Origin of the sequence: Paraburkholderia caffeinitolerans (genome assembly GCF_902859945.1) — a bacterium.
Lineage (GTDB): Bacteria > Pseudomonadota > Gammaproteobacteria > Burkholderiales > Burkholderiaceae > Paraburkholderia > Paraburkholderia caffeinitolerans.
The window spans coordinates 57672-114273 of record NZ_CADIKL010000012.1 but is presented as its reverse complement, the minus strand read 5'-3'; the positions used below and the strand labels follow the sequence as shown (position 1 = coordinate 114273).

The 56602-nt window shown below is 64.3% G+C and carries 49 protein-coding genes and 8 tRNA genes (1 of these 57 running past the window's edge); 36 read left to right on the top strand and 21 right to left on the bottom strand.

Translation table 11 applies throughout. The features are described 5' to 3' along the window. Nucleotides 1-57: 57 nt before the first annotated feature. Both HV773_RS14560 and yoaA read left to right on the top strand, forming a co-directional pair. On the top strand, nt 58-291 hold the full coding sequence (locus tag HV773_RS14560; protein WP_129561836.1) for a DUF465 domain-containing protein: 234 nt from the start codon (nt 58-60) through the stop codon (nt 289-291). A 75-nt stretch (nt 292-366) separates the two neighbouring features. Continuing rightward, a complete protein-coding gene (gene yoaA / locus HV773_RS14555; RefSeq protein WP_129561837.1) occupies nt 367-2640 on the top strand; it encodes a DNA repair helicase YoaA in 2274 nt (757 codons plus the stop codon). Nucleotides 2641-2889: 249 nt separating this feature from the next. Here the strand turns inward: yoaA and HV773_RS14550 are convergent, their stop codons facing one another. Together HV773_RS14550 and HV773_RS14545 are read right to left on the bottom strand one after the other, a co-directional pair. Further along, on the bottom strand, nt 2890-3162 hold the full coding sequence (locus HV773_RS14550; protein WP_129561838.1) for a hypothetical protein: 273 nt from the start codon (nt 3160-3162) through the stop codon (nt 2890-2892). Nucleotides 3163-3393: 231 nt separating this feature from the next. After that, nucleotides 3394-4650 (bottom strand): cupin domain-containing protein, encoded by a 1257-nt coding sequence (locus HV773_RS14545; protein ID WP_129561839.1) that lies wholly within the window; start codon nt 4648-4650, stop codon nt 3394-3396. A gap of 32 nt (nt 4651-4682) precedes the next feature. On the opposite strand from HV773_RS14545, the gene HV773_RS14540 reads away from it, so the two are divergent. Continuing rightward, a complete protein-coding gene (locus HV773_RS14540; protein ID WP_129561840.1) occupies nt 4683-5228 on the top strand; it encodes an FKBP-type peptidyl-prolyl cis-trans isomerase in 546 nt (181 codons plus the stop codon). A gap of 89 nt (nt 5229-5317) precedes the next feature. Here the strand turns inward: HV773_RS14540 and HV773_RS14535 are convergent, their stop codons facing one another. The 4 genes from HV773_RS14535 to HV773_RS14520 form a co-directional block, all read right to left on the bottom strand. Continuing rightward, nucleotides 5318-6670: a hypothetical protein gene (locus HV773_RS14535; RefSeq protein ID WP_175195313.1), complete on the bottom strand. Its 1353-nt coding sequence runs from the start codon at nt 6668-6670 to the stop codon at nt 5318-5320. Beyond that, nucleotides 6636-9338 (bottom strand): DNA mismatch repair protein MutS, encoded by a 2703-nt coding sequence (gene mutS / locus HV773_RS14530; RefSeq protein WP_129561841.1) that lies wholly within the window; start codon nt 9336-9338, stop codon nt 6636-6638. Before mutS ends, HV773_RS14535 begins: the two co-directional genes overlap by 35 nt. Before the next feature lie 34 nt (nt 9339-9372). After that, nucleotides 9373-10722 (bottom strand): lysophospholipid transporter LplT, encoded by a 1350-nt coding sequence (gene lplT, locus HV773_RS14525; RefSeq protein WP_129561842.1) that lies wholly within the window; start codon nt 10720-10722, stop codon nt 9373-9375. 131 nt (nt 10723-10853) lie between these two features. Then, entirely contained in the window at nt 10854-11654 is an 801-nt protein-coding gene (locus HV773_RS14520) for an inositol monophosphatase family protein (RefSeq protein ID WP_129561843.1), read from the bottom strand. Between the two features lie 341 nt (nt 11655-11995). On the opposite strand from HV773_RS14520, the gene HV773_RS14515 reads away from it, so the two are divergent. Next, a complete protein-coding gene (locus HV773_RS14515; RefSeq protein ID WP_129561844.1) occupies nt 11996-12850 on the top strand; it encodes an RNA methyltransferase in 855 nt (284 codons plus the stop codon). A 227-nt stretch (nt 12851-13077) separates the two neighbouring features. Next, on the top strand, nt 13078-13899 hold the full coding sequence (cysE, locus tag HV773_RS14510) for a serine O-acetyltransferase (protein WP_129561845.1): 822 nt from the start codon (nt 13078-13080) through the stop codon (nt 13897-13899). Nucleotides 13900-13947: 48 nt separating this feature from the next. Here the strand turns inward: cysE and HV773_RS14505 are convergent, their stop codons facing one another. The 4 genes from HV773_RS14505 to HV773_RS14490 all read right to left on the bottom strand — a co-directional run bounded on the left by HV773_RS14505 (nt 13948) and on the right by HV773_RS14490 (nt 16746). After that, on the bottom strand, nt 13948-14745 hold the full coding sequence (locus HV773_RS14505) for a UDP-2,3-diacylglucosamine diphosphatase (RefSeq protein ID WP_129561846.1): 798 nt from the start codon (nt 14743-14745) through the stop codon (nt 13948-13950). 24 nt (nt 14746-14769) lie between these two features. After that, a complete protein-coding gene (locus HV773_RS14500; RefSeq protein ID WP_129561847.1) occupies nt 14770-15264 on the bottom strand; it encodes a peptidylprolyl isomerase in 495 nt (164 codons plus the stop codon). 116 nt (nt 15265-15380) lie between these two features. Further along, entirely contained in the window at nt 15381-15962 is a 582-nt protein-coding gene (locus HV773_RS14495; RefSeq protein WP_129561848.1) for a peptidylprolyl isomerase, read from the bottom strand. A gap of 70 nt (nt 15963-16032) precedes the next feature. After that, on the bottom strand, nt 16033-16746 hold the full coding sequence (locus HV773_RS14490; RefSeq protein WP_162497807.1) for a tetratricopeptide repeat protein: 714 nt from the start codon (nt 16744-16746) through the stop codon (nt 16033-16035). Nucleotides 16747-17066: 320 nt separating this feature from the next. Between HV773_RS14490 and cysS the strand changes: the two genes are divergently transcribed. From cysS to HV773_RS14455, 7 genes are all read left to right on the top strand, one after another. Then, nucleotides 17067-18464, top strand: a complete 1398-nt coding sequence (gene cysS, locus HV773_RS14485) for a cysteine--tRNA ligase (protein ID WP_129561850.1) — start codon at nt 17067-17069, stop codon at nt 18462-18464. A 47-nt stretch (nt 18465-18511) separates the two neighbouring features. Further along, nucleotides 18512-19456, top strand: coding sequence for a DNA-3-methyladenine glycosylase family protein (locus HV773_RS14480; RefSeq protein ID WP_129561851.1), 945 nt, complete (start codon nt 18512-18514; stop codon nt 19454-19456). 177 nt (nt 19457-19633) lie between these two features. After that, nucleotides 19634-20605, top strand: coding sequence for an acetyl-CoA carboxylase carboxyltransferase subunit alpha (locus tag HV773_RS14475; protein ID WP_129561852.1), 972 nt, complete (start codon nt 19634-19636; stop codon nt 20603-20605). A gap of 48 nt (nt 20606-20653) precedes the next feature. Then, the gene (gene tilS / locus HV773_RS14470) at nt 20654-22120 is read left to right on the top strand and encodes a tRNA lysidine(34) synthetase TilS (protein WP_129561853.1); all 1467 of its coding nucleotides are present in this window, start codon (nt 20654-20656) and stop codon (nt 22118-22120) included. 388 nt (nt 22121-22508) lie between these two features. Further along, nucleotides 22509-23759: an aspartate kinase gene (locus HV773_RS14465; protein ID WP_129561854.1), complete on the top strand. Its 1251-nt coding sequence runs from the start codon at nt 22509-22511 to the stop codon at nt 23757-23759. Nucleotides 23760-23910: 151 nt separating this feature from the next. Continuing rightward, nucleotides 23911-24004, top strand: a tRNA-Ser gene (locus tag HV773_RS14460). Between the two features lie 424 nt (nt 24005-24428). Further along, the gene (locus HV773_RS14455) at nt 24429-24776 is read left to right on the top strand and encodes a hypothetical protein (protein ID WP_129561855.1); all 348 of its coding nucleotides are present in this window, start codon (nt 24429-24431) and stop codon (nt 24774-24776) included. Nucleotides 24777-24893: 117 nt separating this feature from the next. Here HV773_RS14455 and fabI read toward each other — a convergent pair whose 3' ends face one another. Then, nucleotides 24894-25685, bottom strand: coding sequence for an enoyl-ACP reductase FabI (gene fabI, locus HV773_RS14450; protein ID WP_129561856.1), 792 nt, complete (start codon nt 25683-25685; stop codon nt 24894-24896). Nucleotides 25686-25917: 232 nt separating this feature from the next. On the opposite strand from fabI, the gene HV773_RS14445 reads away from it, so the two are divergent. From HV773_RS14445 to HV773_RS14425, 5 genes are all read left to right on the top strand, one after another. Then, nucleotides 25918-27747, top strand: a complete 1830-nt coding sequence (locus HV773_RS14445) for an extracellular solute-binding protein (protein ID WP_129561857.1) — start codon at nt 25918-25920, stop codon at nt 27745-27747. A gap of 34 nt (nt 27748-27781) precedes the next feature. After that, entirely contained in the window at nt 27782-28819 is a 1038-nt protein-coding gene (locus HV773_RS14440) for a microcin C ABC transporter permease YejB (RefSeq protein ID WP_129561858.1), read from the top strand. Between the two features lies 1 nt (nt 28820). After that, on the top strand, nt 28821-29927 hold the full coding sequence (locus tag HV773_RS14435; RefSeq protein ID WP_377731236.1) for an ABC transporter permease: 1107 nt from the start codon (nt 28821-28823) through the stop codon (nt 29925-29927). Next, nucleotides 29924-31558, top strand: coding sequence for an ABC transporter ATP-binding protein (locus HV773_RS14430; protein ID WP_227875381.1), 1635 nt, complete (start codon nt 29924-29926; stop codon nt 31556-31558). The genes HV773_RS14435 and HV773_RS14430 overlap by 4 nt, the downstream gene beginning before the upstream one ends. A 159-nt stretch (nt 31559-31717) precedes the next feature. Beyond that, nucleotides 31718-32425 (top strand): C40 family peptidase, encoded by a 708-nt coding sequence (locus HV773_RS14425; RefSeq protein ID WP_129561860.1) that lies wholly within the window; start codon nt 31718-31720, stop codon nt 32423-32425. A 90-nt stretch (nt 32426-32515) separates the two neighbouring features. Here HV773_RS14425 and HV773_RS14420 read toward each other — a convergent pair whose 3' ends face one another. Then, on the bottom strand, nt 32516-33541 hold the full coding sequence (locus HV773_RS14420) for a patatin-like phospholipase family protein (protein ID WP_377731232.1): 1026 nt from the start codon (nt 33539-33541) through the stop codon (nt 32516-32518). Nucleotides 33542-33912: 371 nt separating this feature from the next. On the opposite strand from HV773_RS14420, the gene gltX reads away from it, so the two are divergent. The 9 genes from gltX to HV773_RS14375 all read left to right on the top strand — a co-directional run bounded on the left by gltX (nt 33913) and on the right by HV773_RS14375 (nt 37156). Next, a complete protein-coding gene (gene gltX / locus HV773_RS14415) occupies nt 33913-35334 on the top strand; it encodes a glutamate--tRNA ligase (RefSeq protein WP_129561861.1) in 1422 nt (473 codons plus the stop codon). Between the two features lie 237 nt (nt 35335-35571). Beyond that, nucleotides 35572-35647 (top strand) — tRNA-Ala (locus tag HV773_RS14410). 48 nt (nt 35648-35695) lie between these two features. After that, a tRNA-Glu gene (locus HV773_RS14405) sits at nt 35696-35771 on the top strand. An 86-nt stretch (nt 35772-35857) separates the two neighbouring features. Then, nucleotides 35858-35934: transfer RNA gene (locus HV773_RS14400), tRNA-Asp, on the top strand. Between the two features lie 67 nt (nt 35935-36001). Continuing rightward, a tRNA-Glu gene (locus HV773_RS14395) sits at nt 36002-36077 on the top strand. A 92-nt stretch (nt 36078-36169) separates the two neighbouring features. Further along, nucleotides 36170-36246, top strand: a tRNA-Asp gene (locus HV773_RS14390). A 56-nt stretch (nt 36247-36302) separates the two neighbouring features. Continuing rightward, nucleotides 36303-36378: transfer RNA gene (locus HV773_RS14385), tRNA-Glu, on the top strand. An 80-nt stretch (nt 36379-36458) separates the two neighbouring features. Beyond that, nucleotides 36459-36535 (top strand) — tRNA-Asp (locus HV773_RS14380). Nucleotides 36536-36691: 156 nt separating this feature from the next. After that, a complete protein-coding gene (locus HV773_RS14375; protein ID WP_129561862.1) occupies nt 36692-37156 on the top strand; it encodes a GNAT family N-acetyltransferase in 465 nt (154 codons plus the stop codon). Between the two features lie 59 nt (nt 37157-37215). Here HV773_RS14375 and HV773_RS14370 read toward each other — a convergent pair whose 3' ends face one another. Continuing rightward, nucleotides 37216-38115, bottom strand: coding sequence for an AraC family transcriptional regulator (locus HV773_RS14370; RefSeq protein WP_129561863.1), 900 nt, complete (start codon nt 38113-38115; stop codon nt 37216-37218). A 174-nt stretch (nt 38116-38289) separates the two neighbouring features. Here HV773_RS14370 and HV773_RS14365 point away from each other — a divergent pair, with 174 nt between their 5' ends. Then, on the top strand, nt 38290-38691 hold the full coding sequence (locus HV773_RS14365; protein ID WP_129561864.1) for a gamma-glutamylcyclotransferase family protein: 402 nt from the start codon (nt 38290-38292) through the stop codon (nt 38689-38691). Between the two features lie 102 nt (nt 38692-38793). Here HV773_RS14365 and aceB read toward each other — a convergent pair whose 3' ends face one another. Both aceB and HV773_RS14355 read right to left on the bottom strand, forming a co-directional pair. After that, nucleotides 38794-40386 (bottom strand): malate synthase A, encoded by a 1593-nt coding sequence (gene aceB, locus HV773_RS14360; protein WP_129561865.1) that lies wholly within the window; start codon nt 40384-40386, stop codon nt 38794-38796. Between the two features lie 62 nt (nt 40387-40448). Beyond that, nucleotides 40449-41228 carry a haloacid dehalogenase type II gene (locus HV773_RS14355; protein WP_129561866.1) on the bottom strand — a complete coding sequence of 260 codons (780 nt, stop codon included), beginning with the start codon at nt 41226-41228 and terminating at the stop codon, nt 40449-40451. Nucleotides 41229-41396: 168 nt separating this feature from the next. Here HV773_RS14355 and HV773_RS14350 point away from each other — a divergent pair, with 168 nt between their 5' ends. Together HV773_RS14350 and HV773_RS14345 are read left to right on the top strand one after the other, a co-directional pair. Continuing rightward, complete coding sequence (locus HV773_RS14350; RefSeq protein ID WP_129561867.1) at nt 41397-42308, top strand: LysR family transcriptional regulator; 912 nt, start codon at nt 41397-41399, stop codon at nt 42306-42308. 202 nt (nt 42309-42510) lie between these two features. Next, nucleotides 42511-42945, top strand: a complete 435-nt coding sequence (locus tag HV773_RS14345; RefSeq protein ID WP_129561868.1) for a universal stress protein — start codon at nt 42511-42513, stop codon at nt 42943-42945. A gap of 192 nt (nt 42946-43137) precedes the next feature. Here the strand turns inward: HV773_RS14345 and aceA are convergent, their stop codons facing one another. The 3 genes from aceA to HV773_RS14330 form a co-directional block, all read right to left on the bottom strand. Then, nucleotides 43138-44445, bottom strand: coding sequence for an isocitrate lyase (gene aceA / locus HV773_RS14340; RefSeq protein ID WP_129561869.1), 1308 nt, complete (start codon nt 44443-44445; stop codon nt 43138-43140). Between the two features lie 388 nt (nt 44446-44833). Next, nucleotides 44834-46573, bottom strand: coding sequence for a DEAD/DEAH box helicase (locus HV773_RS14335; protein WP_129561870.1), 1740 nt, complete (start codon nt 46571-46573; stop codon nt 44834-44836). Nucleotides 46574-46949: 376 nt separating this feature from the next. After that, nucleotides 46950-47219: an acyl-CoA-binding protein gene (locus HV773_RS14330; RefSeq protein ID WP_129561871.1), complete on the bottom strand. Its 270-nt coding sequence runs from the start codon at nt 47217-47219 to the stop codon at nt 46950-46952. A 160-nt stretch (nt 47220-47379) separates the two neighbouring features. On the opposite strand from HV773_RS14330, the gene tsaB reads away from it, so the two are divergent. From tsaB to HV773_RS14310, 4 genes are read left to right on the top strand one after another with little or no spacing between them, the layout of a single operon-like run. After that, complete coding sequence (gene tsaB / locus HV773_RS14325) at nt 47380-48180, top strand: tRNA (adenosine(37)-N6)-threonylcarbamoyltransferase complex dimerization subunit type 1 TsaB (protein ID WP_174220048.1); 801 nt, start codon at nt 47380-47382, stop codon at nt 48178-48180. Continuing rightward, the gene (gene rimI / locus HV773_RS14320; RefSeq protein ID WP_129561872.1) at nt 48177-48671 is read left to right on the top strand and encodes a ribosomal protein S18-alanine N-acetyltransferase; all 495 of its coding nucleotides are present in this window, start codon (nt 48177-48179) and stop codon (nt 48669-48671) included. Before tsaB ends, rimI begins: the two co-directional genes overlap by 4 nt. Continuing rightward, nucleotides 48658-49647 carry a uracil-DNA glycosylase gene (locus tag HV773_RS14315; RefSeq protein WP_129561873.1) on the top strand — a complete coding sequence of 330 codons (990 nt, stop codon included), beginning with the start codon at nt 48658-48660 and terminating at the stop codon, nt 49645-49647. Before rimI ends, HV773_RS14315 begins: the two co-directional genes overlap by 14 nt. Next, complete coding sequence (locus tag HV773_RS14310) at nt 49644-50762, top strand: DUF1853 family protein (RefSeq protein WP_417629177.1); 1119 nt, start codon at nt 49644-49646, stop codon at nt 50760-50762. Before HV773_RS14315 ends, HV773_RS14310 begins: the two co-directional genes overlap by 4 nt. A gap of 42 nt (nt 50763-50804) precedes the next feature. Here the strand turns inward: HV773_RS14310 and thiD are convergent, their stop codons facing one another. Both thiD and lplT (HV773_RS14300) read right to left on the bottom strand, forming a co-directional pair. Continuing rightward, nucleotides 50805-51611, bottom strand: a complete 807-nt coding sequence (gene thiD / locus HV773_RS14305; protein ID WP_129561874.1) for a bifunctional hydroxymethylpyrimidine kinase/phosphomethylpyrimidine kinase — start codon at nt 51609-51611, stop codon at nt 50805-50807. Between the two features lie 61 nt (nt 51612-51672). Further along, on the bottom strand, nt 51673-52983 hold the full coding sequence (gene lplT / locus HV773_RS14300; protein ID WP_129561875.1) for a lysophospholipid transporter LplT: 1311 nt from the start codon (nt 52981-52983) through the stop codon (nt 51673-51675). A 220-nt stretch (nt 52984-53203) separates the two neighbouring features. On the opposite strand from lplT (HV773_RS14300), the gene alr reads away from it, so the two are divergent. From alr to HV773_RS14285, 3 genes are all read left to right on the top strand, one after another. After that, complete coding sequence (gene alr, locus HV773_RS14295; RefSeq protein WP_129561876.1) at nt 53204-54274, top strand: alanine racemase; 1071 nt, start codon at nt 53204-53206, stop codon at nt 54272-54274. Between the two features lie 20 nt (nt 54275-54294). Continuing rightward, entirely contained in the window at nt 54295-55671 is a 1377-nt protein-coding gene (radA, locus tag HV773_RS14290; RefSeq protein WP_129561877.1) for a DNA repair protein RadA, read from the top strand. A gap of 132 nt (nt 55672-55803) precedes the next feature. Then, the gene (locus HV773_RS14285) at nt 55804-56073 is read left to right on the top strand and encodes a DUF2866 domain-containing protein (protein ID WP_129561878.1); all 270 of its coding nucleotides are present in this window, start codon (nt 55804-55806) and stop codon (nt 56071-56073) included. 118 nt (nt 56074-56191) lie between these two features. Here the strand turns inward: HV773_RS14285 and HV773_RS14280 are convergent, their stop codons facing one another. Further along, nucleotides 56192-56602, bottom strand: the end of a protein-coding gene (locus tag HV773_RS14280) for a CaiB/BaiF CoA transferase family protein (protein ID WP_129563320.1). The gene runs 762 nt beyond the window's last position; 411 of the gene's 1173 nt are visible here — the last part of the coding sequence; the start codon falls outside the window, past its right edge — the gene reads right to left on this strand; the stop codon is at nt 56192-56194.

Below are 56602 nucleotides of genomic sequence, written 5' to 3'. Positions count from 1 at the left end.
AACCTCAGGCGCGCGACCTTTCGCACGGCGTGCGCCGATCATGACGAGGAGGCGAGCATGCGCGAGCATCGTGAAGTCAAGGGCGAGGTCCTTCGTGACCGCATTCTGCAACTGGAATCGGAACACGACGATCTCGATCGTCTGATCGAGAGGATGTGCGGGACGTCGGACTACGACGATCTCGAATTGCAGAAGCTGAAGAGGCGCAAGCTCAAGCTGAAGGACAATATCATCCTGCTGCAACTGCAGCTGGAACCCGATTCAACAAAGACCTCGAACGGGCACGCCTGATTCCGGGTCCTGGCAGGCGCCGGGGCGCGGCTGTAATCGGGCCGCGCTCCGAGGACCGAGCAGGAACCGCTTGCCTTGAATTCAACGACCGTTTCCCGATCCCGTCCCGCGCGCGAGGGTGGCACGCAGGAGGGTGACGCACGCGCCACTCATTCATCGTCGACCGCGCCCGCGTTGAGCGCGCGCCGCGGCGCCGAACTCGAAGAGCTTTTCGCCGCCAATGGGCTGCTCGCACGCGAGATTGACGGCTATCGCCCCCGCGCCGCGCAGATCGAGATGGCGCGCGCCGTGGCCGCAGCCATGGAAGCCGCCGCTCAAGCCTTGCCGGAACCGGCGATGTTCGAGGCGCAGTCGCGTCCCGTGCGACGTCTCGAGCGCGGGGCGCCAGTTCCCACGCAAGACCGTGCCGAAGAAGCCGCGCGCGCAGCTACCGAATCCGGCGACAACACGCTGATCGTCGAGGCGGGGACGGGCACCGGCAAAACCTACGCGTACCTCGTGCCGGCCATGCTGTGGGGCGGCAAGGTGATCGTCTCGACGGGCACCAAGCACTTGCAGGACCAGCTTTTCGCGCGCGACATTCCCACCGTGCGCGATGCGCTGGCGGTGCCCGTGAGCGTGGCCATGCTCAAGGGACGCTCGAATTATCTGTGTCACTACTATCTGCAGCGCACGGCCGACAATGGCCGCTTGCCGTCGCGCCAGGAAACGGCGTATCTGCAGGAGATCATCCGCTTCGCGAAGATCACGCGTTCGGGAGACAAGGCCGAGCTCGCGAGCGTGCCGGAAACGGCTGCCGTCTGGTCGATGGTCACCTCCACGCGCGACAACTGCCTGGGTCAGGAGTGTCCGAACTACAAGGACTGCTTCGTAATGCAGGCGCGCCGCGAGGCGCAGCAGGCCGACATCGTCGTCGTGAACCATCATCTGTTCTTCGCGGACATCATGCTGCGCGACACTGGCATGGCCGAGCTCCTGCCGAGCGCCAACACGATCATCTTCGACGAGGCCCACCAACTGCCTGAAACCGCCACGCTGTTTTTCGGCGAGACCCTGTCGACCGCGCAGTTCCTCGAGCTCGCGCGCGATTGCGTGGCCGAAGGCCTGAGTCATGCGCGCGATGCGGTGGAATGGGTGAAGCTCGGGGCGGCGCTCGAACGCGCGGCGCGCGATGTGCGGCTCGCGTTCAAGGAGGATTCACTGCGCGTGTCGATCACGCAGTTGCCCGAGGATCATCCGCTCTTCGACTCGCTCGATGCGCTGCAGACCGAACTCGGCACACTCGCCGCGGCGCTCGCGGGGCAAGCCGAGCGTGCCGAATCGCTGGGGACGTGCCTGCGTCGCGCGCGTGAGCTTCAGGGCGTGCTGTCCGGGTGGGTCGCGCCAGGCTCCTGTGTTGCGTCGTCGCGCGATGCGCAGGCTGCCGCTGCTCAACCCGACGCTGCAGACGACGTCGCAAGTGAGTCCGGCGCCGACGATGAAAAGGTCCGTTGGGTCGAAGTGTTCTCGCACACGGTCCAGTTGCACGAGACGCCGCTTTCGGTCGCGCCCATTTTTGCGAAGCAGCGCGCGGGTGTGCCGCGCACGTGGATCTTTACGTCGGCGACGCTTTCCGTGCGTGGCGACTTCACGCACTATGCGGCGCAGATGGGCTTGAGTTCGCGGCGCTCGATGACCTTGCCGAGCCCCTTCGATTATCCCCAGCAGGGCTTGCTGTACGTGCCGCGTAATATGCCGCAGCCGTCGTCGCCGCAATTCACCGATGCGGTATTCGACGCTGCGCTACCCGCAATCGAAGCGTCGGGGGGCGGCGTTTTCATGTTGTGCACGACGTTGCGCGCGGTGGACAAGATCGCCGGGAAGCTGCGCGACACGATCGAGGCGCGTGGCTGGGATACGCCACTGCTGGTGCAGGGCGATGCGAGCCGCACCGAATTGCTCGAACGTTTTCGCGCGTATGGCAACGCGATCCTGGTGGGCAGCCAGAGCTTCTGGGAAGGTGTCGACGTGCGGGGCGATGCGCTATCGCTCGTGGTTATCGACAAGCTGCCGTTCGCGCCGCCCGACGATCCCGTGCTGGCTGCGCGTCTCGACGCGCTGACGAAGAAGGGCTTGAGCCCGTTCGCCGTCCATCAATTGCCGCAAGCCGTCATCACGCTCAAGCAGGGCGCCGGGCGTCTGATTCGTGCGGAGACCGATCGCGGCGTGTTGATGATCTGCGACACTCGCCTCGTGGACAAGCCTTACGGCAGGCGTATCTGGCAAAGCTTGCCACCGTTCAAGCGCACGCGCGAGATCGAGGTCGTGCGGGCGTTCTTCACAGGAGAGGAAGAGCAGGGTGCTCAGTGACGATGCCAAGCCCGCGTCATGTAATTTCCACTTGCATATGCGCTACGATGGTTACATGCGTTGCGCATAGGTTTGCATGTCAGCATGACGTTTAGCGATCGAGCAGATACAAACAAAAAAGCCACGAACTTGAGTTCGTGGCTTTTTTGTTTGCCCGCCGCGCATCTGATGAGGCCATCAGACTGCCCGGCGGTTCGCTACGATGCCCGCTGAAGCCGAAGCTTCGGGCGAGCACCTCGCGAATGCAGCTTACTGGCTTGCGCCCGAAGCCGGAGCAGCAGCACCTGCGTCCGAAGCAGCAGCAGCCGGTGCCGAAGCAGCAGCGTCGCTCGCAGCAGCCGTAGCGTCGCTCGCAGCAGCAGCGGCGCCCGAAGCAGCAGCACCCGCGTCCGAAGCAGCAGCAGCCGGTGCCGAAGCAGCAGCAGCGTCGCTAGCCGGCGCAGCAGCTTGGTCGCTGCTCTTGTTGCACGCAGCCAGTGCAACAGCTGCCAGCAGGGATGCTACGAGGAGGGATTTCTTCATGATCACGTCCTTTTATGGTTAAAGGTAAGCAACAGCGCAAAATAATACCGGTAATGTGCCCCAACACCGACCTGAGCCGCTGGTGGAGATGCACTGCAAGAGCGTGAATCTTCCCTACGGCCTGGGCGGAAATTATAGGCACTTTCGTATCGACCGTCGACAAATCCGGGGACAATACGTTGTCTTTCTCATACAAGCACTATATTAGTACGGTATAACAGTCCGAAGCGCTTACGCAAGCACCCCGAGCCGTATCCAGCCCGCACAATACCATTCGTGTAGCAACGATGTCACACACGAATCGTGTGAGAGTGTTACAAAGCGTTTCCCATCCAGAAAGCGGTTGTCGGCCAATACCGGCAGCCATTTTCTCACTTCTTTGAGCAAGTACTGCTCCCCGTTCAGGTAATACGACCGCGCATCGTAAAGCAGGATTGTCCTGCGGTCGAGTCTTATCCCATTTTTCGCGGCGCGCGCAACAAAACGCGCTTCGTCCAGCGGTTTCTCGGGGGCGTCGAACACCACATTCGATTTCGGTTCTGAAAGCCAGGACCCGACAAACGAAGATACGTCCGCATCGTTCCATCGCACTTTAGCAAGCACTGCCGAGACGCGCTCAACAAGTGCCGGGGGCAGTTGTGCCGGATGCAACACCGCGGGCTGGTTGGGGTCGCGGTAGAGCGTGGGGTTGCCTGCGTCATTGCCCGCATTCTGGCCGGCCACTGCGTCCGCGCCGCGCTCGGCCAGCCAGTAGAGAAACTGGCTTGTGAGCTCGGTCGTGGAAGGCGAACGAAAGCCGATCGAGCAGGTCATGCATTCGCCTTCGGCCACCCCGTCGTGCGCGATGTGCGGCGGCAGGTACAGCATGTCGCCCGGCTCCAGCACCCATTCCTCTTCGGGTTCGAAATTCGCGAGGACCTTGAGCGGCAGACCTTCCTGCAGCGTCAGGTCCCGCTGTGCGCCAACGCGCCAGCGACGCTTGCCATGGACCTGCAGGAGAAACACATCGTACGAATCGAAATGCGGGCCGACACCACCGCCGTCGGACGCGTACGAGATCATCAGGTCGTCGAGGCGGGCGTCGGGGGCGAAGCGAAAGCGTTCGAGCAACGCCCGCGCGCGGTCGTCGTGCAGGTCCGCGCCTTGCACGAGCAGCGTCCATTGGCGCGTCTTCGGTGTCGGCAGTTCGTCAGCGGCGAACGGGCCGTGCTCGAGCGCCCAGCGCTTGCGAAAGTGCGTGATGAGCCGGGATTCGACGTCGTCCTGGTCGGCCAGCGCGAAGAGCTCGTCGCGCGAGAGCGGCGCGGCGATGCCGGGTATCGCCTGGCGGATCAATAATGGCTTTTTCTGCCAGTATTTCTTCATGAACTGCGCCGGACTCAGGCCGCCAAGCAGCGGCGTGGGCGTATCGGGCGCGGGACTTGCCAGGGAGGAGGGGGCGCGCCGCTTGCCGGCGTCCTCCGGGTGGTCTGGGGACCGCTTGGGCATCGTATAATGTGGTCTGTAATCTGGAGGATCGAATGAAAATTGCAAAGGACACCGTCGTGTCGGTCGCTTACAAGCTATCGGATGCGCAGGGCAATCTGATCGAGGAAAGCGACGAGCCGATGGTCTATCTGCACGGCGGCTATGATGGCACGTTCCCCAAGATCGAGGAAGTGCTGGACGGCAAGGAGCCGGGCTTCGAGACCCAGATCCAGCTTGAGCCTTCCGACGCTTTCGGGGAGTACGATCCCGACCTCGTCAAGATCGAGCCGCGCAACCGCTTCCCGGAGCCGCTCGAAGTGGGTATGCAGTTCGAAGGCACGCCCGAAGAAGGCGACGATGATCTCGACACGCTCATCTACACCGTCACCGACGTTGCCGAGGATAAAGTCGTGCTCGACGGCAATCACCCGCTAGCGGGCATGGCATTGCGTTTCGCGCTGTCGGTCAAGGAAGTGCGTCAGGCCACCGAGGACGAGATCGAGCACGAGCATGCGCATGGCGCGGACGGCCTTGAAATCGCCGATGAGGATGATGACGAGGACGGTGAAGAAGCGGCTTCCAAACCCACCCTGCATTGATTGGGCAACGCGCCGGTAGTGACTGCCGGCGCGTTTTGCTTCACGTCCCGGTTCGTTTTTCGCTTCGTTCCCCGCTCGTCCCGTACCGTTCATGGCGCCACGCGCTGTGAAGGCCACGAGGGCATCACCGTTCCCGCGCCCGCGCCGCCTGGCGCACGCCCGCTTGGGGCAATTTCTCCCCCCTGATTTGTCCCGCTCGCGCCGTTTGCATCGGGCGCCTGTTGCATCCCGGGGATTTCCGTCACGTCTGGCATCGACGATATTTCGGGCATTTCCGGCAACGCTGGTTCGCTGCTGCCGCCTTGCAATAGCGTCGGCGGTTGAGGCGGCAGCAGCGGCAGGTGCTTGGGCACCTCATGCACGCTCACGCGCAGCGGCGTGCGGCGCGCCATGTCCGCATCGATCTGAAGCCATTGCGTGAGCGGGTCGTGCAGCGAGAACGCAATCCGCGTAACGTTAGCAATCCTGATTCCCTTCTCGTTGCGCAGCGGCTGATCGATGGTGAAGCCACGCGCGAGCTTCGTCGTTTCCGGTTGCACGAGGATCACCGGGCCCCGGAAAGTTTCCGCGAGCTTCGTGAGACTGCGCCGCAACTCGGTGTAGCCATCGCGGGGCGTGCGGCGAAAACGTAGCCATGCAAAGCGCTCCTGATGTTCGTACTGCTCGGGCATCGCGTTGCCCTGCATGAAGATGACGATGGCACGTGCATTGCGGCGGCGCGCGAACTCGGCGGCATGCTCCAGCCAGAAGCCGTTGGCTATCACGCGGTCTTCAAATTCGCCGTTGCGGCCGCCGGCGTTCAGATAATGATTGTTGCCGTCGGGCGCGTTCAGTGCGATGAACACCGTATCGCCGAGCTGCCAGCGTGTATTTTCCCGATACGGACGAAAGCGCGAGACCTCGCTTTCGCGCGTGAGCGTGAGAGGCGATTGGCCGAGCGAATTGGTGTCGGTGAAGAAGTTTTGGCGCAGGAAATCGAGCCGCTCGACCGGATCGTAGCCGCCTGCGCCAGAGCCGCCGCAGGTGCTCCAGTCGCGCTGCCCCGGCACGAACACGAGCGGCACGCGCGACGCGTCGAGCAATGCGCGGCGTCGGTCGTAGAGGCGATCCGTGCAGGTCTCGCGCGGCCCTTTGAGGTTGCCGTCATAGACGGCGAACGAGAGCTGTGGATCGCGGCCGATCGCGTCGATGAGGCGCTGAAGCGTGATTTCGTCGCCGGGCTCGGTGACGACGTTCGCGACGACGGCGAACGAATAACGCGGCGAAGGCGAAGGGTCTTGCGCTAACGCGGCGAGCGGCAGGCCGAACAGCGCCAGGCAGACGAGCGCGGCTGGTAGTCCGCGACGCCCCGAAATAGCAACACCCCGGCCATGCGGAAATGGCCGGGGCGGCGTCGTGAAGCGACGCTCAGCGTTTGCCGTCCGGCGCTGTGGCCAGCTCATGCAGTTCGTACAACAGATCGAGCGCGTCGCGCGGGCGCAACTCATTCGGATCGAGCGCGCGCAGGCGTTCGGCGACGAGCGCGGCGCCGGGGTCGACCGCTGTCGGTGCGTCTTCCACGTACGGTTGCGCGTCGAAATCGTCGTCTTCGGCAGCGGCAGGGGCGGCGAACAGGTCGAGCTGCGGCGTGGGCTGCCCGGCCGAGAGCTGCTCCAGATACACGAGGTGCTTGCGCGCCGCGCGGATCACGGGGTTGGGCACACCGGCAAGCTGCGCGACCTGGAGGCCGTAGCTCTGGTTCGCAGGGCCTTCGCTCACGGCGTGCAGGAACACGATGCCGTGTCCGTGCTCGACCGCCGACAGGTGCACGTTGGCTGCCTGCGCGAATTCCGCGGGCAATTGCGTGAGTTCGAAATAGTGCGTTGCGAACAACGTATGGCAGCCGTTGCTCGTGAGCAGGTGTCGCGCAATGGCCCATGCGAGCGCGAGGCCGTCGAAGGTCGACGTGCCGCGCCCGATCTCGTCCATCAGCACGAGACTTTGCGGCGTGGCGTCGTTGAGAATGGCGGCGGCTTCGGTCATTTCGACCATGAAGGTCGAGCGGCCGCCCGCGAGATCGTCGGCGGCGCCGATGCGGGTGAATATGCGGTCAATCGGGCCGAAGCGCGCGCGTCTGGCTGGCACATAGCTGCCCACGTAAGCGAGCAGCGCGATGAGCGCGGTCTGGCGCATGAACGTCGATTTGCCGCCCATGTTCGGGCCGGTGATGAGCAGCAGCTTGCGCTCGGCGGTCAGTGTGCAGTCGTTGGCGATGAACTGCTCGACCTGCGCTTCGACGACCGGGTGACGCCCCTGTTCGATTTCGATGCCGGGCGCTTCGGAGAATTCCGGCGCATTCCAGTCGAGCGCGCGCGCACGTTCGGCGAAGGCGGCGAGCAGGTCGAGCTCGGCGAGCGCCGCCGCGACGCGCTGGCAATCGGGAATGAAGGGCAGCAGGGACTGGAGCAGTGCGTCGTAGAGCGCCTTCTCGCGGGCGAGTGCGCGCTCCTGTGCGGAGAGCGCCTTGTCCTCGAATGCCTTGAGCTCGGGCGTGATATAGCGCTCGGCGTTCTTGAGCGTCTGGCGGCGGCGATAGTCGTCAGGCACCTTGTCGGTCTGGCCGCGCGTGACTTCGATATAGAAGCCATGCACCTTGTTGTATTCGACCCGCAAATTGCCGATGCCGGTGCGCGTGCGCTCGCGCGCCTCGAGGTCGATCAGGAACTGGCCGCAGTTCTCGGACAGGTTGCGCAGTTCGTCGAGTTCGGCGTCGTAGCCGGGCGCGATTACGCCGCCGTCGCGCACCATGGCGGCCGGCTCGGGCGCGACCGCGCGTTGCAGCAGGTCGGCGCACTCGCCGGGCGGCTCGAGCGCCTCGACGATGTGGGCGAGCGTGGCCGAGGCGCCGCTCGCTGCGGCGACCTGCTCGCGCAGCGCGGGCAGGCCGGTGAAGGTGTCGCGCAGGCTCGACAGATCGCGCGGGCGCGCCGAGAGCAGCGCAAGGCGCCCCGTGATGCGCTCGACGTCGGCGATCTGGCGCAACGCGCCGCGCAATGCGTCGACGCTGGCGGGCGGCGGCGCTTCGAGCAGCGCGCCGATGGCCTGCTGGCGCATCTGTGCGATGCCTGCGTCGCGCGGCGGATGGTGTAGCCAATGCCGCAGCAGGCGGCTGCCCATGGCGGTGCTGCATGTGTCGAGCAGCGAGCACAGCGTGGGCGATTCGGTGCCGCGCAGCGTTTCGGTCAGTTCGAGATTGCGGCGCGTGGCCGGATCGAGCCCGATGTATTCGGATTCGGCTTCGACCTTGAGGCTGCGCACGTGCCGCAACTGCTGGCCTTGCGTGGCCGCCGCATACAGCAGTAGCGCGCCGGCCGCGCCGCAGGCGCTGGTGAGCGCCTGCGCGCCGAAACCGTCGAGGCTTGCGACATCGAGCTGGTCGCACAGGCGCTGCTTGCCCGAGGTGACGTCGAAGTGCCAGGCCGGCACGCGTGTCAATGCACCGGCCGAACTTGCCCCGTTTCCAGCGGGCGGTGCCCAGCCCGAGGATTCCGCCGGCATTTCCGCCACAAGGATTTCCGCGGGGCGAATGCGCTCGAATGCCGCCGCGACTTGGTCCGGCGCGACTTCCGCGAGGCGCAGCGCGCCGCTCGCGAGGTTCAGCCACGCTAGCCCGACGTTGACCGTCGCGCCGCGCCGGTTGTGACCGGGGCAGACCGCCATCAGGTAGACGTCGTTCTTGTCGGAGAGGAGCGCGGCGTCGGTGAGTGTGCCGGGCGTGACCACGCGCACGACCTTGCGCTCGACCGGGCCCTTCGAGGTGGCCGGGTCGCCGATCTGCTCGCAGATCGCCACCGACTCGCCGAGCTTCACGAGCTTCGCGAGATATTGCTCGACGGCGTGATGCGGCACGCCCGCCATCTTGATCGGATTGCCCGCCGAGGCGCCGCGCTGCGTTAGCGTGAGATCGAGCAGGCGCGCGGCTTTCTCGGCGTCTTCGAAGAACAGCTCATAGAAGTCGCCCATCCGGTAGAACACGAGCGTGCCCGGGTGGTCGGCCTTGATGCGCAGGTACTGCTGCATCATGGGGGTGTGTTGCGCGGTGTCGCTGGCGCTGGCGGTGTGTGTAGCCATCCTCGGTGTCTTGCTAAGAGTTCAGGGCGTGAGTTTAACCCGCGTCGCGCTCGTGCGAGCCTGGCCGGATGGCCTGGTGCGCGCTATGCCCGTCGACGAGCGCCTGTATGTCGATCGTGCGCGCGTTTGCCGCACTGCGCCGCATCCCGAGCCCGATCATCGCGGCGACGAACAGGCCGAACACGACGATGATCCACTGCACCGGCATCTTTGCCGTGAGCAATAGTGCGTAGGCGCCGAGCATCAACAGCACGGCGAGATTCTGGTTGAAGTTCTGCACCGCGATCGAATGACCTGCCGAGAGCAGCGTAGCGCCACGGTGCTGGAGCAGCGCGTTCATCGGCACGATGAAAAAGCCCGCGAGCGTGCCGAGCAGCACCATCAGCGGATACGCGAAAAGCAGGTAGAAGGGCATGACGAACGCGCCGACGCGCACGCCTTCGCCCGGCGGGAAAAGCCCCTTGCTGTAGAACGCCATTGCCACCGCCACCAAGCCGCACAGCACGCCCACCGGCAGCACGCGCAACGACGCGCGCAGCGACACCCAGGCGGCCGCGGCCGCCGCGCCCAGCGCGATGCCCAGCCCCGTCACGCCTTGCATCACAGCGGCCTTCGAGAGCGACAGGCCGAGATTCGCATCGGCCCATTTGAGCACGAGCAGTTGCAGTGTGACGGCGGCGCCCCACATCAGCGTCGTGACCCACAGCGCGATTTGCGCGAGCTTGTCGGCCCACAGCACGTTGAAGCAATGCACGAAGTCGGACACGAGGCGGCCCGGCTCCCTGAGCCGGTTCTCGTAGCGCGCGCCGGTGTCGGGAATGCCGAAGTTGATGAGCGCGGCGAGCGCGTAGGTGAGCATTACCGCGAGCATCGCGAGATCGGCGGCGGTGCGGATGAACGGTATCGGGTGATGCGCGACAAAGCGCTCGGCGTAAGTGGAAACGAGCGCGCCGCCCAGCATCGTGCCCGCGATCGTCGAGAGCACGGTGGCCGATTCGAGCCACGCATTCGCCGCGACGAGCTTTTCGGCGGGCAGCAATTCGGTAAGGATTCCGTATTTTGCAGGCGAGTAGGCCGCCGCGCCGAAGCCCACCACGCCATAGGCGATCATTGGGTGTGCGCCCGCGATCATCAGCAGGCAGCCGGCCGCTTTGAGCGCGTTCGAGACGAACATCACGTGGCGCTTTTGCAGCGCGTCGGCGAATGCTCCCACGAAGGGCGCGAGCAGCACGTAGGAGATCGTGAAGAAAATCTGCAGGAGCGGCGTGACCCAGGCCGGCGACGAGATCACCGTGAGCAGTGCGATTGCCGCAATCAGCAGCGCGTTGTCGGCGAGCGACGAAACGAACTGCGCGGCGATGATCGTGTAGAAGCCTTTCCTCATCGCGGGGAAGTTCCGTTGGGGTGTCGTCGTGGATCGTCAGGGCGACAACCTCGCCCGCGAAACCGCGCGCGAAACAAAAAAGCGGCCGAAGCCGCTTGATGCGCCAGAGCAGCGCGGGCAGGCGGCTGCGCTCAGCCTTCCTTCTTCACGCGCGTGTACTTCGAGAGCACGGGCACCATTTGCGCGTAGATCTTCGGATTGCCGGCGACGACTTCGCCCACGTGCAGGAAGTCGGAGTCGCCCGTGTAGTTGCCGACCAGGCCGCCGGCTTCGGTCACGAGCAGGCCGCCCGCGGCCACGTCCCACGGATTGAGGCCCTGTTCGAAGAAGCCGTCCATACGGCCTGCCGCGACGTTCGCGAGATCGAGCGCTGCTGCGCCCGGACGGCGCAGGCCGGCGCAGGCGTTGGTCATTTCGGCGAACAGTTCGCAGTAGCTGTCGAGGCCGTTCTTTTCGCGGAACGGAAAGCCGGTGCCGATCAGGCCGTCGGCGAGACGGTCGCGGCGGCCCACGCGGATGCGGCGGTCATTCAGGAACGCGCCGCGGCCGCGCGAGGCGGTGAAGAGGTCGTTGCGGGTGGGATCGTAGACCACGGCTTGCGTGACGATGCCCTTGTGCGCGAGCGCAATCGAGACGCAGTAGTACTGGAAGCCGTGAATGAAGTTGGTCGTGCCGTCGAGCGGATCGATGATCCACTGGTATTCCGATTCGTTCTCCGAGTGGCCGGATTCTTCGGCGAGGATCGCGTGATCGGGGTAGGCGGTTCTGAGCGTGTCGATGATGGCCGCTTCAGCCGCCTTGTCGACCTCCGTGACGAAATCGTTATGCTGCTTCTTCGCGACCTGGACGAGGTCGAGGTCGAGCGACGCACGGTTGATGATCTGTCCGGCGCGACGCGCGGCCTTGACAGCGATGTTGAGCATGGGATGCATGTGCCTGGATCCTTGTTGTCCGGCGCGTGCCCGAGCATGCGGCGCGCCGGTGGTGCAGAAGATAAAGCGTCTAACGATTGGACAGGGCGCGAGCCGCAAACGGCTTGCGGCTGGGCTTGCAGGTCCTGAACCGCCAACGGAGACGAATTGGATAAGAGCGGTGCGCGGCGGCCTTGCCGGCCGAAAACGCGCGAATCTCGTATTTTACCCGAATATAGGTATTCCTATCGCTGTATCGATAGCCGTGCCTGATGGAGGCCCGTCCGACGGTGCGGATAGGCCGGGCGGCCAAGGCGCGATAACATAGAAATTTCTATATTTGCTGCCCTCAGAGATTCATCTTGGTTCCCCCAGACTCACACGCTCCTTCCGCTCATCCGGCCGCCGCAGCGGCATCCGCATCGCCCGCCGGTGAAACCCACGAGCCGCTGCGAGGCGGTTTCACGTCTACTCGCTTCGTGCTGGTCGAGCCCAGCCACCCGGGCAACGTCGGCGCCGCGGCGCGCGCGCTGAAGACGATGGGTTTTTCGCGGCTCGTGCTGGTCGCGCCGCGCGTACCGCAGGTCCATTGCGACCCGGAAGCCGTCGCGATGGCGAGCGGCGCCGACGACGTGCTTGCCGCCGCTCATATCGTCCCGACGCTGGCCGATGCCCTCGCGGGCGTGCAATGGTCGTTGGCGCTCACGGCGCGCACGCGCGAATATGGTCCGCCGCCGGGTGCGCCACGCCAGGCAGTGCAGGATGCCTGCCGCCAGGTTGCGCATGGCGACATCGCGCTGGTGTTCGGCAATGAGCGCACCGGGCTTTCGAACGACGATGTCGAGCGCTGCAGCGCGCTCGCCCACATTCCGGCGAATCCGGCCTATAGCTCGCTCAATCTGGCGCAGGCGGTGCAGGTGCTGGCCTACGAACTGCGGCTCGCGTACCTCGGCGAGGGCGAGCCCGGCATCGCATTGCCGGGGGCGGTGCCGGGCGGGGCGTCCGCTGGCACGCCGCTCGCCACGAGCGACGACATCGAGCGCATGTACGTGCATCTGGAGAACGCCCTGATCGCGCTCGATTTTCTCGACCCCGCCAACCCGAAAAAGTTGATGTCGCGGCTGCGACGGCTCTTCGCGCGCTCCGGGCTCGAGCGCGAGGAGGTCAACATCGTGCGCGGGATCGCCAAGCACATCCTGATGCGCAAGGGCAAATAAGGCGCGAAATAGCCCCGTGGCGCGCCGCGTCGCGAGGACACACCGCTGCGGCGCCTCCGACCTTGATGCCCGCGGGGGCTTGCCAGCTTGCGCGCGCCTTTCGCCTACAATCGATTTTCGATCACAAGCAAATCAGCCCGGCTGCTAAAGCCGTGCATGAGCCGCGTGCGCCAAGGGCGACGCGCGGCCGTTTCCCCCATGTTCCTCACGTCCAGCGTGTGACTGCCATGTTCAAGAGACTTCGCGAAGACATCGCCACGATCCGCGAGCGCGATCCCGCCGCCCGCAGCGCCTGGGAAGTCCTGACTTGTTATCCGGGTCTGCACGCGCTCGTCCTGCATCGCTTTGCCCATGCCTGCTGGCTCGCGAAGCGCCGCTGGCTTGCACGCTATGTCTCGCAGGTCGCGCGCTTTTTGACCGGTATCGAGATCCATCCGGGCGCCACCATTGGGCGGCGCGTGTTCATCGATCACGGCATGGGCGTGGTGATTGGCGAGACCGCCGAAGTCGGCGACGACTGCACGATCTACCAGGGCGTGACGCTTGGCGGCACGTCGCTCACGCGTGGTGCGAAGCGCCATCCGACGCTTGGCCCCGGAGTGATCGTGGGCGCGGGTGCGAAAGTGCTGGGCGGCTTCACGGTGGGCGCGCAGGCGAAGATCGGCTCGAACGCCGTGGTCGTGAAGCCGGTGCCCGCGGGCGGTACTGCGGTGGGCAATCCGGCGCGCATTATCGCGCCCGCGAAGACCACGCCTGAGCAGGCGAAGCCGGGGGCGGCGCGTGAGGGATTCTGCGCCTACGGCATCACGCCGAATGCGGATGATCCTGTCTCGCTCGCCATTCATGGCTTGATCGATCATGCCGCCACACAGACGCAGCGCGTGGATGCGATTGCCGCCGCGCTCGAGCGGCTGGGCGCGCGGCTCGAAGCGCTGCATGGCGCCGATGCGACGCTCGCGGAACTGCGCAGGCTTTCGGAGGGGTTGGAGGGTGGGGCGATGCCGCGCGAGTCTGAAGAGACTCAAGAGAACGCGGCGACACGGGTTTGAATTGCGCGCTGCATTTTCTCTACGCCACTGGCCCCCAACTTCTACTGCTCAATCGAGCGGCAACATTCTGAACCCTTCAGCGTCGACGCGCAGATAACCGCCGCGCGGCTTGCCGTGATCGAGGTCCCAGTCGGGCAGTACCCAGCGCGTGCCACCGGGTTCCTGATGGCGCGCGGGGCGATGTGTGTGCCCGTGAATGATCGTGTTCGCGCGTGCGCGCCTGAAGAGCGTCGCAACCCCCTTGGCGGTGACATCGTATTTCGGCAGTGTGGGCCGCTCGCGGCCCGCTTCGCTTTTGTGGCGCATGCGTTCTGCGAGTCTGCGGCGCCAGCGGAACGGCCACGCGAGAAAGAGCAGTTGCGCGAGACGGTTGCGCGCGAAACGACGAAAGAACTGATAGCCACGATCGTCGGTGCACAGCGCGTCGCCGTGGGCGAGCGCGATGCGCGTGCCGAATGCGGTGATGGCGATGGGGTCGGGTAGCCAGATGGCGCCCGCGGCTTGCATGAAGCGCTTGCCCAGCAGGAAGTCGCGGTTGCCGTGCATGACGTAGAGCGCGATGCCGCGCTCGGAGAGCGTGTGCATCAGCGCGGTCATGCGCGCGACGAACGGATCGGCGAGCATGTCGTCGCCGATCCAGTATTCGAAGAGGTCGCCGAGAATGAACACCGAGTCGGCCTGATCGGCCGTGACGCTGATGAAATGCTCGAACGCGGCGACCGTGCGCGGAATGGCTACACTCAGGTGCAGGTCGGAGATGAAGAAAAATGGACGCGCCGCATGCGGACGTCTGCCCTCGCCGGGCACGCCCGCAGCGGCGTGTCTTAATGCCTTTTCCTGCAGCATGAGTGAAGCGTGCGCCTCTTGACGTTATTCGACGACGACTGCCTTCTCGATCACGACGTTTTCGACCGGCACGTCCTGATGAAAGCCCTTCGAACCCGTCTTGACCTTCTTGATTTTCTCGACCACGTCGAGGCCGTCGACGACCTTGCCGAACACGGCGTAGCCCCAGCCTTGCGGCGTCGGCGACGAGTGGTTCAGGAAGTCGTTGTCGGCAACGTTGATGAAGAACTGCGCCGATGCCGAGTGCGGATCGTTGGTGCGCGCCATGGCGATCGAGCCGCGCTCGTTCTTCAGGCCGTTGTTCGCTTCGTTCTCGATCGTTGCCTGGGTGGGCTTTTGCTGCATGCTGGCGTCGAAGCCGCCGCCCTGGATCATGAAGCCGTCGATGACGCGGTGGAACACCGTGCCGTCGTAGTGGCCGCTCTTCACGTAGTTGAGGAAGTTGGCGACCGTTTTCGGTGCCTTCTCGGCGTTCAGTTCGAGCTTGATGACGCCGTGGTTCGTGTGCAGTTCGACCATGATGGATCCTTAGTCAGTGGCTTGGGGGGAAAGGGCGGCGCCGTAGCGGTACGAGGCGGGGCGTGTGGCCGCTCGCGTGTACCGTTGCAGCGCTGCGTGACGAATGAATTGTGGAATTACTTGCCGACGACGGTGGCCGACTGGATCACGATTTCCTTTTGCGGCACGTCGGACATCGGGCCGCGCGAGGTGGTGGGCGCCGCTTCGATCTTCTTCACGACGTCCATGCCCTGGGTGACCTTGCCGAACACCGCGTAGCCGTTGCCGTCCGGGTTCGGATAGTCGAGGTTGGCGTTATCCACCGTGTTGATGAAGAACTGCGCCGTGGCTGAGTTCGGGTCGCTCGTGCGCGCCATCGCGAGGGTGCCGGTGACGTTCTTCAGGCCGTTCTTGCTCTCGAGTGGAATAGGCGCGCGCGTGGGCTTCTCGACGAAGCTCGTAGTGTAGCCGCCGCCCTGGATCATGAAGCCGCGGATCACGCGATGGAAGATCGTGCCGTTGTACTGGCCGGACTTCACGTACTGGAGGAAGTTGTCGACGGACTTGGGCGCTTTCTCGGGATAGAGTTCGACGCGAATGTCGCCTTCACTGGTCTTGAAGAGCACCTGCGGATGCGCGGCCTGCTGGCCGGCTTGCGCAAAGGCGGGCGCGTTCGCAATCAGGGCGGCGCTGCCGAGCGCCAACATCAACCATTTCATGAGTGTCCTCGGAAGTACGGGGAAAACGTGTCGCTGCGCGCCGCCGGATAAATGCGAGGCGCGCTGCGGCTTAGCGCGAAGGCGCCACGAAGGGCGGCGTCGCGAGCGACCCAGTGGGGCCGCCGAACTGGTACACCGGATTGTCGAGCATCGGACTCACGGTCGTCGTCTCGGCTTCCGGCGCGGCTACCGCTGCTGCTGCACGCGATTTCTTCTTCTGGGCAGCTGGCGGGTTGACGATTTTTTCGATGTCGGCGAGGCGCTGTTGCGTTGCGCCGCTCGTGTGGCCGAGGCTGCTTGCGTGGCGGTACGACGCGTCGGCCATGCGCAGATACAGATCGCCGAGGTTTTCCCACGCGAGACTGTACGACGGATTGGCCTTCGTGGCCGTCTCGAGCGCGACGCGCGCCTCTTCATAGCGGCCATGCTTCGCGTAGAGCGTCGCGAGGTTGTTATAGGGCTCGGGCAGCTCGGGGTAGGTCTGGGTGAGCTCGGTGAAGGCTTCGATCGCGTCGTCGTCGCGGCCAAGGCGCGCGAGGATGGTCGCGCGCTTGAACTTCGCCTGCACGTCGCGCGGATTCGACTTGATGCGCGCGTCCAGCTCCGTGAGCGCCGCCGCCCAGTTGCGTTGGGCGATTGCCGCGTCGGCGCCGGGCGTGCCGTCGGCGTTGGCGGGCGGCACGGCATGCGCCACGAACGCGCCGCCGAAGACGAACGCGACGCTCGCGAGAGCTGCCGCGGCAATGGTCGCAGCGCGGGGCGCGCAGCCGCTGGAAGATTTCATAGGGGAAGGTCGCGGTGTTATACTCCGAGCCATTCTAACAAAAGGTCTGTGCGTTTTCGTCGCGCGCTTTTGGCCGCGCGACAGCGAGTGCCTGTCGAGCGTCTGCTCCGGTTCGTCGCGGCTCATTGTGGCCGGCCGGTTCGTCGCTTCCGGACAGCTTTCGCGGCACGCCAGGCTTTCTTTCGCTACTCGTGGTCGTCTCCGCCCTGATGACTGATTGAGCGCGACTGTACGCAGCCTCGAGCAACGCGGTGCTTTCGCTCGCGGGCTGTTGTCGGCGCTGTCGCGGACTTCTTTCGACCCACGTATCCATCGTCTCTATGGAATCACTGCGCATCTACAACACGCTCGCGCGTGACAAGCAAAACTTCGTGCCAATCGAGCCCGGCGTCGTACGCATGTACGTCTGCGGGATGACGGTGTACGACTATTGCCATGTGGGGCACGCGCGCGTGATGGTGGTGTTCGACGTCGTGCAGCGCTGGCTGCGCACGCTCGGCTACAAAGTGACCTACGTGCGCAATATCACCGACATCGACGACAAGATCATTCGTCGAGCGGTGGAGAACGGCGAGACGATCAAATCGCTGACCGACCGTTTCATCGATGCGCTGCACGAAGACGCCGATGCGCTCGGCGTCGAGCGTCCCGACCTCGAGCCGCGCGCGACGCAGTACATCCCGCAGATGCTCGACATGATCGGCATGCTGGAAAGCAATGGCTACGCCTACCAGGGCACAGACGGCGACGTGAATTACGCGGTGCGCAAATTCGCGAGCTATGGCGCGCTGTCGGGCAAGTCGATCGAGGACCTGCGCGCGGGCGAACGTGTGGCGGCGAACGACGCCAAGCAGGATCCGCTTGACTTCGTGCTGTGGAAACAGGCAAAAGCGGAAGAACCCGCCGACACGAGCTGGGACTCGAAGTATGGGCGCGGTCGTCCGGGCTGGCACATCGAATGTTCGGCGATGGGCTGCACGCTGCTCGGCAAGCATTTCGACATTCATGGCGGCGGCCAGGATCTGCAGTTTCCGCACCATGAGAACGAGATTGCGCAAAGCGAAGGCGCGACCGGCGAGAAGTTCGTCAATTACTGGATGCACAACGGTTTCGTGCAGATCGACAACGAGAAGATGTCGAAGTCGCTCGGCAACTTCTTCACGATCCGCGAAGTGCTGGCGAAGTACGACGCGGAAGTGGTGCGCTTTTTCATGGCGCGCGCGCATTACCGTTCGCCGCTCAATTACAGCGACGTGCACCTCGACGATGCGCGCAATGCGCTCACGCGTCTGTACACGGCGCTCAAGGATGTGACGCCCGATACGGGCGAGCTCGACTGGAACGAGGCGCACGCGCAGCGTTTCCAGGCGGCAATGAACGACGATTTCAATACGCCTGTTGCCATCTCGGTGCTGTTCGAGCTGGCAACCGAAGTGAACCGCTCGCGCGACGCCCTGCTGGCGCGTCAGTTGCAGCGCCTCGGGCGCGTGCTCGGCGTGCTGGTGCGCGAGCCGCGCGTGTTCCTGCAGCAGGCTGCGGGCGCGCAGGATGCGGGCGCGCTCGATGTGGCCGCGATTGAGGCTAAGATCGCGGCGCGCACCGCCGCGAAGCAGACGAAACAGTATGCGGAGGCGGACCGGATCCGGGCCGAACTGCTCGATGCCGGTGTCGCGCTCGAAGACAAACCGGGCGGGTTGACCGAGTGGCGCCGCGTGTAAGCGGGCTGTCCAGTTTCCACTGATCGATTCGCGAGGCAGGAGGCAGGATGGCAACGGCCACGAAGACGCAGGCAAAGCGCTCTGCGTCGCTCACGGGCGCGGCAGGCGAGGCCAAAAGGCGCGCCGCGCGCACTGACGCCTTGAAGGCGCAGCAAGACGACACCGTTACAGTCGACGGCGCGAAGAAGGCCGGCGCGAAGGCGCAGGCCGAGCATCGCGCACCCAATGGCGCAGTCAAGGCGGGCGCTGCCAGGCCGGCGCGCGCGAAGGGCAATGGCGCGCTCGACGGCGCAGTGCCGATGACGAGCGCTCTACCCGAGGGTTCCGCATCCGGTGAAGGTGCGCAGGCGCTGTCAGTTGCCGCGCGCAGCAACGAGCCGGAGGTCGCGCGTCCCGATTACTGGGACAAGGCTTGCGCGGATCTCGTCAAGCGCGACCGCATCCTCAAGAAGCTCATTCCGAAGTTCGGCCCCGTGCATCTCATGAGCAGCGACGACCCGTTCGTCACGCTCGCGCGCTCGGTGGTCGGCCAGCAGATCTCGACGGCGGCGGCCCAGGCGTTGTGGCAACGCGTCGAGTCCGCATGCCCGAAGCTCGTGCCGCAACAGTTCCTCAAGCTCGGCCACGAAAAGCTGGCGGCGTGCGGTCTTTCGAAGCGCAAGACGGAGTACATCCTCGACCTTGCCCAGCACTTCGTCTCGGGTGCGCTCCACGTGGGCAAGTGGACCAGCATGGACGACGAGGACGTGATCGCCGAACTCACGGCCATTCGCGGCATTGGCCGTTGGACGGCAGAGATGTTCCTGATCTTCAATCTCGCGCGCCCCAACGTACTGCCGCTGGACGACCTCGGGCTCATCCAGGCGATCAGCGTCAACTACTTCAGCGGAGAGCCGGTCACGCGCAGCGAAGCCCGTGAAGTGGCGGCCAACTGGGAGCCGTGGCGAACCGTCGCAACCTGGTATATGTGGCGCAGCCTCGAACCGTCGTAACAAGCGGGGTTGCCATCTGGCGCGCGGCTGTGCCGACCCCCTTTCGGGCCGATGCCGCGATCTCCGGTTATTCAGTTATTTCCTATCGATATCTGAATCCGATAGTTCTGTTCAGATTTCGACGATGGCCGGCGCGGTTAGAATACGCGCTGCCGCATAGTGCAAGGATTCCAACACATGAAAACCACGTTTCTGGATTTCGAGCAGCCGATCGCTGAACTCGAAGCGAAGATCGAAGAACTGCGCTTCGTTCAGGACGATTCGGCCGTCGATATTTCGGAAGAGATCGAGCGGCTGTCGAAGAAAAGCCAGCAGCTCACGAAGGACCTCTACGCGAACCTGAGCCCGTGGCAGGTTTCGCAGATCGCGCGTCATCCGCAGCGTCCGTACACGCTCGACTACGTGCACGAGCTGTTCACCGATTTCCATGAGCTCCATGGCGACCGCTCTTACGCGGACGACCTCTCGATCGTCGGCGGCCTCGCGCGCTTCAATGGCCAAGCCTGCATGGTGCTCGGCCAGCAGAAGGGCCGCGACACGAAGGAGCGCGCCGCGCGCAACTTCGGCATGCCGCGTCCGGAAGGCTATCGCAAGGCCGAGCGCCTGATGCGCCTAGCCGAAAAATTCGGCCTGCCCATCTTCACGTTCGTCGACACGCCGGGTGCTTACCCCGGCATCGGCGCGGAAGAGCGCGGCCAGTCGGAAGCCATTGGCCGCAATCTCTACGTGATGGCGGAACTCAAGACGCCCATCATCACGACGATCATCGGCGAAGGCGGTTCGGGCGGCGCGCTCGCGATCGCCGTGGCCGATACGGTCATGATGCTGCAATTTTCGACGTATTCCGTCATCTCGCCGGAAGGCTGCGCCTCGATTCTGTGGAAGAGCGCCGCCAAGGCGCCCGAGGCTGCCGAGGCGCTGGGTCTCACCGCGCACCGCCTCAAGGCGCTCGGTTTGATCGACAAGATCGTGAACGAGCCGCTCGGCGGCGCGCATCGCGACCCGAAGGGCATGGCCGCGCTGCTGCGCCGCGCGCTCTCCGACTCGCTGCGCCAGTTCCAGGGCATGAGCATCGCCGACCTGAAGGCGCGCCGTTACGAGCGCCTGATGGAGTACGGCAAGTTCAAGGAAACGACGCCGGGCGCGTAAGCGCGTGACGTCGCTGACGCGAGCCGGCGCGAGAGGCGCCGTTATGCCGTGACCGACCATCCCGAATCCGACGCCGGGCGCATCGTTCTCGATGCGCTCGGCGTTGTGCTTTCCAGGCTCCCCGCCGATGCGCGCATCGCCATTGCGTTCAGCGGCGGTCTCGACTCGTCGGTGCTGCTCGACGCGGCGGTGCGCATGGCGGGCGCGGCGCGACTCGTGGCGCTGCACGTACATCATGGACTGAGTTCGAACGCTGATCAGTGGCTCGCGCATTGCGAGGTCACGGCGCAGGCCTATGGCGTGGCGTTCGACGCGCGGCGCGTGACGCTCGCGCGCGAGGATGGAGCAGGCGCGGTGGGCGCGATGGGCGTGGAAGCGGCGGCGCGCGAGGCGCGCTACTGCGCGCTCGATGCAATGTGCGAAGCGCAGGGCGCGCGGTCGCTATGGCTTGCACAGCACGCTGACGATCAGGCCGAAACCGTCTTGCTGCAATTGCTGCGTGGCGCGGGGCTGGCGGGGCTTGCCGCGATGCCGCCCGCGCGCGAGGTAACGGGCGCTGCGTCGCGCGTGCGGCCGTTGCTGAATTTGTTGCGTGCGCAACTAGAACGCTATGCGCGCGCGTATCACCTTCACTGGGTCGAGGACGAATCTAACGCGGACACGCGCTATGCGCGCAACGCATTGCGCCATGACGTGCTGCCTGCGCTTTCCGCACATTTCCCCGGTTTTCGCGATGCGCTCGCGCGCACGGCCGCGCATGCCGCTTCTGGGCAGCGTTTGCTCGATGACCTCGCACAGATTGATCTGCGCGAGGTCGGGCATGATGACTCCGGCACGCTCTCGCATGCCGCGCTCGTCGCACTCGACGACGCGCGCGCGCTCAATTTGCTGCGCTACTGGATGCGCTCGCTCGGCTTGCCGGCAGCGTCGACGGCGCGACTCGCGGACGCGCTGCGCCAGTTGCGCGAGATCGCGCGCGGGGGCGAGGGCCATGCGCTGCGGGTCGATCACGCCGGACGCTCGCTGCGCTGCTATCGGGGCCGCGTGTCCTGGGCGCCGCCGCGTACGGAAGCGATGCCTGCCGCTGCAGAGGACGCAGCCGCGGACACAACAGCGGGCGAGGGCTCCGGGCGCGCGCCCCTCAGCATGAACTGGCGCGGCGAGGAAGTCTGGCGTCTGCCGTCGTGGCGAGGCAGCTACGTCTTCGCACCCGCCGATGCAAGCGAACCCGATGCCGTACCCGAAAGCGTATTGCGTGAAGGCCCGCTTGTGGCGCGTGCGAGAGAGGGCGGCGAGCGCCTGCGCGACGAGGCCGCGAACCTGAGTCGCACACTCAAGAACCTGTTCCAGGCGCGCGGCGTGCCGGCGTGGGAGCGCGATGTGCCGCTGCTGTACGTCGGCGGCACGCTGCTGTTCGTGCCCCGGATCGGCGTGAATCGCTCGGCGTTCGGCGCACAAGACGATGCAGCGCGCTGGCGGCGCATCGAATGGCGCGAGGATTTGCTGATTGCGTAAGCGCGCTGGCGCAAATCCTTGCCACACAAGCCTTTTTCGCCCCCTGCGGCCCAATTTCACCTTGTAATTTTGACCTTGATCGGGTAGGGTAACTTGTTTGTCCAGCCCGCTTTTTCGCGTTCACGGACGCCGTCAAAAGCGGCGCATGCCGTGCCAGGACGCGATGTCTCCTTCAGCGGTATCCGAGGTTGCAAGGACGTCGTAGCGGTATGCGGGCAGGGCGCGCGAGCGCGTATCAGTATCTCCACGATGCCGATGCGGCTGCCTCGCGGCCGCCCGGGCAAATTCCGCGTGTGCTGCACGCGCCAAGCCTTCGCGCGGTCTGAACGGTACCGGGCGAGCCGTCTTCGGTGCGCCAGCGCGGTAACATCTCCAGTTCAGAACGACAATGGCACTCATCGTACACAAATACGGCGGCACCTCGATGGGCTCGGTCGAGCGCATCAAGAACGTTGCCAAGCGCGTTGCCAAATGGCACAAGGCCGGCCACAAGATGGTCGTCGTGCCCTCGGCGATGTCCGGCGAAACCAATCGTCTGCTCGGTCTCGCGAAAGAAATTTCGCCGCAGCCGAGCCCGCGCGAGCTCGACATGATTGCGTCGACCGGCGAACAGGTGAGCGTCGGTCTGCTGTCGATCGCGCTGCAAGACGCCGGCGTGGACGCCATCAGCTACACCGGCTGGCAAGTGCCGGTCAAAACCGACAGCTCTTTCACCAAGGCGCGCATCAACGACATCGACGGCGAGCGCGTGCTGGCCGATCTCGATGCCGGCAAGGTGGTCGTGATCACGGGCTTCCAGGGCATCGATCCGGAAGGCCACATCACCACGCTCGGCCGCGGCGGCTCGGACACCTCGGCGGTTGCGGTCGCAGCTGCGCTGAAGGCCGACGAATGCCTCATCTACACCGACGTGGACGGCGTCTACACGACCGACCCGCGCGTGGTGGACGACGCGCGCCGGCTCGATCGCATCACGTTCGAAGAAATGCTGGAAATGGCCAGCCTCGGCTCGAAGGTGCTGCAGATCCGCTCGGTGGAATTCGCGGGCAAGTATCAGGTGAAGACGCGCGTGCTCTCCAGCCTGACCGACCCGGCGATGTCCCTCGACGAGGAAATGAAGTCGGGCACCCTGATTACCTTTGAAGAAGACGAGACCATGGAAAAAGCAGTCATCTCGGGTATCGCGTTCCAGCGCGACGAGGCCCGCATCATCGTGATGGGCGTGCCCGACAAGCCGGGCATCGCGTATCAGATCCTCGGCCCGGTGGCGGACGCGAACATCGACGTCGACATGATCATCCAGAACCAGAGCGTGGACGGCAAGACCGACTTCACGTTCACGGTGCCCCGTGCCGACTATCAGCGCGCGATGGACGTCCTCACGAACCAGGTGAAGGGTCACGTGAGCGCCGAGCAGGTGCTGGGCGATGCGAAAGTCTCGAAGGTCTCCGTGGTCGGCGTGGGCATGCGCTCGCACGTGGGCGTGGCCAGCAAAATGTTCCGCACGCTTTCGGAAGAGGGCATCAACATCCAGATGATTTCGACGTCCGAAATCAAGATCTCGGTGCTGATCGACGAGAAGTACATGGAGCTGGCTGTGCGCGCGCTGCACAAGGCATTCGAGCTCGAGCAGGCCTGAGCTGGTGTCGTATGACGCGGGTGTGACGGGCAATTGTGTGGACGCACGAAAAAGTTTGAAAAAAGTGCGTCTTAAAAATTGACCAGAACGTTCGAACCCGCTATTATCTTGGCTTCGTTGCGCTGCCTCCCTGGCGCGAACGAAGTTTTCGGGAGACGTGGCCGAGAGGTCGAAGGCACTCCCCTGCTAAGGGAGCATCTGGGCCAAAACCTGGATCGAGGGTTCGAATCCCTCCGTCTCCGCCAGTAATGGCGGCGAAACCCCGCAAGTCTCGGCTTGCGGGGTTTTTGTTTTTTCCGGTGCGAATTGTGTGGGCGTAATCAACCGGGCTATTCATTTCATCGCACCTCGCATTAACGCTACGGCGTTATTGTCCGTTCGAATCTTTATAAGGATGCCGAATTGAATGGCGCAATGGCTTTTGTGTGTCGGCCGTTGATTTTTCCAGGTTTCAGTTGAAGCCGCAAACGAGCCGGGTTACAGCTGAATGGGGTGAATTACGTTTATGCCGCGCGGGCGCGATTGCAAATTGGCCACGGGTGTAACCAGACGTTACGCAGACGAACTCACAGTGGTTTTGTGCATCAGTTATTACAATGTTGAAATACGCGGTCCGGGAGCCTGCGCTATATTGGCCCCAACAAAACATCAACCCCAAAAGGTGAGTTCATGAAGTTCGCTCGTGTTGTTGCAATGCTGGTCGCGGGCTTGGCTATCGGTGCATCGAGTGCGGCTATGGCCGGCGTGAGCGTCGGCGTCAACATCGGTATTCCGGCCCCGGTTTACGTCGCTCCGCAACCGGTCTATGTTCCGCCGCCTCCGCCGCCTGTGGTCTATCAGCCTGCGCCCGTCTATGCCGCGCCGCCGGCCATCGTGGTGGGCTGGTACGGCAACCGCTATTGGGATGGCCGCCGCTACTGGAACCGCGACGACTGGTATCGCCATCATGGCGGCTACGATCATGGCCGTGGCCATTATGACCGCGATCATGGCGGCCCTCCGGGACATTGGCACTAAGTCAGTTCGTACTTGTAGTGATGGACTGAACGAGGTCAAAAGAAAAGCCGCCCGAGGGCGGCTTTTTACTTGCTACGGTTGCCAGCGCAACGAGGCGCAGGCAGGACTGGCGGTACGTTATTCGCTGAGGCCCGCCATGCCACCGACCACGGCGTTAAAGCCCGCGTCGACGTGGACGATTTCCGCCGTCACGCCGCCCGCCAGATCGGAGAGCAGGAACGCAGCCGTGTTGCCAACTTGCTCGATCGTCACGTTACGCTGCAGCGGCGCGTTGTGCTCGACGAAGTCGAGGATCTTGCCGAAGCTCTTGATGCCGCTTGCCGCGAGCGTCTTGATCGGGCCGGCCGAGATGCCGTTCACGCGCACGCCCTTGGCGCCGAGCGATACGGCGAGGTAGCGCACGCTCGCTTCGAGCGAGGCCTTCGCGAGACCCATCGTGTTGTAGTTCGGGATCGCGCGCTCCGCGCCGAGATAGGTCATCGTGAGGAGCGAGGCATTGGCGGCGAGCATCGGCTGCGCGGCCTTGGCGAGCGCGGGGAAGCTGTAGGCCGAGATATCGTGAGCGATGCGGAAATTCTCGCGTGTCATGCCGTCGAGGAAGTCGCCCGCGATGGCTTCGCGCGGTGCGAAGCCGATCGAGTGGACGAGACCATCTAGCGTGCCCCAGTGCTGCTTGAGGTCGGTGAAGAGCGCTTCGATTTGCGCGTCGTCGGCCACATCGCAGGGGAAAATGAGGTTGCTGCCGAATTCCTGCGCGAATTCGGTAATGCGGTCCTTGAAGCGCTCGCCGACGTACGTGAACGCCAGTTCCGCGCCTTCGCGCTTGCATGCTTGCGCAATGCCATACGCGATCGATCGGTTCGACAGCAGGCCGGTCAACAAAATGCGTTTGCCAGCGAGGAAGCCCATGAATTCTCCTGAACAGGTTCAATGCACCGGGCGCCTGTAGAGGCGGCGCCGCGTGGTTTGGGTAGAATTCTCTCACAATTGACACGGCACCCTGGACAAATCCCTTTCTATGACGACAGGAACGCGAGGCAGGAGAACGCGCACGGCGCGTGGAGCAACGGTTCCTGGCTGGAGTCTTGATCGGGGTTCCGCGCCGCTGTGTACCGGTTGGGCTGGCTGGGCAGGGCGGCGCATGCCGGGCTTGGCGCTCGTGCTCGCCTTCGTATTCGCGACCATGCCTTCGGCGCACGCGGTCTACGCGATCGCTCAATACGGCGAGCCGAAGTACCCGCAGGACTTCAAGCACTTCGATTACGTGAACCCGGATGCGCCCAAGGGCGGTACGCTGGTGCTCGCGAATCCCGACCGGCTCACGAGCTTCGACAAGTTCAATCCGTTCACGATGCGCGGCAACTCGGCGCCGGGCCTCGGCATGATTTTCGAGAGCCTGACGACGGGCAGCATGGACGAGGTGGCGTCGGCGTACGGCTTGCTCGCCGACGATATTCGCATCGCGCCCGATCGCCTGTCGGTAACGTTTCATTTGAATCCGCGCGCGCATTTCTCGAACGGCGATCCGGTTACCGCGACCGACGTCAAGTTTTCGCTCGACATGCTCAAGAGCCGTCAGGCCGCGCCATCGATGCAGGCTTATTTCAACGAAATCGTGCGTGCCGTGGTGGTCGACCCGGCAACGATCCGCTTCGAGTTCCACAGCAACAATCGCGAGTTGCCGCTCATCGCAGGCGGCATGCCGGTGTTCTCGCACAAGTGGGGCTTGCGGGCGGACGGTACGCGTATTGCGTTCGACCAGATTGCGTTTGAAGAACCGATCGGCAGCGGCCCATACGTGATCGAGCGTTACTCGAACGGCCGCACGATCACGTACAAGCGCGATCCCAACTACTGGGGCAAGGATTTGCCCGTGCGCGTGGGTACGAACAACTTTGAGCGCATCGTCTACAAGCTCTATTCGGACGACGTCGCGCGCCTCGAGGCCTTCAAGGCGGGCGAGTATGATGCGCTTGTCGAATATGTGGCGCGCAACTGGGTGCGCCGCGACGTGGGCAAGAGGTTCGACAGCGGCGAACTCATCAAGCGCGAGTTCCCGCAGCACAACGGCACCGGCATGCAGGGCTATGTGATCAACCTGCGCAAGCCGATGTTCCAGGACGTGCGCGTGCGTGAAGCGCTCGATCTCGCGCTCGACTTCCAGTGGCTCAACCGCATGCTGTTCTACAGCCAGTACAAGCGCATCGATAGCTGGTTCGTGAACACCGATTTGCAGGCGAAGGGCTTGCCGACACCTGGTGAACTCGAGCTGCTCGAGCCGTGGCGCAAGCAGCTCGATCCGGCTGTATTTGGTCCGCCTCCCGTGCAGCCGTCGACCAAGCCGCCCGGCTCGCTGCGCGCGAACCTGCTCAAGGCGCGCGCATTGCTCGCCGATGCCGGCTGGACTTATCGCGACGGCGCGCTGCGCAACGCGCAAGGTCAGCCGTTTGTGCTCGAGGTGCTCGACGACACGAGCGCCGCGGCGCAATGGGCGCCGATCCTGGCGCAGTACACGCAGGCGCTGGCGCGGCTCGGCATCCAGGTGAGCTATCGCTCGGTGGACTTCGCGCTTTATCAGAAGCGGCTCGATGCCTTCGACTTCGATATCACGACGATCAAGTTCCCCGACGTGCAGGTGCCCGGCGCCGAACAACTCGACCGCTTCGGCAGCAAGGCCGCCGACGAGCCGGGTTCGGGCAATCTGATCGGCCTGAAGTCGCCGGCCGTCGACGCGATCCTCAAGGCGCTGATGCTGGCGCAATCGCGCGAGCAGCTGCTCGACGCCACGCATGCGCTCGACCGGGTGCTGATGCACGGCTACTATGTTGTGCCGCAGTGGTACAGCGCGACGCACCGCGTGGCGTACAAGAATACCTTGGCTTATCCGGCGAAGCTGCCGCTGTACTATGGCGCGGTCGACTGGATCATTTCGACGTGGTGGTTTGGCCGCGAGCCCGCGCCGCAGCACTGAGATGCCCGACCATTTTTGACGGACACAAAGAATCATGTGGAGCTACATCGTCAAACGCCTGTTGCTGATGATCCCGACGCTGCTCGGCGTGCTTACGCTGACTTTCGCGGTGATCCAGTTCGTGCCGGGCGGCCCCGTCGAGCAGGCGGTGCGTGAACTCAAGCGCGGCGCGGAGCAGGGCATGCCGTTCGGCATGCGCGCGCATTCCGGCGTGGACGCGCAGCAGATCGCGCAACTCAAACAGCTTTACGGCTTCGATAAACCTCCGCTCCAGCGCTATTTCCTGATGCTCGGGCGTTTCGCGCGCTTCGATCTCGGGCAGAGCTACTTTCACCATCAGAGCGTGTGGTCGCTCATTATCTCGAAGCTGCCGGTATCGATCAGCATCGGCTTGTGGACCTTCTTTCTCACCTATCTGATATCGGTGCCGTTGGGTATCGCCAAGGCGGTGCGCAACGGCTCGCGCTTCGATCTCGTCACGAGCCTCATCGTGCTGATCGGCTATGCGATACCGGGCTTCGTGCTGGGCGTGTTGCTGCTCGTGCTGTTTGGCGGCGGCACTTTCCTGCAACTCTTTCCGCTGCGCAACCTGACCTCCGACGACTGGGACACGCTCTCGCTCGGCGGCAAGATTCTCGATTACCTGTGGCACATCACACTGCCGGTCACGGCCTCGGTCGTGGGGAGTTTCGCCGTCACGACGATGCTCACGAAGAACGCGTTTCTCGAAGAAATCCGCCGCCAGTACGTGCTGACCGCGCGTGCGAAGGGCCTGTCCGAACGCACCGTGCTATGGAAGCATGTGTTTCGCAACGCGCTGCTGCCGCTTGTGGTCGGGTTTCCGGCTGCGTTCATCGGCGCGTTCTTCACGGGGAGCCTGCTGATCGAAACGCTGTTTTCGCTCGACGGTCTCGGTCTGCTGTCCTATGAGTCGGTGGTGCGGCGCGACTATCCCGTCGTGCTCGGCACGCTCTATCTCTTCACGTTGATCGGACTCCTGACCAAGCTCATCTCCGATCTCTGCTACGTGTGGGTCGACCCCCGCATTCAATTCGAACAACTGGAGCGCTGAGTTGAACCGAACCCGCGCCGGCGCCGAACCCGAACTGCGCACCGAGAGCGTGCGCGCTTTCAAGTCACCCACACCCGCACGCCGGGTGTGGCTGCGCTTCAAGCAGCAGCGCCTCGGCTACTGGAGCCTGATCGTTTTCGTGATCGCGTTCGCGGCGAGTCTCGCAGGCCCGCTCTGGTGCAACGACAAGCCACTCGTGGTGCGCTACGACGGACATCTCTATTTCCCGCTCTTCAAGTCGTATCCGGAGACGACCTTCGGTGGCGATTTCCCGACGCCCGCCGATTATCTCGACCCCTACATTCGCCACCGCTTCGACGCGCCCGGCAACTTCGCAATCTATCCGCCGAATCCGTACTACTACGACACGCTCAATTATTTTTCGAAGGTGCCGAATCCGGCGCCGCCGTCGCGCGATAACTGGCTCGGCACGGACGCGAGCGGGCGCGATCTGTTCGCGCGGCTGCTGTATGGCTTTCGAGTTTCGGTGGAGTTCGCGCTCGTGCTGACCGCCATCGGCACGCTGCTCGGCGTGCTGGCGGGGGCGGTTCAGGGCTACTTCGGCGGGCGCGTCGACATCGTCGGGCAGCGCCTGATCGAGATCTGGAGCGCGATGCCCGAGCTCTATCTGCTCATCATATTCGCTTCGATCTTCGAGCCGGGCTTCATCCTGCTGATCGTGCTGCTCTCGCTATTCGGCTGGATTGGGCTTTCCGACTACGTGCGCGCCGAGTTCCTGCGTAATCGCAACCAGGACTACGTGGTCGCCGCGCGCGCCATGGGCCTCTCGAACTGGCAGATCATCTGGCGCCACGTGCTGCCCAACAGTCTCACGCCCGTCATCACATTTTTGCCGTTTCGCATGAGCGGTTCGATTCTCGCGCTCACGAGCCTCGACTTTCTCGGCCTGGGCGTGCCGCCGCCCACGCCGAGCCTCGGCGAATTGCTCGCGCAGGGCAAAGGCAATCTCGACGCATGGTGGATCTCGATGTCGACGTTCGGCGTGCTCGTCGTGACCTTGCTGCTGCTCACGTTCATGGGCGATGCGCTGCGCAACGCACTCGACACGCGCATCTCCGACGCGATGAAGGCCGGAGGCAACCAGTGAGCGCATTGCCAAACGATGTCGGCGCGAATGCCGAGCCGTTGCTCACGATCGAGCATCTGAGCGTGCGCTTCGGCGAGACGCTCGCCGTGGACGATGTCGCGCTCTCCATCGGGCGCGGTGAGCGCGTGGCGCTCGTCGGCGAATCGGGCTCGGGCAAGACCGTGACCGCGCTCGCGATCCTGCGGCTTTTGAGCGATGCGCGCATCTCGGGCGCAATCCGCCTGGACGGCGAGGATCTGCTGGCGAAGAGCGAGCGCGCCATGCGCGGCCTGCGCGGCAGCGACATCGCGATGATCTTCCAGGAGCCGATGACGGCGCTCAATCCGCTCTATACGATCGGCGAGCAGATTGCGGAAACCATCGTGCTGCACGATGGCGTGGCGAAGAAGGAAGCGTACGAACGCGCGGCGAGACTGCTCGAGCGCACCGGCATTCCCGAACCGCGCCGGCGTCTGTTCAGCTATCCACATCAGCTTTCGGGCGGCCAGCGCCAGCGTGTGATGATCGCGATGGCGCTCGCGTGCCGCCCGCGTCTGTTGCTGGCGGACGAGCCCACCACGGCGCTCGACGTGACGATCCGCGGGCAGATCGTCGAACTCTTGCGCGAGTTGCAGCGCGACGAGGCGAGCAAGCCTGGCGGCGGCATGTCGGTGCTGCTCATCACGCACGACCTCAATCTCGTGCGCCGCTTCGCACAGCGCGTGGCGGTGATGGAGAAGGGCAGGCTGGTGGAGACGGGGAGCGTCGAGCAGATCTTCTCAGCCCCGGAGCATCCCTATACTCAGCGGCTCATCGCAAGCCGACCCGAGCGCAACGTGTTGCCGGTGCTGCCGATCGCCCCGGTGCTGCTCGAAGCGAAAGACGTGAGCGTCGATTTCGCAACGAAGCTGCCAGGCTTCACGGGCTGGTGGCGGCGCGGCCGTTTTCGCGCGGTCGACGACGCAAGCGTCTCGGTGCGGCAGGGCGAGACGCTTGGCATCGTCGGCGAGTCCGGCTCGGGAAAATCGACGCTGGCGATGGCGATGTTGGGTCTGCAACGAACCGCGGGCGGCGCGATCGAGTTTCAGGGGCGCCTGATCGCGAGCTATCAGGGCCGCGACAAGCTCGGGCTGCGCTCGCACCTGCAGGTGGTTTTTCAGGACCCGTTCAGTTCGCTTTCGCCGCGGCAAACCATCGAGCGCATCGTAGGGGAGGGGCTGGCGCTGCACCGGCCCGACCTGTCCGGTGAGGAGCGCCGCAAGCGCATTGTGTCCGTATTGCGGGAAGTGGGCCTTGACCGCACGGTTTTGCAACGTTACCCGCACGAGTTTTCCGGCGGCCAGCGCCAGCGCATCGCGATTGCACGCACGCTCGTGCTGGAGCCGCGCGTGATTGTGCTCGACGAACCCACCAGCGCGCTCGACGTTTCGATCCAGCAACAGGTGTTGAGGTTACTGACCGATTTGCAACGCAAGTACAATCTCGGCTACGTGTTCATCAGCCACGATCTCGAGGTGATTGGCGCGATGGCGCACCGTGTTGCGGTCATGCAGAACGGCGCGATTGTCGAGACCGGAGATGTAACAAGAATCTTTGACGAGCCTGCGCACCCTTACACGCGAAAGTTGCTGAAAGCCGCGTTTGATCGATGAACGATCGCGGAACTTAAGGGGTATTTTTGGTGAAATTCACCAATGAGGTCCGCATCGTAATTGTTTTTTTCTATTTGTTTTGACACACAAATACTTACTGGCTACTATCGTCCAAACTTTTCTTCTAACTCCCTGATTTACGGGCATTTATTCCGACCCATGCAGCACCGATCCTTGACCCAGGCTTGCACGCGCGTCGTCGCCGGGATGTTCATCGGCGCACTGATGGCTGCAGCTAACGGCGCGTTCGCCGACGAAGCAAGCAGTTTTAATCAGAACGTCTCATTCTCGCCGAGCAATTCGACGATTAATTCGGCGAATTCGCAGTCACTCTCCGCCGCTCAAACCACGACCCAGACGACTACCGCACAGGCCCCGGCCCAAAGCGGCGCGAAGGCATTTCTGTCCGGTATGGCCGGCAAGGCCGGTGACGTCGTGGTGGGTGCGCTGAACATGATCGGCGTGCGCTATCGCTGGGGCGGCAACACGCCGGACTCGGGTCTCGATTGCAGCGGTTTCGTGCGCTACGTCTTCCAGGACACGCTCGGCATGAACCTGCCGCGTCGCGCGGAGGAAATGAGCCGTGTGGGCGAGAAGGTGAGCATGAGCAACCTCAAGCCCGGCGACCTCGTGTTCTTCAACACGATGCGCCGCACGTTCTCGCACGTGGGCATTTATATCGGCGACAACAAGTTCGTTCACTCGCCGTCCACCGGCAGCACGATTCGCGTCGACGATCTGGACAGCGGCTATTGGGAAAAGCGCTTCACGGGTGCGCGCCGCATCGAGGCGTCGTTTACGCCGGATCAGGAGCAAGGCCTCAAGCAGCGCGTGAGCGCGCAGTTCGACGGCAGCAGCGGCAACTAATCGCCAGCTCGGGTCAACACGAGCGCAACAAAAAGCCTGCTTCATCGAAGCAGGCTTTTTTGTTTTTGGATTGCCGTTTTATCGCGTAACTCAGGCTGTCGCCGTACGCGCCGCGGCAAGCTTGCGTTCGATCTCGGGAAAGATCTTCGCGGCGGCTTCCTCACCCGCGAGGATCGCGGCGTTGCGCTGGGTAAAGTCGCTGCTCGCCATGGCGTTGAGGTTCGGGCGGATCACGATGTCGGCGTATTTTTCGAGCTCGTAGTTCTTGATCGACTGGCCCATGATCGTGAAGGTTTGCATCAGCACGTCGAACTGGCTTTGCGTGGGCGCTGTTTCTGGGCGCGACGAAATATCCACGGCAATCACGAAGTCGGCGCCCATCTTGCGCGCGAATGACGCCGGCACCGGGCTCACGAGGCCGCCGTCCACGTATTCGTGACCCGCAATGCGGACCGGCTCGAAAATCGACGGAATGCTGCACGAGGCACGCACGGCAATGCCCGTGTTGCCGCGTTGGAACAGGATTGCCTGACCGGTGCGCAGATCGGTCGAGACCACGCCTAGCGGCTTGGCCATCTTTTCGATCGGGCGGTCGTGCAGCGTCGTGTTCAGAAAATTCTGCAGCGCCACGCCTTGCAGGATGCCGCGGTTGCGAAACGGCATGGCCCAGTCGCTGATCGACGCTTCATCCATCGTCAGCGCCAGCTTGTTGAGCGCGAAGCCATTCATGCCCGAGGCGTAGAGCGCTGCCACCACCGAGCCCGCGCTCGTGCCCGTGATCAGGTCGACCTGGATGTTGCGCGCCTCGAGTCCCTTGATCACGCCGATATGGGCAAACCCCCGCGCAGCGCCGCCACCGAGTGCCAGGCCCACGCGGATCGGGCGCTGTGTTTTAGCGGGCGGAGGGGGTGCGGCAGTGACGCTCTTGTTGTCGGTAGTTTGCGTGCCCGCGGTGGTGCAGGCGGCAAGGACGGTGGAAGCGGCCGCGAGCGAGAAATGGCGGCGGCTCAATGAAAGCTGCGCGGGGTTGCGGTCCTGCTGGTGGTCCGGCCTTTGGTCTGGTCGTGGGTCGGGATTCAGGCGCGGTTTCAGATCCGGCTTCGAACTGGGCTTCAAGCAGATTCTCCAGGCGGCGCGCGCGAAGGCGATTCTCGTGCGGTGCGCACCGCGTCTATTCTTGCGGCCCGCGATTGTAGCCAAGCGGGACCACGCCGGCGAGGGCGCCAGCGCGCCGACATGATAAGGCAAAGCCATGCGCGCGGCGGGTATAATCCCGTCTCTAATTTTCCCGGTTTTCCGTTCGCGTCTTGCACTTGCTGTGTCGCGCTGCGCCGTGCCGCTTTCGGGCCCGCATCGCCACGGCTACGGCCTGCGCGCGAACCTTCGCCGTCCACCATCGACTGTATTCGGCCTGCTGCGTCGCTCATATCGGAGCATGCCGCAGCTCCTGGCGGTCGCCGGGCGGCACCGTCCTCGAGTATTCGCACATGACCACGACCCCCGTACGTACCCGCTTCGCGCCGAGCCCGACCGGCTTCATCCACCTCGGCAACATTCGCTCCGCGCTCTATCCGTGGGCGTTCGCGCGCCACAACAAGGGCGCCTTCGTGCTGCGGATCGAGGACACCGATCTCGAGCGTTCGAGCACCGACGCGGTCGACGCAATCCTCGAAGGCATGCAATGGCTCGGCCTCGATTTCGATGAAGGCCCGTTCTACCAGATGCAGCGCATGGACCGTTACCGCGAAGTGCTCAAGCAGATGCAGGATCAGGGCCTCGTGTACCCGTGCTACATGTCGACCGAAGAGCTCGACGCATTGCGGGAGCGCCAGCGCGAGGCCGGCGAAAAACCGCGCTACGACGGTACGTGGCGCCCGGAGCCGGGCAAGGTCCTGCCGACGCCGCCCGAGGGGGTGCAGCCGGTGCTGCGTTTCCGCAACCCGCTCACGGGCGTGGTCGCATGGGATGACGCGGTGAAAGGGCGCGTCGAGATCTCGAACGAAGAACTCGACGACCTCGTGATCGCGCGTCCGGACGGCACGCCGACCTATAACTTCTGCGTGGTCGTGGACGACATCGACATGAAGATCACGCACGTGATTCGCGGCGACGATCACGTGAACAACACGCCGCGCCAGATCAACATCCTGCGCGCGCTGGGTGCCGAGCCGCCCGTCTATGGTCACCTGCCCACGGTGCTCAACGAGCAGGGCGAAAAGATGAGTAAACGTCACGGTGCGATGAGCGTGATGGGCTATCGCGACGCAGGCTACCTGCCGGAGGCGGTGCTGAACTACCTCGCGCGCCTCGGCTGGTCACACGGCGATGCGGAGGTGTTCACGTGCGAGCAGTTCGTCGAATGGTTCGATCTCGACCATCTGGGCAAGTCGCCGGCACAGTACGACCATAACAAGCTCAACTGGCTCAACAACCACTACCTGAAGGAAGTTGACAACGCACGCCTCGCCGAGCTTTCGAAGCCGTTCTTTGCGGCGCTGGGCGTGGATGAGGCGGCGCTCGCGAAGGGGCCGGCGCTCGACGGCGTGGTGGCGCTCTTCAAGGACCGCGCAACGACCATCAAGGAAATCGCCGAGAGCGCCATGATGTTCTATCGCGAGCCGCAGCCCGAAGCGGACGCGCTGGCGCAGCACGTGACCGACGCCGTGCGTCCGGCTCTCGCCGACCTCGCGAGCGCGCTCAAGAGCGCAGAGTGGACCAAGGAAGCTATTTCGGCAGCCTTCAAGACGACGCTGGGCGCGCACAAGCTGAAGATGCCGCAGCTCGCGATGCCGGTGCGTCTGTTCGTGGCGGGCACGACGCACACGCCGGCGATCGATGCAGTGCTCACGCTGTTTGGTCGTGACGTGGTCGTGAGCCGCATCGAGCAGGGGCTTGCGAAGGGCAGCTAAGCCGGGCGAGTAAAAATATTTGAAGATTTTTCGCTCTGGCACTAGCGCCAGGGCGGGAGTTCTTGTAGTATTCGGGCTCCGTTGAATACGGAGCGCGAAACAGCGGTAAGTTTCACGCAAAGAGTGGTCGAATCGAGCAATGATGTTTCGCCAAAACATCAAAGCGATGAAAAAAAGATTCGAAACACTCTTGACGAAAGCGAATTTGATGTTTAAAATCTCGCTTCTGTTCTGCAAGGGGGTATAGCTCAGCTGGGAGAGCGCTTGCATGGCATGCAAGAGGTCAGCGGTTCGATCCCGCTTACCTCCACCAACAGAACAAAGTAGTAAAGTGTAGCAAGGCATTATCTGAAAAGATCATGTCCCCTTCGTCTAGAGGCCTAGGACATCACCCTTTCACGGTGAGTACAGGGGTTCGAATCCCCTAGGGGACGCCAGACATGAGCGTCGTCGAGTAAATCGTAATGATATCGGCGAGGCAGCAGGTGGGAATCAACCGACGCCCATCTGTGTATGTCGAATTGGAGCGGTAGTTCAGTTGGTTAGAATACCGGCCTGTCACGCCGGGGGTCGCGGGTTCGAGTCCCGTCCGCTCCGCCAGATAGAAGCCCGTTCAGAAATGTTGAGCGGGCTTTTTAGTTGAAGTTATAAGGCGTAAGCCTGTGTTGTCCCCTTCGTCTAGAGGCCTAGGACATCACCCTTTCACGGTGAGTACAGGGGTTCGAATCCCCTAGGGGACGCCAAATAAAATGCGGCGCCACAAAGCAGCAATGCGAGTAGCAGGGCGACGCCGCCAGCGGGTTCTAACCGACCGCCGGTGTAGTCAAGCAGGACTGGAGCGGTAGTTCAGTCGGTTAGAATACCGGCCTGTCACGCCGGGGGTCGCGGGTTCGAGTCCCGTCCGCTCCGCCAGATTCGATCTGCCCAGTGTTTCGGGTGGAATGTGGTTCAAGGCGCAAGCCTGTGTTGTCCCCTTCGTCTAGAGGCCTAGGACATCACCCTTTCACGGTGAGTACAGGGGTTCGAATCCCCTAGGGGACGCCAAATAAAATGCGGCGCCATCAAGTTGTAGGGCGACGCCGCCAGCGGGTTCTAACCGACCGCCGGTGTAGTCAAGCAGGAATGGAGCGGTAGTTCAGTTGGTTAGAATACCGGCCTGTCACGCCGGGGGTCGCGGGTTCGAGTCCCGTCCGCTCCGCCAGAATCAAAGCCCGCTGGATTTCCAGCGGGCTTTTTCTATTTCTCTCTCTTCCTTCGTCTCCACGCCGGATTCGGACAAACGGCCATTGCCTGAGCCGGCGCGTTATCGTAGCGTTGTCGGAACTTCGATATTTCGCGTTTTGCCGCGTTGCCTGCCATGTTCGCACCGAACGACATTCCGTCGCGCTTCCAGTTGCGTCACGCCACCATGGACGACTTCGAGTTTGCCGAGTCGCTGACGCGCCGGAACATGGGGGGCTATTACGTGCGTCATCATCTGATCTGGCGCGGCGATCTCTTTCTGGCCAGCTACCGCGAATCGGAAAATTTCATCCTCGAACTCGATGGCGAGGCCATCGGCGTGCTGCGCGTGACGCAAGAGGCCGATTCGCTGCATATCCGCGACGTACAGATCGCCGAAGGCTATCGTGGCAACGGTGCGGGGACCTTCCTGCTCGACATGTCGCATCGCTGGGCGCGCGAGCGCGGCCTGCGCGAGTTGCAGTTGCGTGTGTTCGTCGACAACCCCGCAGCGCGGCTCTATCTGCGCATGGGCTACCGGGTGGCGGGGCCACGGCTCGCGCGCCTCGGCTCGATCCGCCATATGACGCGGCTGGTCTGACGAACTTTTCGAGATCTTCGCTCTAAGCGGTGCCGTAGCGCTCATCGCGCCGTACGTGCTCAAACGTCCTGCCGTGCCGTCCCGGATTCCGTAGGTGCTGCCACGATCGGTGTAGCGGTCGCCATGTCGTCTTCGTGCGGACTGGGTTCCCGCTCGCCTGTCCCGCGCGCAATGAATGCACGGGGGCTCTCGCCAAATGCCCGCCGGAACATCGCCGAAAACGCGCTCTGGCTCTGGTAGCCGAGTTCATGGGCGACGATGGCCATCGGCTTGCCCTGATTCAGGAGCGGAATCGCACGCGCGAGGATCGCCTGCTGGCGCCACTGCGAAAAACTCACCCCGAGCTCCTGCCGGAAGAGCCGCGCGATCGTGCGTGTGCTCGCGCCCACGTGCGCCGCCCAGTATTCGAGCGAACCCGGCCCGGCGGGATCGGCGAGCAGCGCCTCGCACAGCGAGCGCAGGCGCTTTTCCTCGGGCATCGGCACCGAAAGTGGCAGCGGCGCCGAGCGCGTGATTTCGTCGAGCGCCACGGCGCCCAGCAGGCGCTCACGTGCGGGGTCGATGCCGCGCTCGTCGAATGCGGCGATTGCCTCGCGCAGCAGGCCGGAAACCTCCACCACGCGGCAGGCGTCGAGCCCGGGCGGGATGACCGAGGCGTCGACGTAAAGCGTGCGCAGGAATGCATCCTCGACGATCGCGACCTCGTGCGTGACGAACGGCGGAGCCCAGATCGCGCGCGATGGCGGGACCATCCACGTCGTGCCGGGCGTCGCCATGCGCAGGACGCCGCGCGACGCGTAGGCGAGCTGCGCCCACGCGTGCGTGTGCCGCGCGATGCGCACGCCGGCGGCCATGGGCCGCGAGCGCACGCGGATGGGGTGCTCGGGCGTCGGCTCGAACTCGGGGGGAATGTCGGCGAGCTCGGCGGGCGGCAAGGCAGCGGGCGAGGAAAAAGGCATGGCGGGTCTGCGCGTTTCTGTGCGCATTATTGTAGGCGCGCGTGCGCACGGCCGTCCGAATGTGCCCACCGGGGTGGGTGCGGGCGCATAATGCTGCGGATTTGCCGCCCGAGGCATCGGCATCAGGCAACCTATCGGCAACCAATCGGCAACCGGGAGCGAGGAGCACAAGCAATGAAGTACGTATTCATCTACGGCACGCTGCGCGCGGGCGAGATCAACGACATCAATCTCGCGGCGTCGCGCCATGCGATCGGGCAGCCGCGCCTCGTCGGCCGCACGGCGGTGGCGGGCCATCTGTTCGACTTCGGGACGTATCCGGGGATGATTGCCGATGCGCAGGCCACACCGGTGATCGGCGAGGTCTACGAGATCGACGAAGCGCTGGTAGCCGTGCTCGACGAGATCGAGCAGGTTTATCCGGGCGTCGACGGGCTGTTCGTGTCTCAGAAGGTGAGCGTGGAGGTGGCGGGGGAGCGGCTCGAATGCCTGTTCTATCCGGTGGCGCGTCATGCGGTGCAAGGGCGGCCGCGGATTCACGGCGGCGACTGGATCGCGCACCGTCTCGCACGCTGATCGGCGCGCGAGCGCTGTGTAGAAACGCAGCGCAGAAGCACAAAGGCCCGGCGGATTTGCATCCGCCGGGCCTTTTTCATCGATCAGTCGTCAGGATAACGATCAGATCTCTTCGTACAGCGGCAGCGTCAGGAAGTCGACGAAGTTCTCCGACGTCGACATCTCTTCGAAGATCTCCGAAGCACGCACGTACGGCTTGGTGTCGCCGCCGACCGAGGCCTTCACCTTGTCGAGTTCTTGCGGGATCAGTTCGCGCACGAACTCGGCCGTGACCTTGCGGCCGTCTTCGAGCTTGCCCTTCGGCGAGCGGATCCACTGCCAGACCTGCGCGCGCGAGATTTCCGCGGTTGCCGCGTCTTCCATCAGGTTGTGGATCGGCACGCAACCATTGCCCGCAAGCCACGAGCCCAGATAGTGAATGCCCACGTTGATGTTGTTGCGCAGGCCGGCTTCGGTGATCGGCGCTTCCGGACGGAAGTCGAGAATGTCGTTGCTCGTCACGTTGACGTCGGGGCGCTGCTTGCTGATCTGGTTCGGCTTGTCGCCGAGCACCTTCACGAACTCTTCCATCGCGATGGGCACGAGACCCGGGTGCGCAACCCAGCCACCGTCGTAGCCGTCGCTGGCATCGCGTGCCTTGTCCGAACGCACGCCGCCCATGGCCTTGTCGTTTGCCGCGGGGTCGTTCTTGATCGGGATCAGCGCGCTCATGCCGCCGATAGCCGGCGCATTGCGGCGGTGGCAGGTCTTGAGCAGTTCGAGCGCGTAGGCGCGCATGAACGGCGACGTCATCGTGATCTGCGAGCGGTCGGCGAGGCAGAAGTCCTTGTCGTTCTTGAACTTCTTGATGGCCGAGAAGATGTAGTCCCAACGGCCGGCATTCAGGCCCGAGCTGTGCTCGCGCAGTTCATAGAGGATCTCGTCCATTTCGAACGTCGCGAGGATCGTCTCGATCAGCACCGTGGCGCGGATCGTGCCGCGCGGGATGCCAACGGCTTCCTGCGCGAAGACGAAGATGTCGTTCCACAGGCGCGCTTCGAGATGGCTTTCCATCTTCGGCAGGTAGAAGTACGGGCCGGTGCCGCGTGCAACCAGTTCCTTCGCGTTGTGGACCAGGTAGAGCGCGAGATCGAAGATGCCGCCAGAGACACGCTGGCCGTCGACCGTCACGTGCTTTTCGTCGAGGTGCCAGCCGCGCGGACGCACGATCAGCGTTGCCGTCTTTTCGTTGAGCTTGTAGGTCTTGCCGTTCTGTTCCAGCGAGATCGTGCGGCGCACTGCGTCCTTGAGGTTGATCTGGCCGGTGATCTGGTTGTCCCAGCTCGGCGCGTTCGAATCCTCGAAGTCGGACATGTAGGAGTCCGCACCGGAGTTCAGCGCGTTGATGATCATCTTGCGCTCGACCGGACCCGTGATTTCGACGCGGCGGCATTCGAGATCCTTCGGCAGCGGCGCGATCTTCCAGTCGCCTTCGCGGATCGACTTCGTTTCAGCCAGGAAGTCGGGGCGCTCGCCGGCGTCGAGGCGCTTGGTGCGCTCGACGCGCGCCTTGAGCAGTTCCTGACGACGCGGCTCGAATGCGCGGTGCAGCTTTGCAACGAGTTCGAGCGCTTCGGGCGTGAGGATCGTTTCGAAGCCGGGCTTGATTTCAGCCGAGATCTGCATGCCTTGCGGCAGGTTCAACGTGTTCGCCATGATTGCTTGCTCCTTGGTCGGTCAGACTTTGAATGCGGTGGTTGTTGTAATAGCCGTGCCGGTCAGGCGGGTTTCGTCACGCGCCCGGGCTGGGGCGCGGGGCGGCTTCGCTCGGCAGGCACAGCGGTTTCGAGAAAGGCGGCGAGTTCTGCCATGCCGCCGCCGGTGCCATGCGGCGGCACGCCGAGTTCTTCGGCGGGCAGTCGCTGGCGGTTGATCCAGAATGTGGTGTAGCCAAACCAGGCGGCGCCGGCGGCGTCCCAGCCATTCGACGAGACGAACACCATGTCGCGCGGCGCGGCGTCGAACGCGGTGGCGCCGAGCCCGTAGGCCGCCGCAGCCGGTTTGTAGGCGCGCACTGCGTCGACTGAGAGAACGTGGTCGAACAGGCCGTTCATGCCGGCGCTCTTTACCGCGATGTCGAGCATCTGCGGATTGCCGTTCGAGAGGATGGCGAGGCCCATGCGCGTGCCGTCCGCAGCCGGCGCACGCAGGCGGCGCAGCACGGGCAGCACGTCGGGAAAGGCCGAGAGGCAGGCGTATTCGTCCATCAACCGCTTTTCGCCCGCGCCGGAGAGCGACAGGTTCAGGCGGCGCGCCGCATAGCGCAGCGCGTCGAGCGTGATGTCCCAGAAGGGGCGGTAGCGCGCGCCAGCGGGGTCCGAGAGCGTGCGCAGCTGCGTGTATTCGATCTGCTTCAGGCGCCAGAGCTGCGAGAGCGAGTCGCCGTGACCGGGGAACATTTGCTCGGCTGCGGCGACGACCGAGTGCACGTCGAAGAGCGTGCCATATGCGTCGAAGATTACAGCCTTGGGGAATCGTGGTGTCGTTGTGGCCGACATGGCCTTGCACTCCATCATCAGAGGTCGGAACGAATTGTATTCATTATCATGGGTGCCGAAAAAGACGGGATTGATCACTTGATCTTTTACTTTTATCCACCTAATCTGGCGCTCTAGAGGTTTTTTTCTATCAAGGGTGTTGCGTAATTCCGTTTTCCTGATTTTCCGATGGATCGCTTCAAACAAATCGAAACCTTTGCCAACGTCGCGGCGAAGGGCAGTCTTTCCGCGGCGGCGCAAGCCGAAGGCGTTGCGCCCGCCATCATCGGCCGGCGCATCGACGCGCTCGAAGAGCGGCTCGGTGTCAAGCTGTTCGTGCGCACCACGCGGCGCATTACGCTGACGTTCGAGGGCTCCGCGTTCCTCGAAGACTGCCAGCGCATCATTCATGACATGCAGAACGCGGAGGCCAGCGTCTCTGCGGGCGGCGTGAAGGCGAGCGGGCACCTGCGCGTGTCCGCACCGGCGGGCTTCGGCCGGCGCCATGTCGCGCCGCTCGTGCCCGATTTCACGTCCGCACACCCCGACGTGACTACCACGCTCGACCTCTCGGACCGGCTCGTCGACCTCGTCAACGAGGGCTTCGACTGCGCGATTCGTCTCGGCGAGCTGCCCGATTCGTCGCTCGTTTCTCTCAAACTCGGCGAAAACCGGCGCGTCTGCGTGGCGTCGCCCGCGTATCTGTCGCGGCGCGGCGAGCCCGAAACGCTGGCCGACCTCGCGCGCCACAACTGTCTCGCGCTCGGCGCGAGCAGCGCGAACCAGCAGCGCGGCTGGACCTTTCAGCAGGACGACAAAGTGGTGTCGATTCGCGTCTCCGGCACGATGGAGTGCTCGGACGGCGCAGTGCTCCACGAATGGTGCCTCGAAGGCTATGGCCTCGCCTGGCGCTCGTGGTGGGAAGTCGGTGAGGATATCGCGGCGGGCCGGCTCGCGAGCGTACTCGACGCGTATGCCGCGCCGCCCATCGGCATTCACGCCGTGTTTCCGCAGCGCCGGCACTTGCCGTTGCGCGTGCGCCTCTTTCTCGACTTTCTCAAGCATACCTACGGTCAGCCGGGTTACTGGGGCCAGGACTGAGTCCTGGCGATTCGTGTTTCTGCCTCTGTGTTGCCGGAACGGCATCCGCGTTTCCGATATGCGGAGATGCCCGCATGCACGCCTTGCGCCGTTTATTCGCGCACTACAATCGATTTGAGGGCGTTGCGGGGCGCCGTGCGAGGCCATGGCGCGGTTCGCGAGGCCACCCGGATGCAGTGAGCACGGGAACACGGAGGGCGCCATGTTCAAGCACATCCTCGTTCCGACCGACGGCACCGACCTGTCGAAAAAGGCGATCGACGGGGCGATCGACCTCGCGCGGACGGTGGGCGCCCGCGTCACGGCCTACGCGTGTCTGCCGCAATATCCATACTCGCCTTACGCCGATGTCGTGATCGAGCTGCCCGGCGACTTCCAGACCCGCAGCGAGCGCGAGGCGCGCCTCCATCTGCAGGAAGTGGAGGAGGCGGCTCACAGTGTGGGCGTCACCTGCGACTCCTGCACCAGCGTGCATCCGTCCCCGTATCTCGGCATCATCGAAGCCGCCGAAAACTGCGGCTGCGACGTGATCTTCATGGCTTCGCACGGGCGGCGCGGTCTGGGTAGCCTGTTGATCGGCAGCGAGACGCAGCGCGTACTCACGCACACGAAGATTCCGGTGATCGTCTATCGATAGCGCATAGCCGCAGTTGGCGCATGGACATGCACGGCCGATGTCCATGCGCCTTCCGCGGCTTGCTTCACTGCACCTGGCGCGGGGGCGGCGGTGGCGGCATCCGGCAGGCCCCGCCAAGGACTTGCGAACCGGCTGCCGCGCCGTGCGTCCGGCGCCAGAAAAGAGCAGGGGGCGCGCCCCCTGCGGGTGGTCTTACGCCACCTTCTTGTCGAAGAACTGTTCGTCTTCGGTCGAACCGTGCAGCGCCGTGGTCGACGCATCGCGCTCGACCGTCTGCGTCACGGCGTCGAAATAGCCCGTGCCCACCTCGCGCTGATGCTTCACGGCGGTGAAGCCCTTCTCGGCAGCGGCGAACTCGGCCTGTTGCAACTCGACGAACGCGCTCATGTTCTGGCGCGCATAGCCGTGCGCGAGGTTGAACATCGAGTAGTTCAGCGAGTGGAAGCCCGCCAGTGTGATGAACTGGAACTTGTAGCCCATCGCGCCCAACTCGCGCTGGAACTTCGCGATCGTCGCGTCGTCGAGGTTCTTCTTCCAGTTGAACGACGGCGAGCAGTTGTAGGCGAGCATCTTGCCCGGGTACTCCTTCTGGATCGCTTCCGCGAACTTCTTCGCGAACTCGAGATCCGGCTTGCCCGTTTCGCACCAGATCATGTCGGCGTAGGCCGCGTAGGCGAGGCCACGCGAGATCGACTGCTCGAGACCGTTGCGCGTGCGGAAGAAGCCTTCCATCGTACGCTCGCCCGTGAGGAACGGCTTGTCGTTGTCGTCGATGTCGGAGGTGACGAGGTCGGCGGCTTCGGCGTCGGTGCGCGCGAGCAGCACGGTCGGCACGCCGCAGACGTCGGCGGCCAGACGCGCGGCCGTCAACTTGGCGACGGCTTCGCGGGTTGGCACGAGCACCTTGCCGCCCATGTGGCCGCACTTCTTCACCGAGGCGAGCTGGTCTTCGAAGTGCACGCCGGCTGCGCCCGCTTCGATCATTGCCTTCATCAGTTCGAACGCGTTGAGCACGCCGCCGAAGCCCGCTTCAGCGTCGGCCACGATCGGCTGGAAGAAGTCGACATAGCCTTCGTCGCCGGGGTTTTTGCCTTCGGACCACTGGATCTGGTCGGCGCGCGTGAGCGTGTTGTTGATGCGCTTGACCACCTGCGGCACCGAATTGGCCGGGTAGAGCGACTGATCCGGGTACATTTCGCCGGCGAGGTTGGCGTCGCCCGCGACTTGCCAGCCCGACAGGTAGATGGCCTTGAGGCCGGCCTTCACCTGCTGCATGGCCTGGTTGCCCGTGAGCGCGCCGAGCGAGTTGATGAAGGGCTCGGTGGTCACGCCTTTCCAGAGCTTCTCGGCGCCGATCTTCGCGAGCGTGTGCTCGGGCTGAACCGAACCGCGCAGGCGCACCACGTCGTCGGCCGTGTAGTTGCGCTTGATGCCCTTCCAGCGCGGGTCCGTTTCCCATTGCTGTTGAAGTTGCTGTGCTTGCTGTTGACGGGTCGACATGGTGGGCTCCTTCGTTTACCTATAGATAAACCACTGATCGGAACTGCTGAACCGCTGAGCTTCGCGAGGGTCGTTTCGTTTCGCGAACTCTTATATAAGAGTCTAGGCAAATCGATCGCCCCGCAACAGATAGGTGATGAGGATTTTTAGTTAAATTTAAATCAATAAATTCAATGCTTTAACTATTTTATTTCGCGATAAGAAACGCAATTTTCCATCTTGCAACGGGCCTATTTGTGCCCCGCAACACAATTTTTTACGAAGCAAAAAAATTTTTCGTATCGTGAAATTTTGAGCGCGGGCAAAAAAAGACCGGTGACGAAGCACCGGTCTCTTATTTCAACGCCAGTTGGCGGGCGGACATTGCACGCCGCCCGTGCACGCTGACTTAGCTGTCGCGACGTGCGCCACGCGGGCCATCGTTGCGGCGCGCGCTATAGCCTTCACGCGAACGGCCGTAGCCGTCGCCACGCGGCTGGCCGTAGCCGCCGCGGCTGTTGCCTTCACCGCGCGAGGCGCCGTAGCCGCCTTCGCGCTGCTGGCCATAGCCGCCGCGCGAGCCTTCCGAGCGGTTGCCAAAGCTATTGCCGCCGTTGCGATCGCCGTTCGAGCGGTCGCCGAAGCTGCGCTCGCCTTGCGGACGATCACCGAAGCTGCGCTCGCCGCCGTTGCCGCCACGGCTGCCATAGCCACCCGGCTTGCCGTTGCCGTTGCCGAAGCGACGGCCGCCGCCATTGCCGCCACCCGGACGGCCACGGCCGCCAAAGCCGCGGTTCGCGGGCGGTGCCTTGCGCGGCTCGAAGCCTTCCACGACGTTCACGGGCAGCGGCGAGCGCACGAAGCGCTCGATGCGCTTGAGCGCGCCTTGTTCGGCATGGTGCACGAGGCTCACCGCCGTGCCCGAACGGCCCGCGCGGCCCGTACGGCCGATACGGTGGACGTAGTCTTCCGCGAACTTCGGCAGGTCGTAGTTGAACACGTGCGTGATGCCCGGGATGTCGATGCCGCGAGCCGCGACGTCGGTCGCGACGAGCACGCGCACGCGGCGCTCGCGCAGCGCACGGATCGTGCGGTTACGCGCGCCTTGCGGCAGGTCGCCGTGCAGTGCGGCGGTTTCGAAGCCAGCGTCGGCGAGCTTGCCCGAGAGCTGGTCCGCGTCCATCTTGGTCGCCGTGAACACGATGGCCTGGTCGAGGCTCTCGTCGCGCAGCAGGTGGTCGAGCAGGCGATCCTTATGGTCGCGGTCGTCCACGTAGTGCACGGTCTGGGCGATGTTCGAAGCCGCTTCGACCTTGCGCACGATCTCGATGCGCTCGGGGTCCTTGAGCAGACGGCCAGTGATCGACGCGATCTTGCCGTCGAGCGTGGCCGAGAACAGCATCGTCTGACGCGTTTCCGGCGTAGCGGCGACGATCGTGTCGATGTCGTCGATGAAGCCCATGTCGAGCATGCGGTCGGCTTCGTCGAGCACGAGCATCTTGAGTTCGGACAGGTCGATGCGGCCGCGCTCGAGGTGATCGAGCAGGCGGCCCGGCGTCGCCACGAGAATCTCGGGGTTCTTCGCGAGCAGCATGAGCTGCTGGCCGTAGGCCACGCCGCCGAGAATGCTGACGGTGCGCAGACGGCGCAGATGCTGGCCATAGGTCGACGCAGCCGTGGTCACCTGCATGGCGAGTTCACGCGTGGGCGTGAGCACGAGCAGGCCGGGGCGCGCGACCGGTTGCGGACGGCGCTGGCGGCGGTCGCCCTGGCCTTGCTGGCCGGGTTGACCATTAGGACGCGGCTCGCGCGGTTGAGCGGCTTGAGCCTTCTGGAGCTGCGCGAAGCGTTCGATCGCGGGCAGCATGAAGGCAGCGGTCTTGCCCGAACCGGTCGGGCTGGAGACCAGCAGATCGCGGCCGGCGATGGCGGCAGGAATGGCGCGTTCCTGCACAGGCGTCGGGGCCTTGTAGCCCGCCGCGGTCAGCGCGGAGACGATCTCCGGCGACAGACCGAGCGATGCGAACGTCGGGCCAGCGGGGGTGTCGTCTGCCTGCACGGCGGCTTCAGGGGAAGCGGCGGCGGCGTCGAGACCGAGGGCGTCGTTGGCAATCGCGTCGAGGGGGCTTTGGGTATTGCTCGAAGTCATGAAAATCCTTGGTACACAGGAAATAGAACGTCGGCGCCAATCGGCATACCCAAGTCGTCTGAATTTGCGAGCAAATCGAAAAACGGGGGCAATTCGCACCACAGAAGGGCGAATTTTCGTTAGAAGCTGTTTTGGGTGCGGCTTAGCCGGGATTGGCCAACCGCCAGCCTGATACTTGACGGCCCGAAAACTGGGCCATGGCAGGGGGGGACAGGTTCTAAACTGGATTGGAGCTTAACGCTACGTGGCGTATTGCTGATCGCAAGGGCGACCGGAGCGCAACGCAGCACGTATTGTATCTTGTTTTGTTGCAGTGCGCCAGCAATCGTTTCGCCTGGTTTGAGGCGATGCTGCTTGCTGGCACATCGCGTTGCTGCTAGTTCGAGGCGCCGCTCTTGAGCGATTCGACGACCTCGACGTACTGCGCCTTCGCGGCGTCCTGCGCGGTACCTTGCAGCGCGGCCCACGCCTCGTACTTGTACTTGCCGACAATATCGGTGAATCCCGGCTTGTCTCCGTGCACGTCGCCTTCGGTGGCCTGCTTGAAGAGCGCGTACAGGCGCAGCAGCGTCAGGTTGCCCGGCCGCTCCGGCAGCTTTTGCACGTCTTGCTGGGCCTGCTCGAATTGGACATTCACATCGCTCATTGTTTTTCCTCCACTGGATGATCGGAACAGCCCGGCGATGGTAGCAGTGCCATTCGACAAGGGGCTGGAACCATTCCTCCATTCTATGGAGGCGGAACGTCGACGCATGGGCCATGCCTGGCCAGCGACTGCACGAAGGCGGCGCATTACAATAGCGCTCATGACTGAAACCGTGCTGCTTGCCCTCGATACCTCGACCGAATACTGCTCGGTCGCATTGCTTCGCGTTACCGCGCCCGCCGCCGACTTATCCGGTTCCGCCAGCGAAACACCGCCCGGGCCGCGCGTCTGGACGCGCCATGAAGCCACCGGTGCCGTTTCCAGCACGCGCCTTTTGCCCGCGATCGGAGAATTGCTCGCCGAAGCGGGGCTCACGCTCGCGGACTGCGATGCGATCGCGTTTGGCGCGGGTCCTGGCTCCTTTACCGGTCTGCGCACCGCCACCGGCGTCGCCCAAGGCCTGGCCTTCGGCCTCGACATTCCCGTGGTGCCCGTGAGCACGCTGCTCATTTGTGCCGAGAGCGCGCGCTTGCGCGATCCGGCGGCGACGCGCGTGCTCGCTGCGCTCGACGCGCGCATGGACGAAGCGTACTGGGCCGACTACACATGGGACGCCGCCGTGAACGACTGGCGCGCGCTGCGCCCGGCGTCGCTCGACGCGCCCGAGGCCATCGCCGCGCCCGACGAGCCGTTCACGCTCGCGGGCAATGCGGCAGCGGCGTTCGGCGCGCGCCTCGTCGCCTCGACGACCGCGCGCACCATCGACGCCGAGGCCCTGCCGCACGCGCTGCCGCTCGCGCACGCCGCGCTGCGCGCATTCCGTGCGGGCCGCACGCTGCGCGCCGACGAGGCCGCACCCGAGTATGTGCGCAACAAGGTCGCGCAGACCACGGCCGAGCGCATGGCGGCAAAGGCGGCGCAGGGCGGGGGGCAAAACGGCGGCCGCGAGGGGGGGCGATGAGCGGCGTGCTGATGACCGACCGCTACCTCTCGCAGATGACCGAGAGCGATCTCGACGAGGTCGTGGTCATCGAAAAATCTGCGTACGAATTCCCATGGTCGCGCGGCAACTTCGAAGATTCGCTGCGCAACGGTTACTTTGGCTTGTGCATGCGCCATGTGACGGGCACCTTGATCGGCTATTGCGTGCTGATGCCGGTTGTCGACGAGATGCATCTGCTGAACCTGTGCGTCGCGCCGTCGGCGCAAGGCGCGGGCGCAGGCCTTGCGTTGCTGCGCGAAGGCGTGCGTCTCGCGCGTGCGCAGCAGCTCGAAGGGCTGTTGCTGGAAGTGCGGCCGTCGAATCATCGGGCGATCCGGCTCTACGAGCAGTTTGGCTTCGTCACCATCGGGCGGCGCAAGAACTACTATCCGGCTCGCCATCACACCCGTGAAGACGCGATCGTGATGCGTTTCACTCTTGCAATGGAGGGCGCCGATGCCGCTCGATGAGATCGCGCTGGAGGAGCTAGGCCTCGCGCCGCGCTGGGTGCGCCGGGGCATGGCGGCGGCACAGTCATCCGCCGACTCGGTGACGGCTGCCGGTGCCGAGCTTGCCGGGCAGGCTGCGCCGGACTCGATGCCGCAAAACGAGCCGCTGCAGCCGCAGCCGGTTGCGCAACGCGTCGCTGCGCCCGCGCCGCAACAAGACGCCGTCGCGCAAGCGCCAGTTTCGCCGCCGCCGTCCGACCGTGGTCGCGCTGCCGCCGGGCCAGTTCAGCACGCTGAGGCCACCCCGGCCGCACAGGAAGAACCACCGCCGCTGACCGACGACGATTTCGCCTGGTTCGATGCCACGCCCGAGCCGTCGCTGCCGCATGATCTGGCGCCTGCTCCGGTTCCGCGCGATGACGTTGCGACGCTCGACTGGGATGCGCTAGCCGAACGCGTGGCCTCGTGCACGCGTTGCCGGCTGTGCGAGAAGCGCACCAACACCGTGTTCGGCGTGGGCGATCGCGCTGCGGAGTGGATGCTGATCGGCGAGGCGCCCGGCGAAAACGAAGACCGCCTCGGCGAGCCGTTCGTCGGCCAGGCGGGCAAGCTGCTCGACAACATGCTGAAGGCGTTGTCGCTCTCGCGCGGCGAGAACGTGTACATCGCGAACGTCATCAAATGCCGCCCGCCCGGCAACCGCAATCCGGAGCCCGACGAGGTCGCACGCTGCGAACCGTATCTGCAACGCCAGGTCGCGCTCGTGAAGCCGAAGATCATTGTCGCCATGGGGCGCTTCGCCGCGCAAAGCCTGCTCAAAACCGATGGCAGCATCGCCTCGCTGCGCGGGCGCGTGCATCAGTACGAAGGCGTGCCTGTGATCGTCTCGTATCACCCCGCGTATCTGCTGCGCAGCCTGCAAGACAAATCGAAGGCCTGGGCCGATCTGTGCCTCGCCCGCGACACTTGGCGCGCGGCGGGCGGCGGCGAGCGATGACGATGAGGCGGCCCGTGGATGCCTCGTCGGGCGGCCCGGCCACCGCAGGCTCCATCCAGCCGCTGCTCGACTCGCTCTACCAGGATCTCACCGATCCAGTCGTGCGCGATCTCGCATGGCTGCTGTTCAGCGCTGGTTTGTTGCGTGCGCAACCCCATGCGCCGCTTGCCGAGCCGTGGGCGAGCGATGACGAGGCGAATGCCGCCGCAGCGTGGCTCACGCAACTCGATCGCGATCCTGCCGACTTGCATGCCTCGCTCGACGCTACGCGCCTCACGCGCCTCGGCCGCTATGCCGAAGCGCTGCTCGGCTGGTTTCTTGTCCATGGGCCGGCGCCACGGCTTGTCGCGGCGAACGTCGCACTGCGGCGCGCGGGCCTCACGCTGGGCGAGTGCGATTTTCTCGTGGAGACGCGCAACGGCCAACGGCTCCATTGGGAACTGGCGGTGAAGTGGTACATGCACCTGGGCGTGGCGGAGAAGGGCATGCCGGGACTCGCCGATTTCGTCGGGCCGAATCTGCGCGATCGTTTCGATTTGAAGCTCGTACACCTGCGCGATCACCAACTGCGCTTGAGTGCGCGCGAAGAGTTCGCTTGGCTCGGATATCCAGGACCGTGGCTCGCGCAGATGTTCTGGAAGGGCTGGCTTTTCTATCGCGCGGGCAAGGGCGCGGGCTTGGCGCCGGGTGACCTGCCGGAACTCTCCGCACAGCATGGGCGCGGCTGGTGGGTCACGCAGACGGATTGGGCCGATTTCGCGGAACGTGAAGGCGCGGATGGCTGGAGCGTGCTGCCGCGGCTCGCCTGGCTCGCGCCACGGCGTATCGGGCCGGGCGGAGGGCAATGCTTGCCGATGCCCAATGGGGAGAGCGAGCGGCAGGAGGGCGGCGCCGGGCGCCATCGCGATGTGGACCGCGATGCGCTCGCGGCGCGCAGAACCGTGGCCGCGCCGGTGCCGGCTGAAACGTTGTTCGCGGGCCTCGCTCAGGTTCATGAGCCGGTGATGGTCGCCGCCTTTGTGGCCGATGGCGCGGGCGGCTACGTCGAGCGCTCGCGCGGCTTTATCGTCCCCGACGACTGGCCGGCGCGCGCCCAGGCCTTCGCGCGCCCATGACCTCGACTACGACGTCACCGTGACAAGCACGTCGTGCCCGATTTACCACCAGCGCCAGAAGTGATGTACCGGGCCGACGCCATGGCCTACGTCGAGCCGCTCGCTCGCTTCAAGCGCGCCGGTGAGATACGTCTTCGCCTGGGTGACGGCATCGGCGAGCGTCGCATGCTGCGGCCACAGCGCGGCAATTGAGGAGGAGAGCGTGCAGCCCGTGCCGTGCGTGTTCGTCACCGGCACGCGCGGCCCGCCCAGACGCAGCGTTCCGCTGGCTTCAATTAGCCAGTCGGGGCTGTCTGCGCCGCCGAGGTGACCACCTTTCATCAACACGGCTTGCGCGCCGAGTGCGCGCAGCGCCTCGCCTTGCTCGACCATCGCGGCTTCGTCGGTTGCCGGCGTCACGCCGAGCAGCGCCGCGGCCTCGGGTAGATTCGGCGTGACCACGCCCGCGAGCGGCAGCAGTTCTTCGCGCAGCGCCGTCACGGCCTCGGGCGCGAGCAGCGCGTGATTGCTTTTCGAAATCATCACCGTGTCGAGCACGATGCGCGGCGGCTGGTGGCGGCGCAGCGCATCGGCGACGGCGCGCACGATCGATGCGTTGGCAAGCATGCCGATCTTCACGGCGTCGATGCGGATGTCGTCGAACACGGCGTCGAGCTGCGCGGTGACGAAGCCCGCATCGGGCGCGTGGATGGCGGTGACCCCGCGCGTGTTCTGCGCCGTGAGCGCAGTGATGACGCTCGCGCCATAGGCGCCGAGCGCGGAGAAAGCTTTGAGGTCGGCCTGGATGCCGGCGCCGCCGCCCGAGTCGGAGCCGGCGATCGTGAGGACATTGGAAATCGGTGAGGTCATGGCAGCGTCGCAAATGCGCCGCGCGCCGGACCCGCAGGCCGCCGCCGCGCGGGCGCGGGATTCAGTGGCGATGATTTTCGCCGATCAGCGCGACCGAGTCGAACGAGCGCTGATTGGCCTGATGGCGGCGCATCACGAGCCACATCATCAGGCAGACGAAGGTGCCGAACAGCACGATCACGATGGTCACCGGCACGTCGAGCCAGACGAGCACGGCGTAGAGGCACAGCATCATTAGCACCGAGAGGTTCTCGTTGAAGTTCTGCACGGCGATCGAGTGGCCCGCGGAGAGCAGCACGTGGCCGCGATGCTGGAGCAGCGCGTTCATCGGCACGACGAAGAAGCCCGAGAGTCCGCCGACCACCATCAGGAAGATATAGGCGAGCACGAGGTAGCCCGGAATGCGCATATGGCCGATATGCAGGCCCCAGTGCGGCGGAAACAGGTTGCGCGTGTAAAACGCCATGAGCATGACGGCAAAGCCCATCATGATGCCCACCGGCAGCACCGAAAGCGACTTCTTGAGCGGCACGCGCGCGGCGGCGATCATCGCGCCGGCGGCGACGCCCACGGCCACTACGGCTTGCAGCACGGCGCTTTCCGAGAGCGACATGCCGAGCGACACTTCGGCCCATTTGAGCACGATGAATTGCAGCGTCGCGCCGGCGCCCCAGAACAGCGTCGTGACCGCGAGCGAAATCTGGCCGAGCTTGTCGCGCCAGAGAATATTGAAGCACTCGGCGAAGTCGGTGATGAGGCGGATCGGCCCGTGCTGCTGGCGCGGATAGCGCGCGCCGGTGTCGGGAATGCGCAGATTGAAGAGCGCGGCGATCACGTAGATGACCATGATCACGAGCATCGCGGCTTCGGCGGGGGTGTTGATCGAGGCGGGCGTGTGGCGAATGATGTGGGCGGCGATGTGCGGGCTGATCAGCGCGCCGCCTAGCACCGTGCCGAGGATGATCGAGCCGACCGTGGTGCCTTCGATCCATCCATTGGCGGCCACGAGGCGCTCAGGCGGCAGCAGTTCCGTGAGAATCCCGTACTTGGCCGGTGAATACGCCGCCGCGCCGAAGCCGACCACTCCATAGGCGAACAGCGGATGCGTGCCGGCGAGCATGATGGCGCAGCCCACGACCTTAATCGTGTTCGTAATGAACATGACTTGGCCCTTGGGGCGGGAATCAGCAAAGGCACCGACGAATGCGGCAAGAACAACGTAGGACAGGACGAAGAACAGCTTGAGCAGCGGCGTCATCCAGTTCGGGGCGTGGAGGTCTTTCAGCAGTGCAATTGCAGCGATGAGGAGCGCATTGTCGGCCAACGACGAAAAAAACTGCGCGGCCATGATGGTGTAAAAGCCTTTTTTCATCTGATGCGATGCTTTCCTCGCTGCGGTCCGTCCGCCCCGGACGGGTGGGAGGCATCCGGGCTTTATTACGTTCGAAATGGGTTGTGCGCAGGGCTTTATATCACGAAAATAGCGTAGTTCGGACTAGCACATTCCTTGACCGCCTGTCAGACGGGCCTTCCGGGGGTTGAAAACACCCTGTAAGCTCCTGATTCAAAAGCGTCTTTGCGAAAAAAATCCCATGCCTCGCCCCCTTTCCGCCACGATTCACACCGCTGCTCTCGCCAATAATCTCGCCGTCGTCCGCAAATACGCGCCGCAGTCGAAAATCTGGGCCGTGGTCAAAGCCAATGCCTACGGGCACGGGCTTGCCCGCGCGTTTCCCGGCCTGCGCGCGACCGATGGTTTTGGTCTGCTCGACCTCGAAGAGGCGGTGAAATTACGCGAGCTGGGCTGGGCCGGGCCGATCCTGCTGCTGGAGGGCTTCTTCCGGCCGACCGACATCGACGTCATCGACCGCTATAGCCTCACCACCGTGGTCCATTGCGACGAGCAGATGCGCATGCTCGAAATGGCGCGCCTGTCCAAGCCGCTCAACGTTCAGCTCAAGATGAACAGCGGCATGAACCGGCTCGGCTACACGCCGGAGAAATACCGCGCAGCGTGGGAGCGAGCGCGCGCCTGCCCCGGCATTGGCCAGATCACGTTGATGACGCACTTTTCGGACGCCGATACCCCGCGTGGCATCGGCGAGCAGATGGCGGCGTTCGAGCGCGGCGCGCAGGGCATCGCGGGCACGCGCAGCCTCGCGAACTCGGCGGCTACGCTCTGGCATCCCGAATCGCATTTCGACTGGGTGCGCCCCGGCATCATTCTGTATGGCGCCTCGCCTTCGGGTGTGGCCTCGGCGCTCGACGGCGTCGGTTTGCAGCCGGCCATGACGCTCGCCTCCGAGATCATCGCCACGCAGACCGTCGCCGAAGGCCAGAGCGTCGGCTACGGCTCGATCTTCACGGCGCGCCAGCCGATGCGTATCGGCGTGGTGGCCTGTGGCTACGCTGACGGGTATCCACGCGTTGCGCCCGAAGGCACGCCCGTGATCGTCGACGGTGTGCGCACGCGCGTGGTGGGACGTATCTCCATGGACATGCTCACGGTCGATCTCACGCCGGTGCAGGGCGCGGGCGTGGGCACGCGCGTTGAACTGTGGGGCGCAAATCTGCCAATCGACGATGTCGCGCAAGCCTGCGGCACGATCGGCTACGAGCTGATGTGCGCGGTCGCGCCACGCGTGCCGGTACGCGCGGAATAACCCCCAGCATGGCAAAAAGCATGGCGAAGGCAAAGACGCTCTATATCTGCACCGAATGCGGCGGACAGGCGCCGAAATGGCAAGGACAGTGCCCCGCGTGCGGCACGTGGAACACGCTGGTGGAGAGCGTCGCGGAGCCAGCCGGCAATCACCGCTTTCAGTCGCTTGCCAAGAGCGCGCCGGTGCGGCGTCTGGCCGATATCGAAGCGTCCGACGTGCCGCGTTTTACCACGGGTGTCGGCGAGTTCGACCGCGTGTTGGGCGGTGGACTGGTTGCGGGCGGCGTGGTGCTGATCGGCGGTGATCCAGGCATCGGCAAGTCCACGCTGCTGTTGCAGTCGCTCGCGCAGATTGCGGCCGAACGGCGCGCGCTCTATGTGAGCGGCGAGGAGTCGGCGGCGCAGATTGCGTTGCGCGCGCAACGGCTTGCCTTGCTCGATCCGGGTTCGAAAGCGAGCGAGTTGCAATTGCTCGCCGAGATTCAGCTCGAAAAAATCCAGGCGACCATCGAGGCCGAAAAGCCCGACGTCGCCGTGATCGACTCTATCCAGACGATCTATTCCGAGGCGCTCACCTCCGCACCCGGGTCGGTGGCGCAGGTGCGCGAGTGCGCCGCGCAACTCACGCGCATCGCCAAGCAGTCGGGCACGGCCATCATCATGGTTGGCCACGTGACGAAGGAGGGCAATCTCGCGGGCCCGCGCGTGCTGGAGCACATCGTCGATACGGTGCTGTACTTCGAGGGCGATACGCATTCGTCGTTCCGGCTCGTGCGCGCGTTCAAGAACCGCTTCGGCGCGGTCAATGAATTGGGCGTGTTCGCGATGACCGAGCGCGGGTTGCGTGGCGTCGCCAATCCGTCGGCGCTTTTTCTCTCGCAGCACGAGCAAAGCGTGCCGGGCTCTTGCGTACTGGTGACCCAGGAGGGCTCGCGGCCGTTGCTCGTGGAAGTGCAGGCGCTCGTCGATACGGCGCAGGTGCCCAATCCGCGCCGCCTTGCGGTCGGGCTGGAACAGAACCGCCTCGCGCTGCTGCTGGCGGTGCTGCATCGTCATGCGGGCATCGGCTGCTTCGATCAGGACGTATTCTTGAACGCGGTGGGCGGCGTGAAAATCACCGAACCGGCCGCCGACCTCGCCGTGCTGCTTTCCATCCATTCATCGATGCGTAACAAGGCGTTGCCAAAGGGCCTGATCGTTTTCGGCGAAGTGGGGCTTGCCGGTGAGATCCGACCCTCGCCGCGCGGGCAGGATCGCTTGAAGGAAGCGGCCAAGCTCGGTTTCACCTGCGCGCTGATTCCCCGCGCCAATGCGCCGAAACAGCCGATCGAGGGATTGAACGTCATTGCCGTGGAGCGGATCGAGGAAGCCATCGACCGCGTGCGCGAGCTCGAGTAGACCGGGTGCGCGGGCGCGGTCTGGCGCGTAATGATTGGTAACAACCCTGGTACGCACTGTAACCTTTTCGTTTTGTGATTTCCCTATGCTTTCGCGGATGCTCAACCCGCATCCAGCGGAAAGGATAGCGACTTGAAACAGACAGAATCGTCCATCGGCTTCGGCGGTAGCTCGGTCGTCGTGCGCGGCTGCCGGGTCTCCGAGCCGCTTTTGCAGCCTTGGGGCAGTAGCTGCCGGATCGTCGAGTGGATCGACAACGACGGCCGCATTTCGCGTCAGGTGGTGGCCGGCAACGTAACGGCGGCACAGGTGCGCAGCACCATTGCGCATCATGTGGAAGGCCGCAAACATGTGCTCTACGACGACGAGCGCTCGCCGCGTCAGACTTTGCCGCGCCGTTAGGCCGGAGCCTTCGGCTCGGCTTTGCTTCGTTCAATCTTTATCAATCATCGTGAAAATGGGCGCTTGATGCTCCGATCCGGAGCCGGCAAGCGCCTATTTTCGTTTACGGCTTCCTCACTCAGCCCCAGGGACCATAGTTGAACGGCTTCTTGCCGGGCGGCTGGCCGGCTGGCACCGGGTTGCTTCCGGCGGCAGCGGCGGGCATGCTGGCCGTGCCCTGGCTGGCTGCCCGGCGCGCTGCGGCTTCGCGCTGGGCCGCGGCGTCATCGAGCAGGGCTTGCAGCACCTCGGCGTTGAACAGCGGGTGATTGGCGGCCTCGCCCGGTGTGAGGACGGGGGAGACGCAACAATCGATCACCTCGAGTCGGTCGATCCACGTCTGCAGTGTTTCGCTCGCAATGAGCGCGGCAAACTCGCGCGTGAGCGCCGCCGCGTCCGACCCGCCTGGCGTCTGGCCGAGGCTCCAGTGCCGTTGGGCCCAATCCTCGCGGCCGATGGCCGTGCACAGCGTCTGCCAGAACTTCAGTTC

Excerpts from the sequence above, each read along its gene's own strand:
- HV773_RS14560 (WP_129561836.1), top strand. The coding sequence starts at position 58 with ATGCGCGAGCATCGTGAAGTCAAGGGCGAGGTCCTTCGTGACCGCATT.
- HV773_RS14550 (WP_129561838.1), bottom strand. The coding sequence starts at position 3,162 with ATGAAGAAATCCCTCCTCGTAGCATCCCTGCTGGCAGCTGTTGCACTG.
- HV773_RS14545 (WP_129561839.1), bottom strand. The coding sequence starts at position 4,650 with ATGCCCAAGCGGTCCCCAGACCACCCGGAGGACGCCGGCAAGCGGCGC.
- HV773_RS14540 (WP_129561840.1), top strand. The coding sequence starts at position 4,683 with ATGAAAATTGCAAAGGACACCGTCGTGTCGGTCGCTTACAAGCTATCG.
- HV773_RS14535 (WP_175195313.1), bottom strand. The coding sequence starts at position 6,670 with ATGAGCTGGCCACAGCGCCGGACGGCAAACGCTGAGCGTCGCTTCACG.
- mutS (WP_129561841.1), bottom strand. The coding sequence starts at position 9,338 with ATGGCTACACACACCGCCAGCGCCAGCGACACCGCGCAACACACCCCC.
- lplT (WP_129561842.1), bottom strand. The coding sequence starts at position 10,722 with ATGAGGAAAGGCTTCTACACGATCATCGCCGCGCAGTTCGTTTCGTCG.
- HV773_RS14520 (WP_129561843.1), bottom strand. The coding sequence starts at position 11,654 with ATGCATCCCATGCTCAACATCGCTGTCAAGGCCGCGCGTCGCGCCGGA.
- cysE (WP_129561845.1), top strand. The coding sequence starts at position 13,078 with ATGTTCAAGAGACTTCGCGAAGACATCGCCACGATCCGCGAGCGCGAT.
- HV773_RS14505 (WP_129561846.1), bottom strand. The coding sequence starts at position 14,745 with ATGCTGCAGGAAAAGGCATTAAGACACGCCGCTGCGGGCGTGCCCGGC.
- HV773_RS14500 (WP_129561847.1), bottom strand. The coding sequence starts at position 15,264 with ATGGTCGAACTGCACACGAACCACGGCGTCATCAAGCTCGAACTGAAC.
- HV773_RS14495 (WP_129561848.1), bottom strand. The coding sequence starts at position 15,962 with ATGAAATGGTTGATGTTGGCGCTCGGCAGCGCCGCCCTGATTGCGAAC.
- HV773_RS14490 (WP_162497807.1), bottom strand. The coding sequence starts at position 16,746 with ATGAAATCTTCCAGCGGCTGCGCGCCCCGCGCTGCGACCATTGCCGCG.
- cysS (WP_129561850.1), top strand. The coding sequence starts at position 17,067 with ATGGAATCACTGCGCATCTACAACACGCTCGCGCGTGACAAGCAAAAC.
- HV773_RS14480 (WP_129561851.1), top strand. The coding sequence starts at position 18,512 with ATGGCAACGGCCACGAAGACGCAGGCAAAGCGCTCTGCGTCGCTCACG.
- HV773_RS14475 (WP_129561852.1), top strand. The coding sequence starts at position 19,634 with ATGAAAACCACGTTTCTGGATTTCGAGCAGCCGATCGCTGAACTCGAA.
- HV773_RS14465 (WP_129561854.1), top strand. The coding sequence starts at position 22,509 with ATGGCACTCATCGTACACAAATACGGCGGCACCTCGATGGGCTCGGTC.
- HV773_RS14455 (WP_129561855.1), top strand. The coding sequence starts at position 24,429 with ATGAAGTTCGCTCGTGTTGTTGCAATGCTGGTCGCGGGCTTGGCTATC.
- fabI (WP_129561856.1), bottom strand. The coding sequence starts at position 25,685 with ATGGGCTTCCTCGCTGGCAAACGCATTTTGTTGACCGGCCTGCTGTCG.
- HV773_RS14445 (WP_129561857.1), top strand. The coding sequence starts at position 25,918 with ATGCCGGGCTTGGCGCTCGTGCTCGCCTTCGTATTCGCGACCATGCCT.
- HV773_RS14440 (WP_129561858.1), top strand. The coding sequence starts at position 27,782 with ATGTGGAGCTACATCGTCAAACGCCTGTTGCTGATGATCCCGACGCTG.
- HV773_RS14425 (WP_129561860.1), top strand. The coding sequence starts at position 31,718 with ATGCAGCACCGATCCTTGACCCAGGCTTGCACGCGCGTCGTCGCCGGG.
- gltX (WP_129561861.1), top strand. The coding sequence starts at position 33,913 with ATGACCACGACCCCCGTACGTACCCGCTTCGCGCCGAGCCCGACCGGC.
- HV773_RS14375 (WP_129561862.1), top strand. The coding sequence starts at position 36,692 with ATGTTCGCACCGAACGACATTCCGTCGCGCTTCCAGTTGCGTCACGCC.
- HV773_RS14370 (WP_129561863.1), bottom strand. The coding sequence starts at position 38,115 with ATGCCTTTTTCCTCGCCCGCTGCCTTGCCGCCCGCCGAGCTCGCCGAC.
- HV773_RS14365 (WP_129561864.1), top strand. The coding sequence starts at position 38,290 with ATGAAGTACGTATTCATCTACGGCACGCTGCGCGCGGGCGAGATCAAC.
- aceB (WP_129561865.1), bottom strand. The coding sequence starts at position 40,386 with ATGGCGAACACGTTGAACCTGCCGCAAGGCATGCAGATCTCGGCTGAA.
- HV773_RS14355 (WP_129561866.1), bottom strand. The coding sequence starts at position 41,228 with ATGTCGGCCACAACGACACCACGATTCCCCAAGGCTGTAATCTTCGAC.
- HV773_RS14350 (WP_129561867.1), top strand. The coding sequence starts at position 41,397 with ATGGATCGCTTCAAACAAATCGAAACCTTTGCCAACGTCGCGGCGAAG.
- HV773_RS14345 (WP_129561868.1), top strand. The coding sequence starts at position 42,511 with ATGTTCAAGCACATCCTCGTTCCGACCGACGGCACCGACCTGTCGAAA.
- aceA (WP_129561869.1), bottom strand. The coding sequence starts at position 44,445 with ATGTCGACCCGTCAACAGCAAGCACAGCAACTTCAACAGCAATGGGAA.
- HV773_RS14335 (WP_129561870.1), bottom strand. The coding sequence starts at position 46,573 with ATGACTTCGAGCAATACCCAAAGCCCCCTCGACGCGATTGCCAACGAC.
- HV773_RS14330 (WP_129561871.1), bottom strand. The coding sequence starts at position 47,219 with ATGAGCGATGTGAATGTCCAATTCGAGCAGGCCCAGCAAGACGTGCAA.
- tsaB (WP_174220048.1), top strand. The coding sequence starts at position 47,380 with ATGACTGAAACCGTGCTGCTTGCCCTCGATACCTCGACCGAATACTGC.
- rimI (WP_129561872.1), top strand. The coding sequence starts at position 48,177 with ATGAGCGGCGTGCTGATGACCGACCGCTACCTCTCGCAGATGACCGAG.
- HV773_RS14315 (WP_129561873.1), top strand. The coding sequence starts at position 48,658 with ATGCCGCTCGATGAGATCGCGCTGGAGGAGCTAGGCCTCGCGCCGCGC.
- HV773_RS14310 (WP_417629177.1), top strand. The coding sequence starts at position 49,644 with ATGACGATGAGGCGGCCCGTGGATGCCTCGTCGGGCGGCCCGGCCACC.
- thiD (WP_129561874.1), bottom strand. The coding sequence starts at position 51,611 with ATGACCTCACCGATTTCCAATGTCCTCACGATCGCCGGCTCCGACTCG.
- lplT (WP_129561875.1), bottom strand. The coding sequence starts at position 52,983 with ATGAAAAAAGGCTTTTACACCATCATGGCCGCGCAGTTTTTTTCGTCG.
- alr (WP_129561876.1), top strand. The coding sequence starts at position 53,204 with ATGCCTCGCCCCCTTTCCGCCACGATTCACACCGCTGCTCTCGCCAAT.
- radA (WP_129561877.1), top strand. The coding sequence starts at position 54,295 with ATGGCGAAGGCAAAGACGCTCTATATCTGCACCGAATGCGGCGGACAG.